Source organism: Ferrimicrobium sp., assembly GCA_022690815.1.
Classification (GTDB): domain Bacteria; phylum Actinomycetota; class Acidimicrobiia; order Acidimicrobiales; family Acidimicrobiaceae; genus Ferrimicrobium.
On sequence record JALCZJ010000012.1, the window covers coordinates 1 to 57,671 of the forward strand.

Annotated in this window: 48 protein-coding genes (1 of these 48 running past the window's edge); 17 read left to right on the top strand and 31 right to left on the bottom strand. The window is 58.2% G+C overall.

Features of this window, described 5'->3' with window-relative positions:
* Nucleotides 1–481 precede the first annotated feature (481 nt).
* Nucleotides 482–1,414, top strand: a complete 933-nt coding sequence (locus MP439_05205) for a hypothetical protein (GenBank protein ID MCI2975458.1) — start codon at nucleotides 482–484, stop codon at nucleotides 1,412–1,414.
* Between the two features lie 693 nt (nucleotides 1,415–2,107).
* Here the strand turns inward: MP439_05205 and MP439_05210 are convergent.
* The 5 genes from MP439_05210 to MP439_05230 all read right to left on the bottom strand — a co-directional run bounded on the left by MP439_05210 (nucleotide 2,108) and on the right by MP439_05230 (nucleotide 7,440).
* Nucleotides 2,108–3,031 (bottom strand): NAD(P)-binding domain-containing protein, encoded by a 924-nt coding sequence (locus tag MP439_05210; protein MCI2975459.1) that lies wholly within the window; start codon nucleotides 3,029–3,031, stop codon nucleotides 2,108–2,110.
* Nucleotides 3,032–4,847: 1,816 nt separating this feature from the next.
* Nucleotides 4,848–5,096, bottom strand: coding sequence for a hypothetical protein (locus MP439_05215; GenBank protein MCI2975460.1), 249 nt, complete (start codon nucleotides 5,094–5,096; stop codon nucleotides 4,848–4,850).
* Nucleotides 5,097–6,072: 976 nt separating this feature from the next.
* Nucleotides 6,073–6,342, bottom strand: a complete 270-nt coding sequence (locus tag MP439_05220) for a hypothetical protein (protein ID MCI2975461.1) — start codon at nucleotides 6,340–6,342, stop codon at nucleotides 6,073–6,075.
* A gap of 83 nt (nucleotides 6,343–6,425) precedes the next feature.
* A complete protein-coding gene (locus MP439_05225) occupies nucleotides 6,426–6,632 on the bottom strand; it encodes a hypothetical protein (protein ID MCI2975462.1) in 207 nt (68 codons plus the stop codon).
* 505 nt (nucleotides 6,633–7,137) lie between these two features.
* On the bottom strand, nucleotides 7,138–7,440 hold the full coding sequence (locus MP439_05230) for a hypothetical protein (protein MCI2975463.1): 303 nt from the start codon (nucleotides 7,438–7,440) through the stop codon (nucleotides 7,138–7,140).
* 190 nt (nucleotides 7,441–7,630) lie between these two features.
* On the opposite strand from MP439_05230, the gene MP439_05235 reads away from it, so the two are divergent.
* Nucleotides 7,631–7,867 carry a hypothetical protein gene (locus MP439_05235; protein ID MCI2975464.1) on the top strand — a complete coding sequence of 79 codons (237 nt, stop codon included), beginning with the start codon at nucleotides 7,631–7,633 and terminating at the stop codon, nucleotides 7,865–7,867.
* A gap of 99 nt (nucleotides 7,868–7,966) precedes the next feature.
* On the opposite strand, the gene MP439_05240 is transcribed toward MP439_05235, so the two are convergent.
* Nucleotides 7,967–9,391: an EAL domain-containing protein gene (locus tag MP439_05240; protein ID MCI2975465.1), complete on the bottom strand. Its 1,425-nt coding sequence runs from the start codon at nucleotides 9,389–9,391 to the stop codon at nucleotides 7,967–7,969.
* A gap of 305 nt (nucleotides 9,392–9,696) precedes the next feature.
* Nucleotides 9,697–12,975, bottom strand: a complete 3,279-nt coding sequence (locus tag MP439_05245; GenBank protein MCI2975466.1) for a DEAD/DEAH box helicase — start codon at nucleotides 12,973–12,975, stop codon at nucleotides 9,697–9,699.
* 358 nt (nucleotides 12,976–13,333) lie between these two features.
* Between MP439_05245 and MP439_05250 the strand changes: the two genes are divergently transcribed.
* The gene (locus MP439_05250; protein ID MCI2975467.1) at nucleotides 13,334–13,510 is read left to right on the top strand and encodes a hypothetical protein; all 177 of its coding nucleotides are present in this window, start codon (nucleotides 13,334–13,336) and stop codon (nucleotides 13,508–13,510) included.
* A gap of 250 nt (nucleotides 13,511–13,760) precedes the next feature.
* Here the strand turns inward: MP439_05250 and MP439_05255 are convergent, their stop codons facing one another.
* From MP439_05255 to MP439_05270, 4 genes are all read right to left on the bottom strand, one after another.
* The gene (locus MP439_05255) at nucleotides 13,761–14,597 is read right to left on the bottom strand and encodes an alpha/beta hydrolase (protein MCI2975468.1); all 837 of its coding nucleotides are present in this window, start codon (nucleotides 14,595–14,597) and stop codon (nucleotides 13,761–13,763) included.
* A gap of 65 nt (nucleotides 14,598–14,662) precedes the next feature.
* Nucleotides 14,663–15,901, bottom strand: a complete 1,239-nt coding sequence (locus tag MP439_05260; GenBank protein ID MCI2975469.1) for a membrane dipeptidase — start codon at nucleotides 15,899–15,901, stop codon at nucleotides 14,663–14,665.
* A gap of 5 nt (nucleotides 15,902–15,906) precedes the next feature.
* Entirely contained in the window at nucleotides 15,907–17,070 is a 1,164-nt protein-coding gene (locus MP439_05265; protein ID MCI2975470.1) for a M20/M25/M40 family metallo-hydrolase, read from the bottom strand.
* Complete coding sequence (locus MP439_05270) at nucleotides 17,067–17,315, bottom strand: hypothetical protein (GenBank protein ID MCI2975471.1); 249 nt, start codon at nucleotides 17,313–17,315, stop codon at nucleotides 17,067–17,069. Before MP439_05270 ends, MP439_05265 begins: the two co-directional genes overlap by 4 nt.
* Nucleotides 17,316–17,925: 610 nt before the next feature.
* Between MP439_05270 and MP439_05275 the strand changes: the two genes are divergently transcribed.
* The gene (locus MP439_05275) at nucleotides 17,926–18,639 is read left to right on the top strand and encodes a GntR family transcriptional regulator (GenBank protein ID MCI2975472.1); all 714 of its coding nucleotides are present in this window, start codon (nucleotides 17,926–17,928) and stop codon (nucleotides 18,637–18,639) included.
* 31 nt (nucleotides 18,640–18,670) lie between these two features.
* Entirely contained in the window at nucleotides 18,671–20,080 is a 1,410-nt protein-coding gene (locus tag MP439_05280; protein MCI2975473.1) for an aminotransferase class V-fold PLP-dependent enzyme, read from the top strand.
* A 358-nt stretch (nucleotides 20,081–20,438) separates the two neighbouring features.
* On the opposite strand, the gene MP439_05285 is transcribed toward MP439_05280, so the two are convergent.
* The gene (locus tag MP439_05285; GenBank protein ID MCI2975474.1) at nucleotides 20,439–21,611 is read right to left on the bottom strand and encodes a G1 family endopeptidase; all 1,173 of its coding nucleotides are present in this window, start codon (nucleotides 21,609–21,611) and stop codon (nucleotides 20,439–20,441) included.
* A gap of 828 nt (nucleotides 21,612–22,439) precedes the next feature.
* Between MP439_05285 and MP439_05290 the strand changes: the two genes are divergently transcribed.
* Nucleotides 22,440–24,449 (top strand): MDR family MFS transporter, encoded by a 2,010-nt coding sequence (locus MP439_05290; GenBank protein ID MCI2975475.1) that lies wholly within the window; start codon nucleotides 22,440–22,442, stop codon nucleotides 24,447–24,449.
* A gap of 591 nt (nucleotides 24,450–25,040) precedes the next feature.
* Here the strand turns inward: MP439_05290 and MP439_05295 are convergent.
* Together MP439_05295 and MP439_05300 are read right to left on the bottom strand one after the other, a co-directional pair.
* Complete coding sequence (locus tag MP439_05295) at nucleotides 25,041–25,301, bottom strand: hypothetical protein (GenBank protein ID MCI2975476.1); 261 nt, start codon at nucleotides 25,299–25,301, stop codon at nucleotides 25,041–25,043.
* Nucleotides 25,302–25,352: 51 nt separating this feature from the next.
* Entirely contained in the window at nucleotides 25,353–25,520 is a 168-nt protein-coding gene (locus MP439_05300; protein MCI2975477.1) for a hypothetical protein, read from the bottom strand.
* Nucleotides 25,521–25,954: 434 nt separating this feature from the next.
* Here MP439_05300 and MP439_05305 point away from each other — a divergent pair, with 434 nt between their 5' ends.
* Complete coding sequence (locus MP439_05305) at nucleotides 25,955–26,989, top strand: YihY/virulence factor BrkB family protein (protein MCI2975478.1); 1,035 nt, start codon at nucleotides 25,955–25,957, stop codon at nucleotides 26,987–26,989.
* Nucleotides 26,990–27,178: 189 nt separating this feature from the next.
* Here MP439_05305 and MP439_05310 read toward each other — a convergent pair whose 3' ends face one another.
* Together MP439_05310 and MP439_05315 are read right to left on the bottom strand one after the other, a co-directional pair.
* Nucleotides 27,179–28,093 (bottom strand): hypothetical protein, encoded by a 915-nt coding sequence (locus MP439_05310; protein ID MCI2975479.1) that lies wholly within the window; start codon nucleotides 28,091–28,093, stop codon nucleotides 27,179–27,181.
* Nucleotides 28,090–28,800, bottom strand: a complete 711-nt coding sequence (locus MP439_05315) for a hypothetical protein (protein MCI2975480.1) — start codon at nucleotides 28,798–28,800, stop codon at nucleotides 28,090–28,092. Before MP439_05315 ends, MP439_05310 begins: the two co-directional genes overlap by 4 nt.
* 63 nt (nucleotides 28,801–28,863) lie before the next feature.
* Here MP439_05315 and soxR point away from each other — a divergent pair, with 63 nt between their 5' ends.
* Nucleotides 28,864–29,346: a redox-sensitive transcriptional activator SoxR gene (soxR, locus tag MP439_05320; GenBank protein MCI2975481.1), complete on the top strand. Its 483-nt coding sequence runs from the start codon at nucleotides 28,864–28,866 to the stop codon at nucleotides 29,344–29,346.
* A 488-nt stretch (nucleotides 29,347–29,834) separates the two neighbouring features.
* Here soxR and MP439_05325 read toward each other — a convergent pair whose 3' ends face one another.
* The 8 genes from MP439_05325 to MP439_05360 form a co-directional block, all read right to left on the bottom strand.
* Nucleotides 29,835–30,206: a hypothetical protein gene (locus MP439_05325; protein ID MCI2975482.1), complete on the bottom strand. Its 372-nt coding sequence runs from the start codon at nucleotides 30,204–30,206 to the stop codon at nucleotides 29,835–29,837.
* Nucleotides 30,203–31,627, bottom strand: coding sequence for a DUF4331 domain-containing protein (locus MP439_05330; protein ID MCI2975483.1), 1,425 nt, complete (start codon nucleotides 31,625–31,627; stop codon nucleotides 30,203–30,205). The genes MP439_05325 and MP439_05330 overlap by 4 nt, the downstream gene beginning before the upstream one ends.
* Before the next feature lie 87 nt (nucleotides 31,628–31,714).
* Nucleotides 31,715–32,002 (bottom strand): hypothetical protein, encoded by a 288-nt coding sequence (locus MP439_05335; protein ID MCI2975484.1) that lies wholly within the window; start codon nucleotides 32,000–32,002, stop codon nucleotides 31,715–31,717.
* Nucleotides 32,003–32,296: 294 nt separating this feature from the next.
* Entirely contained in the window at nucleotides 32,297–34,009 is a 1,713-nt protein-coding gene (cydC, locus tag MP439_05340; GenBank protein ID MCI2975485.1) for a thiol reductant ABC exporter subunit CydC, read from the bottom strand.
* On the bottom strand, nucleotides 34,006–35,766 hold the full coding sequence (locus MP439_05345) for an ATP-binding cassette domain-containing protein (protein ID MCI2975486.1): 1,761 nt from the start codon (nucleotides 35,764–35,766) through the stop codon (nucleotides 34,006–34,008). The genes cydC and MP439_05345 overlap by 4 nt, the downstream gene beginning before the upstream one ends.
* 55 nt (nucleotides 35,767–35,821) lie before the next feature.
* Nucleotides 35,822–36,853, bottom strand: coding sequence for a cytochrome d ubiquinol oxidase subunit II (cydB, locus tag MP439_05350; protein MCI2975487.1), 1,032 nt, complete (start codon nucleotides 36,851–36,853; stop codon nucleotides 35,822–35,824).
* A gap of 15 nt (nucleotides 36,854–36,868) precedes the next feature.
* A complete protein-coding gene (locus MP439_05355) occupies nucleotides 36,869–38,287 on the bottom strand; it encodes a cytochrome ubiquinol oxidase subunit I (protein ID MCI2975488.1) in 1,419 nt (472 codons plus the stop codon).
* Between the two features lie 360 nt (nucleotides 38,288–38,647).
* Entirely contained in the window at nucleotides 38,648–39,892 is a 1,245-nt protein-coding gene (locus MP439_05360) for a phospholipase D-like domain-containing protein (protein ID MCI2975489.1), read from the bottom strand.
* 310 nt (nucleotides 39,893–40,202) lie between these two features.
* Between MP439_05360 and MP439_05365 the strand changes: the two genes are divergently transcribed.
* Together MP439_05365 and MP439_05370 are read left to right on the top strand one after the other, a co-directional pair.
* The gene (locus MP439_05365) at nucleotides 40,203–41,717 is read left to right on the top strand and encodes an APC family permease (protein ID MCI2975490.1); all 1,515 of its coding nucleotides are present in this window, start codon (nucleotides 40,203–40,205) and stop codon (nucleotides 41,715–41,717) included.
* Nucleotides 41,717–42,562 carry a hypothetical protein gene (locus tag MP439_05370; GenBank protein ID MCI2975491.1) on the top strand — a complete coding sequence of 282 codons (846 nt, stop codon included), beginning with the start codon at nucleotides 41,717–41,719 and terminating at the stop codon, nucleotides 42,560–42,562. Before MP439_05365 ends, MP439_05370 begins: the two co-directional genes overlap by 1 nt.
* A 570-nt stretch (nucleotides 42,563–43,132) precedes the next feature.
* Here the strand turns inward: MP439_05370 and MP439_05375 are convergent.
* Nucleotides 43,133–43,450, bottom strand: coding sequence for a hypothetical protein (locus tag MP439_05375; protein ID MCI2975492.1), 318 nt, complete (start codon nucleotides 43,448–43,450; stop codon nucleotides 43,133–43,135).
* Nucleotides 43,451–43,547: 97 nt separating this feature from the next.
* On the opposite strand from MP439_05375, the gene MP439_05380 reads away from it, so the two are divergent.
* Entirely contained in the window at nucleotides 43,548–44,342 is a 795-nt protein-coding gene (locus MP439_05380; GenBank protein ID MCI2975493.1) for a class I SAM-dependent methyltransferase, read from the top strand.
* 274 nt (nucleotides 44,343–44,616) lie between these two features.
* Here MP439_05380 and MP439_05385 read toward each other — a convergent pair whose 3' ends face one another.
* The 5 genes from MP439_05385 to MP439_05405 form a co-directional block, all read right to left on the bottom strand.
* Nucleotides 44,617–45,036 (bottom strand): hypothetical protein, encoded by a 420-nt coding sequence (locus MP439_05385; protein ID MCI2975494.1) that lies wholly within the window; start codon nucleotides 45,034–45,036, stop codon nucleotides 44,617–44,619.
* A gap of 97 nt (nucleotides 45,037–45,133) precedes the next feature.
* The gene (locus MP439_05390) at nucleotides 45,134–45,991 is read right to left on the bottom strand and encodes a metallophosphoesterase (GenBank protein ID MCI2975495.1); all 858 of its coding nucleotides are present in this window, start codon (nucleotides 45,989–45,991) and stop codon (nucleotides 45,134–45,136) included.
* A 3-nt stretch (nucleotides 45,992–45,994) separates the two neighbouring features.
* On the bottom strand, nucleotides 45,995–47,440 hold the full coding sequence (locus MP439_05395) for an amidase (GenBank protein MCI2975496.1): 1,446 nt from the start codon (nucleotides 47,438–47,440) through the stop codon (nucleotides 45,995–45,997).
* Between the two features lie 290 nt (nucleotides 47,441–47,730).
* Nucleotides 47,731–49,140, bottom strand: a complete 1,410-nt coding sequence (locus tag MP439_05400) for an MFS transporter (GenBank protein ID MCI2975497.1) — start codon at nucleotides 49,138–49,140, stop codon at nucleotides 47,731–47,733.
* A gap of 145 nt (nucleotides 49,141–49,285) precedes the next feature.
* On the bottom strand, nucleotides 49,286–50,026 hold the full coding sequence (locus MP439_05405; protein ID MCI2975498.1) for a tyrosine-protein phosphatase: 741 nt from the start codon (nucleotides 50,024–50,026) through the stop codon (nucleotides 49,286–49,288).
* Nucleotides 50,027–50,297: 271 nt separating this feature from the next.
* Between MP439_05405 and MP439_05410 the strand changes: the two genes are divergently transcribed.
* The gene (locus tag MP439_05410; GenBank protein ID MCI2975499.1) at nucleotides 50,298–51,524 is read left to right on the top strand and encodes a M20 family metallopeptidase; all 1,227 of its coding nucleotides are present in this window, start codon (nucleotides 50,298–50,300) and stop codon (nucleotides 51,522–51,524) included.
* Between the two features lie 87 nt (nucleotides 51,525–51,611).
* On the opposite strand, the gene MP439_05415 is transcribed toward MP439_05410, so the two are convergent.
* Nucleotides 51,612–52,382 (bottom strand): SDR family oxidoreductase, encoded by a 771-nt coding sequence (locus MP439_05415; protein ID MCI2975500.1) that lies wholly within the window; start codon nucleotides 52,380–52,382, stop codon nucleotides 51,612–51,614.
* Nucleotides 52,383–52,749: 367 nt separating this feature from the next.
* On the opposite strand from MP439_05415, the gene MP439_05420 reads away from it, so the two are divergent.
* The 5 genes from MP439_05420 to MP439_05440 all read left to right on the top strand — a co-directional run.
* Nucleotides 52,750–54,324, top strand: a complete 1,575-nt coding sequence (locus tag MP439_05420) for an ABC transporter substrate-binding protein (GenBank protein ID MCI2975501.1) — start codon at nucleotides 52,750–52,752, stop codon at nucleotides 54,322–54,324.
* 74 nt (nucleotides 54,325–54,398) lie between these two features.
* The gene (locus MP439_05425; GenBank protein ID MCI2975502.1) at nucleotides 54,399–55,412 is read left to right on the top strand and encodes an ABC transporter permease; all 1,014 of its coding nucleotides are present in this window, start codon (nucleotides 54,399–54,401) and stop codon (nucleotides 55,410–55,412) included.
* Nucleotides 55,413–55,450: 38 nt separating this feature from the next.
* Nucleotides 55,451–56,302: an ABC transporter permease gene (locus MP439_05430; GenBank protein ID MCI2975503.1), complete on the top strand. Its 852-nt coding sequence runs from the start codon at nucleotides 55,451–55,453 to the stop codon at nucleotides 56,300–56,302.
* Entirely contained in the window at nucleotides 56,299–57,267 is a 969-nt protein-coding gene (locus MP439_05435) for an ABC transporter ATP-binding protein (GenBank protein ID MCI2975504.1), read from the top strand. The genes MP439_05430 and MP439_05435 overlap by 4 nt, the downstream gene beginning before the upstream one ends.
* Nucleotides 57,268–57,671 carry the 5' portion of an ATP-binding cassette domain-containing protein gene (locus MP439_05440; GenBank protein ID MCI2975505.1) on the top strand. It continues 382 nt past the right edge of the window, so only the first 404 of its 786 coding nucleotides appear in the window; it begins with the start codon at nucleotides 57,268–57,270; its stop codon lies off the right edge, out of view.

Here is a 57,671-nt window from a genome sequence, read left to right on the forward strand (position 1 = left end):
GCTCGCAGAGAGTACCCGTCTCGTTGCCTTGGGTGGGACCATCACCTCTTGGGTTGTTTTGTTCTTGCCTGTTTCATCGTAGGTAGCCATTTGCAACATCTCTGCCTTCTCGCCCTCATTGATTTATTTTTTAAACCTCGCACACATTGATACTGAGACCTAGGGTACGGGGTGTTTGTTGCTCTGAGGTGTTGCGAATGGTTTTTCTCGCCGATATGTACGGGGGACGGAGCTCCTGCTGTCGGGCAGATCAGCGGTTGATTGGGCGGCCCAGTGTGGAGGTGCTCCTGCCTTCTCGGGCGCCAAACGACCCGACGAGTGGACTCTCCGCTCCGCAGGTATCTACCACCGGGTGGCGGGGTCGGCTGGACTGGTGTTGTGTGAGTAGTTTCAATCTTCCTGCCAAGTAGGATGCGTACGCTACTTAGCTATGCCATAAGCAACTTAGCGGTTTGTGTGAACTCAATCGGGGAGGGGGGATATGTTATTGGAGCTGGAGATCAACGGTAAGACTGGTAACCGGAGGTGGGCTACCCTCGAACTGCAATCAATTGGGGGTGCCGGTCGTCTCAGCCCGCGGCTCCATTTGCACTTTAGGGCTCGGCCAGCACCGTACACTCAGGTCATACTTGAGGATTTAACCCTGAGACTGGAGTATCAACAAGAGTTCATCGGCGAGGGGCGCGTGATGTACGAAGATTTCCTGCACGACTCTAGCCAGGTGACCTTTGAGGTGGTGACGTCTCAGCGCCTCCTGCAACATATCACGGACGGGCTTGCACCCACCGAAACTGTTGTTCAACTCGATGCCAAACTCTTTGGCTTCGCTACTGTCTCGCGGGATAAGACCGATTCTGCATCCCAATGGATCGCGTTGTCCACTGATCCTGATCCCGGAGAATCCAAGCGTATTATCGTCAGGAATCGAATGGGGTCGACAGCACTGCAAGTCGCTCGCACAGAATGGTACGACAGGGTACTCGCGCCGACTCGTAACGAGCAGTACCGGTACCTCGAAATCGCACTTCCCAAGGATGACAACGCCCTTAGGAAGGAGTGGGATTTGGCGGTAAACCACCTTGTTGACGCTGAGCGCGCCTACGCGACAGGAGATGATCCGACCGTCTTTGGCCGTCTCCGAGCCGCCCTTGACTCATTACCGGGATCGAAGACGAGCATCCTTGCTGGCATCTCCGACACTGACAAGCGCGAGGATCTCGACGCGCTCCTCAAGCAAGCTGGCAAGTTCTTGCATAACGGCCGTCATGTCAGTGCCGAGGGAACCCAGCAAGGAACCTTCCCAGTAGACCATCTCGATGCAGCATTGGCCATAGACCTCATGCGTGTGCTTTTCTCGCATCTATCGTTGATGCTGGCTTCTGATCGTCGGCGGGCTGCTGATTCCGCATCATGAGGACTGTGACTGTTCGTTTACTCGACATCAACTGCTGCCCTCACACTCAACCCCGATCAAGGACCAGGGATCGGTCACGCCAGGCGAACCCACAGACCTCTGAGTTCGATCAGGTGTGCCCCAGTGAGATCCACAAGCCCAAGAGAATACTCAACGGTGCCCGCCGCAAACTCCCCGACAAGGGCATCGCGGGCCTATAGCGAGCCTGACTCAAGGCCCAAGCTGGAGATCGAGCTACCACCAGCCCCTTGGCTCTCAAGTCCGCAGCCTGGTAACGAGCAGTGTGGTTTGTAGAGCATAGGTTCACAGTAGCGATGGAGCTAGCCGTCTTCGCTTGCAGCGATCGTCCACTCACTAGAATGATCGCTGGGAATGCTCTGTCCACGAGATGGGCCTTCGACCAGCTGCAAGGCCGGTAGCTCGAACGCACTCACAGACCCGGCTTGTGTCACGAGAAATGTCACGAAATCCTGCCTAGCTGTGACTAATCCAGACAAGCCATGACAATCCCACATCCTTTGAGCTGCACTGATGCAAACTGGTGACCAGAACTGAGTCACTTGTAAACCAACTTCGGATCGGTTGGTAACCAAAGAGCGCTTGCACACTGAAAGTTGACGTTGGTGATGTCGACTCTTGCTAGCACTACTAATTCGTTGGATTCCGCGGTGTCGGTCCCGATGAAGTGCTTGGCTACTGCCGTTCTATGTCGATGCTCGCGGACAACTTATCGAGGAGGAACGCCTCGGTACCGGCAAGGCCAACTGAGAAGAAGACTGAGATGCTATCTGGCTTAGCCTTCGGGGCCTCGCCTGCTCGAAGGGCCCCGAGCGAAACGAGACGTAACTCATGAGGCGTGTTGGCAAGCAGGTTCGGCGGGTCATAGGCGCCGATCTGGTCGAGCGAGTCGGTAACCAACACCGACGCCGCCTCGGGCAGGTCAAGGCCGAACTCGGCCCTTCCCTTTTGTTTGGGGCCCAAGGTTGTTACATAGGTCCCTTGCCCAAGCCATGAAACTTCGATCACCGGGGTAGGGCTGGTGGTGGCGAGGATAACGATCTCGGCACCCTCACAGGCTTCCTTGGGATTGGATGCCGATCGGATGGTCCCGTCGACAAGGGGGGAGGCTCGGTTGACGAAGGCAGCCCGATGGGTCTCGTCTCTCGAGTACACCCGGACCTCGTGAATATTGCGCACGGCGCTCAGTGCCCAGAGCTGGTTGTGGGCCTGGGTTCCCGAACCGATGATGGCGACCACGCTGGCATCCGCTGGCGCCAGGGCATCTGCTGCGACGGCACCAATGGCCCCAACGCGGCGCGCTCCGAGCTCGTTGCCAACGGCGATGGCCCGCACCTGTCCCGAGGTCTCGTCGTGGACGACGACCACCTGGGCACCTGGTTCAACAGGGAGAGTGTCATATGAACGGTAGCCGAACCATGATCCGCGTAGACGCCCGGCGGTGAATACCAGCCGAGCGTCGTCGAACTCAGCATGCACCCTCGGGGGAGCGAGCAGGTCTCCGCGATGATGAGCGTCTATCGCATCACCCATCCAGCGCACCGCATCGATGGCGCTGAGCCGGGCACGGATATCGGCGTCGTGCAGGAGCGTTGTCATCACGGCCACCTTAGCCTGCTGGTAGTCGTGCCGACCTTGTGCAACGATCAATTCCTTGTCTCTGTCGGTAGGGCTCTCACCGATACGTACTGACATCTCCCTGAGCACGATCGGCTATCGACCCAGATCTGGTGAGACACTCAGAGTGGGTCTTACCGCATCGGAAACGAAGTAGAGCATGCTCAAGTGCTGCCCAATCGTGTCCTGGTCACCAGTCGGAGACATCGAGTAATCGCTTGACAACTACGACGCCGTCCTCGTCGTTGCCGTGCGCTCAGCGGTCGGCTTCAATCGCCGCTACTGCCGGCTGCGAGGCCCGGTCGACCGTCGGATGTAGGCTGCGAACCACGCGGCGAGTTTCGCCCTCGCCTTAGTGATAAGATGATCGCTGGCAATGCTCTGTCGACGAGGTGGGCCCTCAACCAGCGGTGAAGCCGGTCGCTCAAACGCAATCACAGACCTGGCTCGTGTCACGAAATCCTGCACAGTCATGACTAATCTCGACAAGCCATGACAATCTCACCCTCTCTGATCTGCACTGATGCAAACTGGTGACCAGAACTGAGTCACTTGTAAGCCGACTTTGGATCAGGCGGTTGGGAGTTCGAATCTCTCCGAGCGCGCTCATTATCCCAGTTCAGAGCCTATATTTGTGGGCACCAGGAATCAAACAACAAGAGCGTGATACGGCAATGATACGGAAGCGTTGAAACGCGATGCCGCATTGCCGATAACCCCGTCCACGCCAACCATACACCCTACAAGGGACAGGCAGATACCTGACGATCACAGATTTGCCAAGGACAAGATCCAGCAGCTACGGGTATGAAGCACCGAAAGACAAAAGTCTTCCACGACCCCGACACTCCGACTGAGAGGTCGTAACCTGCTCTTTTGTTCTGACGTCCCTTTGAAAAGGGGGACCTTCAGGACCTTGCCACCCTTACACAAGCGATGGTCCTTGCGATACCCTTGGCGAGGGGATGAACACGGGCGAACTCACCCAAGACTGGGTGATCCCCGATCGACAATGACATTCGGCATTGTTCCTTGCCTTGCTCGTGGATCTTGGTTGACCGCTCATCTTGTGGGCTCTTCGCTTGAAAGACCTGCGAAGTGCTGGGCAGCTTCAAGAGCGTAGGCGTCTCGGGATCCACCGGTTAGAAGTAGCCCTTGGAGCCTCCGCGGTAAACATGGCCGCCTTGAGTGTCAAGTCAGCCACAATGGTCTTTCGAAGTCGGTTCTTGGGCTTCGCGTTCTTCTGAGACATTTTATATCATTGGCCTTGGCACCAAAATAGGTGTTTTTGGCATCGATGCCAGGCGTCTCGGTGATTGGCGGAGTTTGCGAGCAACCCGAGCGACGGCTTTGCCAACGTTTGCGCATCCGATCATCCTCTTGGAAGGTTTTTTGATGACTTGATCTGATGCGGGCAACGTGGCCCAACTGGGGTTTAGCTCCCTCGTCTACTTTGGTCGGTCTTCTCACATTTTGGGTGGCTCATGTAGGGGTAAGCGGCGCATGAGGGCTGCGGTTGTCGAAATCCAGAATCCCGATTTTGGCCGGGCCGACAGTGGTACCGTGGAATCGATACAGTGATCCGCCAGCTCGTGAACGAGGCTATAGCTGCTGCTAAAGTTGTCGACACTTACCATTCGCTCCGGCTCATCGCTGCCCAGGAAGGATGCTGGCTGGTGGAGCTGCGGTCAGCAATCGCTCACGAAATCGCCACCCGTCGGCAAGTGCCCACATAGACACGTGCATACATAGGTATTTACCGTGGGTGTTCCCTGGCTTCTAGCCGGGGGACGTTGTCTCAGGCGACCAGCCTGATGGCGAGCCCAAGGTCGGCCACGTTGCGGGCCAACGGCCCGTCGAGCGTCCATAGTTGCGTGTCGAGCTGTTGCGCCAGGCGGACGTAAGTGGAATCGGTGGGGTGGCGGCGCCGTAACTGCGTGGTGATGGCAGCCACCGCGAGACCGTCCTCAGCGTGAGCGAAGATGGAACTGCACGCCGAGTCCGGCCAGATCGGACCAGGTTTGGAGGCCACTTCCTTGGCGTCCAAGTCACCGTCGAAGACCAGACGAGCGAGGACACGGGGAGACTTCCTAGGGCATGGCCACCGAGGCACGCAGCTCCCCGCCGGTGTCCACCCAACGCTCCCGCTGTAGTTGAACTTCGCCTTGGCGTTCATCGGGAACCATAAGGGAGACGATCAGGCTGGCATCGACAACAACGCTCACCGACATTCGCAGGGCGCGGCGTGGGCATCCGCCCTGAGCGCCACTGCCGCAGCGGGCCGGCCCTACCGGGAGCGCTGGATCAGCCGGTCGATAGCGGTTCGTACATCGGGAGCGGCTGGTTTCCCCTCGCTGAGGCCAGCATGGACAGGTATCCGGACCACGGTGTCCGGCTGAACATGGAGCTAGGCGGCCTGGCCCGCCAACGCCGCATAATCGTCGTCGTCCAAACGGACAGTGCTAGCCGTATTCCGTCTCCCCAAAGTAGCTGACGAGATGCAAAGCGATGCGTTTCGCATCTTGTTGTCCCCTTGGCACCATTGTCCTCACAGTTGTCACCCGTCAAGGGTATCTACGTGAATACCGCCAGGACAGCCGAGCGGATTCGCTGCTTGGAGATACACACACCCTTCCCGGATCAAGCCGACTAGCATCTCGCTCGGCCGAACGTGTCGCGTTGATCTCTTCGACCAAGACAAGGACCCTTTCCTGGGTATCGAGCCATCGAAGGTCACCGTCCCGTCGCCGGGCGTGCTTATTGATCCGACCCTGCAACTGTTCGACCGACTCCACCAGCGAAGCCACAGTACTGTACTATCGGCCTGGGAAGCACAGCGTCACTGCCCTCACGGTCATTCAGGACAACACGCGACCGCGGGAGCGCGGGACGAGGCTGAGGACGAAGAGAAATCCCGTGTTGGAAACGCTGAGGACACTAGCCGAGTCTTGGGAAAGGAGACCACTCGCCTCGACCGGTCGGACACCTTCCTGCGCGCCGCGTGCTTGCATCGGCTACGGCCATCAGTAGGAAATGAGGTCGATGCCTGGATCGAGCCGGTGGAGATCCTCAGGATCGCTGGTCACAGTGACCCCGTCCACAGCACGCGCCAAGAGGACAACCGAAGCATCGATCACATCGAAGGTGGCGGTCGCTGCGCACAACTGACCAGCGGCGCGAGCCGTGACCCCGTCGAGGGGGTGAATCGTGACCTCAGCAGAGTTCACCACCCGCACCAAGCGAACCAGGCGTGCCGAGTTACGCCATGCTTGGGCGAGCGCACCGGCGGGCACGTGGATCTGTTCTCCAAGTTCCAGCAGCCGGATGATTCGCCGGTCGGCTCGATCGACAGCGATCAGGGCACCCGCATCGAGGACTATAGGCCAAGGACGCTTCGGGCCGATGCCGTCTCCTCGTCGCTCGCCGGGCCGAGCTCGGCGCGGATCTCGGCTAGCACATCGGCCAGGCGTTCCTGATCTGCACGCTCGGTCATCGCCGAGGCAACCCAGGCGCTGACCGAGGGAGCACGACCGGCCGCTACTGCTGCTTGTGCCGCCTTGGCAGTGGTCTCGTCAACTGTCACGGTCAACCTCGTTCGCATAGTTACAGCGTACTATTGCTGCTGATCGTATGCTCGCCGCCCGGATAGACGATTCCGCTCCAGAATACTTAAACCATCTTGAGCAATCCCTTTCCCTTCGCTCCCCAGCCGTCGAGTCTCCCCTGTCCCCACCACGGGGACAGGACTCTTGCGTTCGGCACTGTTGGCGTCTCTAACCGTCGTTGTTGGCGACTGTGCTTTGCTTGGGGTCCTGCCGTGAGCGCTATCCTTGTCGATATCCGATTGGACATCGCGGCTTTGGATTCGGCGTAGGAACCTCTCGTCAGGGATCTTCTTCATTTGCCCGTAGGGGGTGAACCGGTCGATCTCGCGACCTTCGATCCTGTTGAGTAGCTTCAGTTTCAAGTCAAGCGTTGGCTCCAAGTCCTTACCACCGGGTGCCAACAGCACAAGTTCGGCCCAGTGTAAGCGAACTCAACAGAAGGATTACCAAGCCTAACTACGCACAAATACGGTGGAGCGAGTTTCAGGTGAGAAGTTGATTGACCCACTGTGACCACGAGAGCGGATTCTCAGTACCTCGACGTCGACGGCGCCGATCGCGGTAGTAATGAAACTTTGGGGACAGCCTGCCATTGTGCACAGGATCCCCGCCTGGGCCCCTTCGCTCTTCGACGACGTGCGTGAGCTCTGCCTTTGGAGCGGTAGCAATCAGATGCTTTGCATGAACATCTAGCAGTGCAAGGCAGAGCACCGTAGCCGGTATCGGCATTGCCATAGTTACGACGTCAGTGAGCGTAGCCGCAAAGCGAGGGGTCGTCCTGGTCACAGGATTTCCTTTCCGATTGTTGTCTACCTACTGATAGACCAGAGAGGAGATCCGTACCCAACAAGGTCACTCGCCTTCAACTACTTCTTGCGCGCCCATCAGTAGACTATGCACAACCTTTCTTCAGACGTCTCAAGGCATTCGGTTTGGCGCTCGAGTCGAAGACCTTGATAGATTGAAGGACACAACCTTGACTACCATGCACGAACAGGAACGAAGACGACTAGCGGCGATTGCACTTGGGCACCGATACGTCCTGCAACCATGCCGCGATGGTTCACCTGGGGTCATGATACCCGAGTCCGATGTCGCGATGTTTCCAAAGATACGCGACTACTTTTTGAGTGAGGACGCCGCCAGAACCGTGGTTCGTATCACGCTCACAAACGATGGGTTCATCGTCGTTCCCCTTGAGTTACTTGGTTAGCTCCCTCACGCCACTATGGGGACATCTAACTACGATTGGCGAGCGACCCTGATCGCCCTGTAGCGATAAGTATCCTCGCCGTGCAGTGCTCGGAGCGCCCTACTCGATCTGGGCCACAGACTCGGCTTTGGCCCGGGCCGATCTACCTGGGCGTTGGAAGCGTTGATCCGAACGATCAAGGTGGTTGGTGCGGCCGACCAATCGGTGAAGTTCGCCTACGTCTCCTGGGCGAGCAAGAAAGAAGCCTTGCCCATAGGTTATTCCAATGTCGACCAGGGTATCACGTTGTTCGAGAGTCTCGACGCCCTCCGCGATCACTTCGGCTCCGGTCTCGCGCGCAAACGTAACCAGCGCACTGGCCAGTGCTCGTCGAACGGGATGGACATCGATCCCCCTCGTCAGCTCACGGTCAAGCTTGATGATGTCAGGCGTTACCTGCAGGAGCACCGCGAGACTCGCAAAACCCGTACCAGTATCGTCGATTGCGATCCTCACACCGAGGTCGCGTAGGTTCTGACAGGCCTCCCGGATCCTTGGAGCATCGACGATGTTGGCATGCTCGGTCAACTCGACAACGATACGGCTGGTGTCGACCTCTCGACAGAGAGTCAAGAGTTCTTCGGTGACGAAGGTCTCGGGCCCAGCATTGATGGCCAGGCTGATCGGGGGAGGGATTTCGCCAAGCATCGCAAGAGCCTTTTGAATCGCAAAGAGCTCGAGCGTCACACCGAGGCCGACCGAAGCTGCCTCCCGGAACCAGGAGTCGGGGGTCCTTCGTGGGGCGGCATCAAAGCGAGCCAGCGCCTCCACTTCGACGATCCTGTGGGGATGTGCCAGAACCATGATCGGCTGAACGACCATGTGGAAGAGATCCTCATTCATGACGCGCTGGATGCGTCGGCGCTTGGCAGCGCTGCGCTGACTTTCGGGCTGGAGCACGTGAGTAATGAAGGTAGCTCGTGGGTTTGTCGAGGATGGCGGTGCCCACGAAACCACACCTAGACCTTGGGTACACACGCGCTTGGCTACGTCGCCTAAGAGCTCCTCTTCCCTGGTGACTTCGACAAAGTCCAAGGCTACGGCGCTCACGCTCGCAACGAACTCACTGACCCCTGTGAGGTTTGCAACATCAAGGTCGGTGAATACATCGGGCTCCTCAGCGGCGACAAGCAGTACGCCAAAACTTTGGGATGCACGGATCAAAGGAACAAAGATCATAGAGTTGATCCCAAGTTCACGCCAGAGCCAGGCACTGGGGTTCTGATCAACGGCTATCTGATTCAGTATCAATACACGCTGGCTTCGGATAGCTTCACCCGAGGTACTCGCATTAATGGTGAGCCGGCCATCTACCGGGCGCTTCAAGCGTCCATGTCCCATGACTTGGACAAGAGCCCCGTCATCTTGGGCGATCTCGATGGCGACGCCGTCAGCCGCTGGGACAAGTTCGAGCGTCTCATCAAGTATTCTGGCGAAGATCGACGAAGAGCTTCTCACCTTCCAACCGATGTGCTCGGCGCTCATACCAGCTCCTAGCTTCCTGTTCTATGCCCCTGTCACGAAGGGTCTGACGCTCCGTGCATGCACTTCGAGTACCTACTCACTGCTTGTGATCGAGTATCGGCAAAGCACAGCCAAACATGAACGCGAGCTTACCACGACAGGCGTGCGAAGAGCCTTGGATTGTGACTGCGCTCTTAGCCGACCTCAACACCAGACGCTGGATCGAGATGATCACCTGGTCGTTTCACCACCCGAGCGTTCTGGATCCACACCCCTAGCCACCAGGGGTGTGGATCACTGCGGTCATAATCATCGTCGTTGGCTACTTACCGCCGAGGTGGCAACGGACTCAAGAGCGATGCGATATCCTCTGCACCGAACTTCACCGAACCCGACTGTGCCTCATCGAGCACCCCTGCCGCCAACTGTGCCTTACGTTCTTGGAGTGCCACAATCTTCTCCTCGATGGTACCGGCGACTATCAGTTTGTATACGAACACCGGCTTCGTCTGTCCAATCCGGTGAGCACGATCGGTTGCCTGGTCCTCGGCGGCTGGGTTCCACCACGGATCGAAGTGAATGACCGTATCAGCGGCAGTGAGATTGAGTCCAACTCCCCCTGCCTTCAAGCTAATGAGAAACAACGGCACCTCACCCTTTTGAAACCGATCAACCGGAGTCCTCCGGTCCCTCGTGTCTCCGCGCAGGGTGACAAAGTCAATCTTGGCCTTCTTCAGTTCGGTGGAGATCAGGTCGAGCATCTCGGTGAATTGAGAGAAGAGCAAGATCCTGCGACCCTCTTGGAGAAGCTCGGGGATCATCTCCAAAAGCGCCGCAAGCTTAGCTGAACTCGTCACTCGCTTGGCGGTATTGCTCTTGAGGAGGCGAGGGTCACAGCAAACCTGCCGTAACTTCAGCAATGCGTCCAAGATCACGATGTGACTACGCTCTACGCCCCTGCTCACGATCTCATCACGAATGCGCTTGTCCATCGTTGCCCGAACGGACTCGTAAAGGTCGTGCTGCGCACGTTCCATCTCAACGGCCTGTACAATGACCGTTTTTTCAGGGAGTTCGGCTGCCACCTCAGACTTGGTCCTGCGAAGGATGAACGGGCGAACCCGCTTGGCGAGCACCTCCAGCCGGGTGAGATCCTGATGAACTTCGATCGGCGTACTCCAGATCTCTCGGAAGGCGTTACGGTCACCAAGAAATCCAGGCAGGAGGATATCGAACTGCGCCCATAGCTCCATCAGATGATTCTCGATTGGAGTTCCACTAAGACACAACCGATACGTCGCCTTGAGCTGTCGAATCGCCACTGAGGCCTTGGCGGTTGCGTTCTTCACATTCTGAGCTTCATCGAGCACCAGAAGATGAAAGACCTCTTTCTGGAGGACATTGATATCTCTCCACACGAGTGCATAGGTCGTCAAGATGAGATCATGGTCGGCGATCTCGCCGAAGAACGACTTGCGTTCGGGTCCATGAAGAGTAAGAACCTTGAGATCGGGGGCGAAGCGGGCTGCCTCATCCTGCCAGGTGTTGATGAGGCTGGTTGGCACCACCACGAGGGCCGGAGCCACCAGGCGTTCGGCCCGCTTTTCGGTAAGGATGTGCGCAAGGGTTTGCAGGGTCTTTCCGAGTCCCATGTCGTCAGCAAGAATCCCGCCAAGATCATGCTCGCGAAGAAACTGCAGCCATGACAGGCCTTCAAGCTGGTATTGACGCAACGTCGCCTTGAGCCCCGGCGGGGCCTCGACTAAATTCGGGCCATCATGGGCTAGCCGGGCGCCGGCCAGTCCAAGCACCTTGTCAAGCCCCGTGGTGTCCCAGGAGCCGTCATCGATCAATGTCTCCACTCGAGCCGCATCGACGGAAGATAGCCGCAAGCGATCCGAGGGGCGCGAAAAGAGATCGATCAATGTCCCTACAATATGTTTTAGCCTTCGCGCTTCAACCCCAACTCGACCGACCTCACGCTCTTGCAAAACAATTACATCATCGTCAGCGATCATGGACAGCCCACCGGGGGTCAGCCACCGGGGGTCTCTGGCGAAGAGCTCTGTGAGAAGCTTGCCGAGATCGACTCGCCGATCATCCACAGTGATGCCGAGGTCAAGATCGAGCCAGCCATCCTGGTTTGGTTGGATATCGACATGCCAACTTGAGACCGTTTGGTAATGGTGCCGGAACTGGGGATCGATCTCGAGTTGCCAGCCATTGCTGACAAGTTCCGGGGCCGCCTCACTCATAAACTTTTCCCACCGCTTCGGGTCTGCATACCCAAAGGCGACCCGAGCAGCCTGATGACCCAATAGTTTGGAGGCCTCAGGACTCAATTGCTCAAGACCAAGTTGTGCAAGCTCTCGCAACGCCTTCTTTTCGGCCCTTTTGTTCCGAACGAGGCGCACCGTTTCTCGATCGCCATTCTCTACGATCTCCGCCGTATCATCCGGTTGGATCGCGATGTCTCCATACCGAAACTCAACACGAGCAAAATCGATCACGCCATCACCAAATCCGAACCTCCATCCGCTCCCTACTGCCGCACCCGAGACGCTCGTGACGACAAGTGCCGGAACTAATGGCACCTTCACCTTTGGTAGCGTGGCGGTCGGAGCCTCACTCGGAAGAGCGATCGGCTCGCGATAGCCAGACAGCACTTCCTTGGCGCTCTTGGCTTCAATCGGATTGAGCGCCGGCGCCTTCAAGATAGCGGCAACCAGCTGTGTCGGCTGCTCCGTCTGCACATGGCCGACCTCATTCGCCTCGACGTCCACATAGAGAATTTCATCTTCTGTCGACAGACACCACGCGTTCGGAGAGCCAACATCGAGGTATGGCACCTGCTCACCACTGCGCACGACCCGCCACCGTAGGGTCCCTTCCCGAGTACCTCCACTATGCAATGGATCGATACTGTTGCCTGGACCAACAAGACGGCCCGAACCAGCGAGCAACTCAAGAACCTTCGACGCAAAGGGCCCCTCCAGACTGAAATAGTCGAGTTGATAGTCTCCAACGCGCGACGAGTCCAGCATCAGCATTTTGATGGCTTCGAAATCGGTTGCTGAGACAAAGCTGGGACGTACTGTCAAGACATTGCGGAACGTCTTCCAAGGATCGAGCTTAGGAGCGAACCCGCCATCTGCTTGTTGTCTAGCCTTGAAGCAAACGAGACGCGCCGGCAGCCACCCTTCGGGAGGCATGAGTTTCCATATCACGACGACGTTTGTCGTACTCTTCGTGTCGTCGGGCTTTGGCGCGATTACTTTTTGCAGAACCTCGAGCCACTCCTTGGCCTGGACACGGACTTCAGCTCCAGCGACAGCATGCGGGGCCTTCATGGCGACGAGCATGGTTGCAGCACCATGTTTACACCGAGTCGAAACCGGACAGCTGCAGATCGAAAGGATACGATTGCTGGCGAAATGAATTACCGTTCGATACGGAGTGGGGATCGTGCCTTGCACTCGTGCCACGATGGCATCTTCAGTGACAGACTCCAACGCTACTCTGGCAAGATAACTGCGACCCTTTGTGATCTCTCGTTCCCCGAAGTAGCTGACAGCATCCTGAAGGGTAAAGTTCAATCCATTCATTTCATCTGCCCAACCAACCGTCCGGCGCCCAGGGAGCGCCTCAAGACATCGACCTGTCAACGTTCATCGCAACCCACACCCGTTCCTCGTTTTCAATCTATCGGCACCCCAAGACGTGCTCTTGCGATCAACACAAATTACAGCCTGCAGGTGGAGATAGCGGAGCCGATTAACAACCTCGTACCCCAAGTTGCCATCCTCCTAGGACACGACCACCAAGCCATCAACGGCACGAGGATCACAACGCGCTCTCGCGGCGAATGCTACAATCGGAGGAGGCCCCGCCCAAATGTTTTCAGTTAGCCCTAATGTTTCCAGTCGAAGGGAGGCGCACCGTGTCTGAGCTATGGTCATGCCAATGAGCACCTCTCGAACCACCGTTGTCTTCACTGTCATTCTGATAGTGGTGGTGATTGTCGGACTCGATGTCCTATTGTTGCGGCACCACTTTTGGTTGCGGCTGTTGAGCAATGTCGGCATCGTCGGACTCGTCGGCGTGTCATATGTGACCGTTGTACGGCACGGGTCCCACTGAGCAACAGCGCAACGCCACCGATCATCTGCGCACAGAATGCCCCAGTGGCGGCCAGATCAACAGACACCCACTCCAGAGGCGTACACCCTACAACCATTGTTTAAGCCAATGACCAGCCTCGGCGTTGCACGCTCGACTGCCGTGAACCGACCGCCGTGAACACTGCGGGCACTCCCGCGCGGTGACGGGCTCTGCTGGTAGCAGCTTCACCTCCCTGGCAGCCAGTCGAACGCGTTAGTTGCGACCGCTATCAAACAAGCACCTCCTCCAGGAAGTCTCGCATCACCTCTTGGAACGCATCGATCTCTTCGATTTGCGGCGAGTGACCCGATTTCTCGAAGATTCTGAGGTGAGAATTCGGGATCAACGAGGCGGTTGTCTCGGCATACGAAACCGGGGTTACCCAATCAGCTCGGCCAACCGTGACAAGCGTCGGGCACGATACACTGGCCAGCTTCGGCTTCAAGCCATAGGTAGGCATGTTGTGTTGGAAGCACCAGTTGTGTGCCTCGTGACGATAGATACCGGCATAGACCCGCTGTTGTGCCTCTATCGGGTCGTACTCGAAGTCATAGAGCGGAATGATCTCTGCCCACCGTGCCTTCAGATCATCGTCGTCGGAGATCTCGCCACGCCAGTAGCGGTTGAAGTTGTCCCAATGAATCGGTACTCGTGTCTGGCGTCGTGCGTTCTCATAGGCCCGGTCGAGATTTGTTCGATCAGGCGAGGTATCCCTCAGTATCATCGCGCGCACCCTATTTGGATAGGCGATGGCGTACTCCATGGCTATGAACCCGCCGTATGATCCTCCTGCCACAATCACCTGTTCGACCCCGAGCCACTCACGCAGCCCATCGACATCCGCTGCCCATTGCTCGTGTGAGAATGGCCCTTTGCCCTCACTCAGGCCGCAACCACGCGCGTCGCAGACGACGACCCGGACGACATCAGCCAGCGGACCAAAGGTTGCCTTAGGTTCAGCCAGCGATCCGATACCGCCACCACCGTGATGTGCGATCAACACCGTCAGATGGTCATCTCCTAGTATTTCGACATTTAACTCATTATCATTGATTTTGATTCGCATTATGCATCCTCTCCGTCATCTGCCGATAGTCAGTCCGGGCATCGACCGTCTCCGCATCATGACCCCTAGCTTGGCCATACCGATCCCAACGCCCGATAGATATTGCCACCGAGCATTGCCCGGATGTCATCATCGTTGAATCCATGTTTGACGAGCCAATTTGTGATGTTGCCAAAGTTCTCTGTCGGATTTTCCAGCCCGTCAACATAGGGAACTGGTTCGTAAGGAGGAGCCGATCGTCGACCGCCGATTCCTAGCAAGGAACCGAAGACGTTGTGCATTTGCACGTGATCGCCATAGAGCGTGTCTGGCCCAAACGCGACATGCTCGATACCAACAAGATCAATACAGTAGAGCAGGTGATCCATGACTGAATCGATCGAATGCCGTGGATGTCGCACCGAAATCGTGGTGTGCGGTGCTGCCGACATCCCGATCACTCCGCCAGTCTCTGCTACCGCACGTAACACGCTGTCTGGCTTCATCCTTGGAGTGTCCCAGACCGCCCGCGCTCCGGCATGCGTGATGAAGACGGGTGCTTCGCTGTGCTGACAGGCATCGAGTGCCGTTCGATCAGATGAGTGTGAAACGTCAATAGCCATGCCTACCTGGTTCATGCGACGAACCGCACGGCGCCCAAACGTCGTCAGGCCACCGTCGGTGACCTCGTTCAGCCCACTGCCAAGCGCATTCGAGTCTGAGTACGCGATACCAAGCTGTCGAATGCCCAAGCCAAACAAGATATCGATGCGATCGATCTCGTTTTCGATCGGCATCGCACCTTCGAGGCCAAAGACGATCCCAACCTGACCGGACTGGTAGATCCAATCGATATCTCCCAAGCTCCGGACCGGCACTACCTCTTGCTGATGGGCGATATCCGCAAGTCGATGACCCAGATCTGCGATGACGTCATTCCAACGCCACGGCGCCCTGCCCGTCACACAGGCAGTGCCGTCCATCATGTTGTCAAAGACAACGTTCATGCCCGACGCCGCCAGACCCGCATACGCTGTGTACTGACGGCCTCCTCGATAGTGTTCGGGAGTCTCCTCCATGTGCAACGGAAAGCGAACCGGATGATCATGGAAACTTATCACCAGACTCTCGTTCAACAACCGCTCAGCACGGACGCGCTCTTGGGGTGTGAGATCATCCACATACGGAGGAACACGACCGAACTCGGGCGCCAACACAATCGCCGACAGACCTGAATCCGCCCCCAGATACGCATAGGCCTCATAGGGCTTTGCGTCCATCTCTGCTCGACTACCCAACCCGGTCGGGCGATCCTGTTGTGCCATGGCCCTCACTCACCTCTCGCTACTTGGCGCTCTCCTGGATCCCCGAGATACTCCCCTTGGGCGAGCAGCCGCCAAAGCTGCTCCCAGGCCATCATCCCCTCACGCAAGCGCCGGACCCTCAGGTACTCGTTCGGTGCATGTAGCTTCTCGTCGGCGGTTGAGAACGAGAAGAACAGCGTCTTGGCACCCAGATGCTCCTCGAACAGCGTCACCGGCGGGAGCGTTCCTGCAATCTTGGCAAGCAGAATCTCCTGATCAGGGTAGACCATTTCGAGCGCGGCCTTCGCCGCCCCGATCGCAGGGTGATCAGCGGCAATTGTATATGCCGGAATCCGTGGGGCATCGACCTTGACGCGAATGGTGACCCCAGGCAGCACCAGACGATTGAAGTGGGCCTGGATCGCCGCAACCACCGCATTCGGATCCTGTCCAGGTACCAGACGGCAGGAGATGTTGGCGACGGCGACATGGGGGATGACCGTGTATTTCCCTCCAGCCCTGACTCCGTTGACTTCGAGTGTTGGTCGTTCCCACAGTCGCTCCAGCAGCGAATAGCCCGCCTCGCCTACCCCACTAGCTAGTCCCAAATCATCGAGGAAACGCGCTTCATCAAAGGCGACCGCAGCGATCTGACGACGGCGATCGGCGTCAGGTTCGTCGACGCCGTCATAGAACCCAGCGACCGCAACGCTTCCATCCTTATGGTGAAGCCCCGCGATAATCTCGCCAAGGACATGGATCGGGTTTGGAACAACGCCACCGAATCGCCCAGAGTGTAGATCGTCGCGAGCTCCCTCAACCTCGATATCCATCGATACGAGACCCTTTGAGCCAACAGATAACGATGGCTCATCTGGCCGCCACATAGCCCCATCAGCCGAAATGACAAGGTCCGCAGCCAATGCCCCGACATTTTCAACCACAAACGAAGAAAGGTGAGGGCTGCCAATCTCCTCCTCTCCCTCGAATAGAAATTTGACGTTGATTGGTAGGCAACCTTCTTGTGCCAGAAAAGCTTGTGCCACTTTGAGCACGAGATAGACGGGACCTTTGTCATCAGTCACGCCGCGTCCCCGCACGATTTCACCCTCACGGGTCAGCGTAAAGGGGTCGCTCTGCCACTCGCTGAGGTCACCAGGTGGCTGAACGTCATAATGACCGTAGATCAAATAGGTGCTCCTATGGCACCCATCCACTCACCGACCACGACAGGGTTTCCATCGGTCTCAACGAGATGAGCTCTGGCGAACGAGAGCTGCTTGACGAGCCACTGGGCGGCTCGCCGCATTGTATCGTCGGTCGCATCCCGGCTGACACTCGGTATCGCCACATACTCTGCAAGTTCCGCAAGGTATCGGGTATCATCTGACTCGAACTCAAGCACAACGACCCACAGATGGCGCGGCGCTTGCACCTAAACAACTCACCTCTCGGAGGCGGGTCAGCTGAAGACCTCGCGCTCGATTGAACCTATTTGCCATGGCAGTTCCACCCCTTGCCCCGTTGGTACCCTCCGATACAGATGCGTTGCGATGTGCGTTTTTGCACCCAGGAGAGAACACCGTCTCGATCGCGAGGCGATGAACTCATAACTGCGCCATCCATATTTGTACTATTTCATACAACTAGAGTCTACCATGTAATTTATTGACCATCCATTTGGTACCAGCCGGTGGTGTGCGAAGGCTTCGTACCTTCGTGCTCGACACCGCAGCTCGCAAATCCACCACGAGGCCAGGTCGGTCTCGGCCTACACCACCTGGGACCGCTCATCGATGGCGGGATCGGGTTTGCACCGCCGATCTTTACTCACCCACACCCAACTGCTCAACACTCAACACTCAAGGGATACCTGAACGGAACCAACGCAGCGACGGCCATCACGTTAAACCGTTCCATCGTCGCAGTTCGCCACTGGACACAATCGATTACCAATGGCACCACTCGACACGGGTGTCAGCAGGCTTGGTGGCCCCGGGCCTCACCGGATTGCCCAAAGAATGCCAACGGGTATGATGGTGAGTATGCCCATTGGTATACCAGGTCAGCGTCCGCACACCTCTGTCAGTGATGCCGCCTATCAACACCTCAAGCGCATGATCCTCTGTGGGACCCTTTCGCCAGGGACGGAGTTTACCGAGTTACAGGCCGCCGAGTTAGTTGGGTCGAGCCGAACCCCAGTGCGTGAAGCGCTCGCCCGGCTGCGTCATGGTCGATTGATCGTCGTGCTCGCGGCCCGTAGATACGCCGTTGCACCAATCGCAATTACTGACGTTCACAACCTGTTCGATGTGCGTCGACTCATCGAGTCTGAAACCGTTCGCCTGGCTGCCGGGCACGTCAATGGCGAACAGCTGCGCGAGCTCGATGCGGTCGGTAGCACCATCAGCTATGACCCGTCTGATCCGGAGAGCATCCAAACCTTTCTTAGCACCAACCAGCAATTCCACCTAGCAGTAGCAACTGCCTCGGGCAATCGTCGCCTTGTCGATCTCTTGATACCCCTGCTTGATGAGATGGAGCGACTGCTGTTTCTCGGCCTCCAACACAGTGACCGTGGAGCAGCCATCATCCACGAACATCAGGCCTTGATTGCAGCCCTTGAGGCCGGAGACACAACCGCGGCGGTCTTGGAGGTGCAATCCCAGCTCGACGACGCACAAACCATGGTCGATCAAGCCTTTTTGACTGGTGCCTTTGACGGCAAGCCAACGACCCTTGACAACCATGCCCAATAGCAATGCCCAATCACCAAAAAGGAGCCCGCTCATGACCACGCCTTTGGCTACGACAAACGCAACACAACCCAGCACGTCCTCCCTCGAACTGATCGGGGCCTCGATCGAGGTCCCACTCGTCTCTGGAACATGGCGACGCTATGTGAACCTCGACTATGCAGCAAGTACGCCAGCCTTGGTCGCCGTCAAAGAGCGGCTTGATGCATTTCTGCCGTATTACAGCAGCGTCCATCGGGGGGCTGGCACCAAGTCACAGATCTCGACGGCAGCGTACGAGGGGGCCAAGGAGACGTTTCGTCGGTTTTTTCATGCCCACAGATCCGATAGCGTCATTGTCACTCGCAACACGACCGACTCGATGAATCTTCTTGCCAGCTGCCTGCCACCACGCGCGCAGGTAGTCGCCTTCACCTCCGAGCATCACGCAACGCTGCTGCCCTGGCAACACACGTCTGGTGATGTCAGCTATCTTGAGATGCCAACGAGTGCATCCCAGGCCATTGAACGACTCACCAGTTACCTGGTAGCCCATCCCATGACGACACTTGTCGCGGTGACTGGCGCCTCTAACGTCACCGGTGAAGTCTGGCCTATCGCTGAACTCGCCTCGGTGGCTCACGCTCACGGGGCACGTATCGTTGTTGATGCGGCACAGATGGCCCCTCACTTGCCCATCGACATGGCTGCGCTCGACATCGACTACCTTGCCGCCTCTGGACACAAGCTGTACGCCCCCTACGGCGCTGGCGTACTCATTGGCAAGGCGGATTGGTTGGATGGTGCCGACGCCTACCTGCGTGGTGGAGGTGCAGTTGATTTCGTCACGCCAACCGAAGTCCTTTGGTCGAAAGGGCCCGCCCGACACGAGGCCGGATCACCAAATGTCATCGGAGCGGTGGCTATGGCGATCGCCTGCGAAACGTTGGAGAACTACGGCATGGACCGGCTGGCACGGGAGGAGATCGACCTCGCCAGCTATGCCAGAACCGAGCTCGGAACCATTCCCGGCATCGAACTCTATCGGCTTTGGCCGCCTGAAGCACCCCGAATCGGCGTAGCGACCTTCAACCTCAGCGGCTATGACCACAGCCATCTCGCCGCTATCCTCAGTGCAGAATACGGAATCGGCGTCCGACACGGCTGCTTCTGCGCTCATCCGCTGATTCTTGAACTGCTCGACGTGAGCGATGAGCAAGCAGTGTCGTTGCGTGCCGAGCTCAAGGCGGGGCATCGGCCCCGGCTACCGGGCGCGGTGCGCATGAGCGTGGGTGTGGGTACGACCCGCGCAGACATTGACTACCTCGTGGCATCGTTGCGACACATCGCCGCAGAGGGGCCAGATTGGACTTACGACATCGATCAAGCAACCGGCGAGTTCAAACCAGAACCAGACCCTCGGCCATGGCCGGATCTCCCGGTGCCACTTAAGCGCTCCGTGTAGGCTCGAGGCTCCCTCACAAGAGCCTGTCGTGAGACGAATCGACCTGGCTCCACCAGCGTGAAGCGGGTGCCACTGCTAGCCAAACATCGGGGTCCGTGAACTTGGTAACCAAGTTTCGTCGTATTAACGACTGCACAAGCTGGCAGTTAGGGTAGCTTCGAGACGTCGGCCACGCATTTACACTAGCTGAGCAACAGGACCGACAAAGTGCGATCCAGCTGGCACGACACACAACAGAACGCAAAGAGATGCCAAGGCCGACTCTCTGAACGAAAGTCGGCCTTGTCGGTTGAGTTAGACATTGTTGACGTCATCAGCGATGGCGCAGCAAGTTAGCAGGCTGTCACAGCTGGGTCCGCTAACTCTGTTGATCGTTGTAGTAAACATTGAAGCCATCCTTCGAGGCATGGAACCTACCCGGATAGGTAGCCACCGCTCCTGACTGGACCATGGCTGTCGGGATCATCATCTGAGTCGCGCCAGAGTCCGCGCTCGCTACCTGGACGTCGAAGAACTTAATGGGGCTTGCGAACGGGGTCGGGACCGTTTGTCCTGCGTTCGTGGTCGGTGCCTCGACGATGAAGTCTGCACTGTCACCCGAGCCGTAGTAGTTGCCGACAGCACTCACCGACTGTCCAGTCGTGAGGTCGTTGACCGTCACCTTCCACTCAGTGCCGACCACCTGTTCGACGGTCACCTGCATGTCGTTGCCAGGGGCGACGCTCATGTTTGGCACCGTCTGAGAGGGGCTCGGCAGATTCTCTACCCACGGGACGATCTTGACCGAACCATTCGCCAGATCCGGTATCTCATAGACACCAGCTTGGATGAGCGTCTGATTGCCAGATGTGCCACCAACTCCGACCCATTGTGCGAGTGAACACGAAAGACTCATGCCGCCAGACACATCGTTCGCACACGATGCAGGCAACGACGAGGAGATCTTTGGCACGATGAACTGCGCGCTTGCCTTGGTAAAGGGCACTCCGTTCGGGGAATAGTCGACGTACCCTGACCAGTTGCCAGACGGAACGTCAACGACGACTGGTAGCCTCACCTGAGCCGAGGCACCTGCGGCATCCGTCACGGTGATCGTCGCCTGCCCGCTCCCTGGTGCGTCCGGTATCCCAAACAGGGTTCCATTCGGTGTGATCTGTAGCCAGTCGAGATTTGAGCTCAACGACCATTGCAGCGAACCGTCGCCGCCGCTCGCTTGGAGCTGTTGCTGTAGCTCGGTTCCCTCGATTGTGCCGATGCCTTGTGGCGCCTGAATCTTCAAAGTTCCAGCACTGCTGGCAGTCGATGCAGCCGGCGTAGCTGCATTTGATTGGCTGTACTGTTGCACAAGTTTCGCCAAGGAATTTGGGGAGCTCGTAGACTCTGCGCTCTTGCGTGAGGCCGCAAAGGTTCGCGGTTCGCGGAGTTTGGCGTGCGTCGTTTCGGCCGATGTCGTCCCCCAAACGGCAACTGCCAACGCTGCCGCGGTCCCAACCAGGAAAAGTCTCTTCGCCGAGGATTTCTGTGTCTTCATTGTATTACCTCCATCGATTCGCAAATGCTTCCATCGCAGCTACCCCGCGCTCATGGATGGGATGTACACCAGCTCGACTGCTGATCGACAAATCAACTATGTCGAGACCGAGGTTCTCTCGCCTGGAGGCACCTATTCGGCGTTCATCATTGCTGTTGTAACTGCGAATACCAGCCATCATCTCTTCACTACCTTTAACCGTGAAGGTAAGCCACCCGTCTTAGGAGATCACTAGTCAAAGCGTAGAAAAACCTGGATGCTTCTGGGCCCGTAACATCTGGTGGGCATCATGACGGCCATACAATCAGGGGCGTCTTGGCCCACGCAATGAGGAGATGGGATTCCGATAGTCTCTCTGGTACAGCCCGACAATACGTCTTGCCGGGCGATCATAACGCATCCATCCGACCCTTGGCAGCCTTACCACCACGTTCTGGCGTCAACGACCTCTTGACGACGGCGACAAGCGATGCGCTACATCCGTCAATCAGGCCGAGAGTCAACGAACCAGGCAGTTGCCATGCCACATACGAACGATGTCTCGTGCATGAGCGAGGTATCTTTCTAATATTGCCCGTGATGATGTGCGCGGGTGTGATATTGTCGAACCGTGTGCAATCACCGACAACGAGGAACGCTCGGACCAAAGCCACACGGCTAGATGGGGACAAGAACTGAACAAACCGACACTCAATCTGGCCACGTCACATCGCTCGGTGAGGTTCGTCTAATCCAGCGCTGTGCATCGTGGCATCAGGCTATGACCGCGCCCTGGCTCGGCGCCAAGTACAGCAGTTCAGCCGGTCACGGACAACGAAGGTAGGTCGGATGGTCGTAAGTAAACGAAGACTGATCTTTATCTTGGTCGCGTTGATGCTCGGTATGCTGATCGGCGCCCTCGATCAGACGATCGTGGCGACGGCCTTGCCCACCATTGCCGGCGACCTCCATGGCCTCTCTCACCTCTCGTGGATCGTGACCGCCTATCTCCTTGCCGAGACCGCTTCGACCCCGCTTTGGGGCAAACTTGGCGATCTCTATGGTCGCAAGGTCTTCTTCGAGGTTGCGATCGTCATCTTCCTTGTGGGATCGGCCCTCTCTGGACTCTCAGCCTCGATGCTTGAGCTTATCGCCTTCCGCGGGCTCCAGGGGATCGGAGCCGGCGGCCTGGTGGTCGGTGCGCAGGCCATCATCGGCGATGTCGTCTCCCCTCGAGAACGCGGTCGCTACGAAGGTGTCTTTGGTGCCGTCTTTGGAGTAGCAAGCGTCCTTGGACCATTGATCGGGGGGTTTCTCGTTGACGACGTTGGCTGGCGATGGGTCTTTTACGTCAACCTTCCATTCGGCGTGCTCGCGCTCGTCGTCGCTGCGTTGGCGCTACCGAGTGCTACCGAACGAGTAGCTCATGTCATCGACTACCTGGGGACCATTCTCATCGCAGGTGTTGCGGTTAGCTTGGTGCTCCTCACCACACTTGGTGGCAGCACATTTGCATGGCTCTCCCTCCAGACCGCGGCGCTGGCGGTGATCGCCATCGTCTGTCTCTTTGGGTTTATCGCCGTTGAGCGACGTGCCCCAGAGCCGGTCATCCCCCTCAGGCTCTTTGCCAATCGCATCTTCTCTGCGACCAGTGCCATCGGATTCGTAGTTGGTTTTGCCATGTTCGGGTCAATCACGTATCTCCCGCAGTATCTCCAGGTGGTACAAGGTGTAAGCGCCACCGCCTCTGGTCTTCGACTCCTCCCGCTGATGGCCGGCCTTCTCCTGACCACCATTACCTCCGGAGCCCTCATCACTCGTTGGGGCAGGTACAAGGTCTTCCCGATCATCGGTAGCGCCCTCATGGCCCTAGGTCTCTATCTCCTTTCGACCATGACGGTATCAACGAGCACTCTCACATCGTCTGCCTGGATGTTCGTGTTGGGCATCGGCATTGGTGGAGTGATGGAGGTGCTCGTCATCGCGGTCCAAAACGCCGTCGACTATCAAGACCTCGGAGTCGCCACCTCTGGCGCCACCTTCTTTCGCTCGATCGGCAGCTCATTTGGCACCGCGATCTTTGGCGCCATCTTCGCCGACGAGCTCGTCGGCCACCTGACCCACGACCTACGCGGGCTGCGCTTACCAGCCGGGTTTCACCCAACTGCCGGTGCCAGCCCAGCGAGTTTAGCAAAGCTCCCTGCACCGGTGCATGCTGGCTTCATCCACGCGTATGCAACCACGCTTAGTACTGTCTTTCTTGTCGCCGTTCCGATCGCCCTGATCGCTTTCGTCCTGGCATGGACGCTCAAGGAGGTGCCGATGCGGGAGGTGGTTGGCGCCCCAGACCCTGCACAACGACTAGCTCCAACGGCACAGCCCTCGGTCCGCAGCTCCGAGGACGAGGTCCTTCGCGCCCTGTCGGTCATCGCATCCCGCGAGGATCGGCCAGCGATCTATCACGCACTCGCAACAGCAGCTGGACTCGATCTCGATCCACGTTCGACCTTCGTGCTCTTTCGGCTCGACGGTCAATCAACGGTCGATCTCTCGGCCCTCGCCGATCGCGTCGGAGTGGCTCCGGAGGCATTCCGTGGGCTGCTGACACCGCTCGTTAGGGCGGAGCTCATCGACGTCACCGAGGACCCAGCCACGACGTCGACCATCGTCAGCGTCACCGAACGTGGTGCACAGGCTATTGAACACCTCGTGCAAGCCCGCCGCGACGGTCTTCGTCGCCTCCTTGGTGGCTGGTCTGACGAGGTCGATGCCCGTCTCTCAGAGAGGATCGGGGCACTCGCACGCAACCTCTTCGACGATCCGCAACGTCGCCAGGAATTCCTTGCCCCAAGCCAATGAGGTAGTGACGTCGGCGCGACCAAGAACGTTGGGTGTCCGGCTCGCTGGTGCGCATCGATACTGGCGACCATTCACGTCTATAGCCAAGAATACGATCTGGCACACTGATCGAGACGACGGAGGCAATCGACGCACACGACGACGCAGGTGGCGACCCACAATCTGACCGGTATCGGCTATGGAAGGAGGAGTTACGTCCTTCGGCGACGTAAGAATGGATTGGTCATCGCTTCGGTGGCACAAGCGTTTCCATCGTCTCCGACCGTCTGACCAGGAGCAACCATCGTATCGATTTGGTCCAACACCTCATCGCTTAAGTGAACGTCGACGGCACCCAACTGCTCTTGCAGCTGTCCCATCGTTCTTGAGCCAACGATGGGAGTTGTGACACTTAGATGGGATAGCACAAGGGCGAGCGCGAGGTGCACCAAGGAGTGGCCCCATGCTTGGGCCAACGATGCAAACTGCTCGACCGCCTCGAGGTTGGCCTAGGAGCGTGCTGAATAAGTCATGTTTCAAGAAAATCACAGCTCTCTGACCTGGACTTTTAGCATCTCAGTTTGGCAATAATCGGGCTTATTCAGCACGCTCCTAGTTCGTTGTGAGCGAGGGATCAAACCATGCCGGCATCATCTGGGCCCGCCGTGTCGCCGGGGCACTAGCTCCCTTGCGAATCGCGCCCGAACGCCAACCGCCTGCAAGACGACTCCAGGTGAGAACACCCAACTGATAGCGCTGGGCCACCGGCAGTACCTCACGTTCGATACCGCGATCAGGAAGCGAATACGGGGACTTTGTGCCCACAAATCGGCCCCATCCACGCCGGTGAGAGATCCGCTGATCCTCCACCATGGGTGACGCTTCAAACGCTGAAGATCCCAAAGCGCGAATCTTTCTTGCACGCTACAGATCGGTCCCTGCACTGACCGTCTCGTCATCGTCGGTATCGGCATCTAAACGGTGAACCTTGTAGAGATCGATCCAATCGGTCTGCAAGCCCACCTCGACCTCTCGGATGATCCAACGACGTGAATTGCCCCGCCGGTTCGGGTCTCCTCCAGAGGCGCCCATTGCAACCGCCCATAGGACCATGGAAATTGGTGGCGAGAATCACATCCACGCGCCGCCTGCCTACGCCTCGCCAACGATGACCTCGTACTCGGCTTGAGTAACATCAGCCGTATCGATAATGTTAATGCCAGAATCCAAGGCACGATGAATGATTCGAACCGCCGTCTAGTGATCAGGCTCACAGGCACCAAACATCATGGCACCAAGACACAGTTGACTGACGTACATACCGGTATGCCCGAGATTGCCCTACTCCATAGGAGCATGCTAACCGGGCATCATGGGCACCTCTCATCGCACAACGAGACTACGAAGATCGAAGATTTCTCGTCCGCCGAATGGCTGGGTCGAGGGATGGCAGGTGGGCATGGGGGCGATCTCAAGCAGATGAAGGACTGTCATCACAAGCGTCTCGCCTCTAGAATGGCCCTGAAATGCCCGACCCCAAAGAACTCCTCCATCGCGTCGACGATTTCCAGCAACGGCACTGGCCCCTAGCTTTTGCGTACGCCGTCCTACGCAAATATGGGCAAGACTCGGCATCCACATGGGCGTTACTGATCGCCTATTATGGCTTCGCGTCCCTCTTTCCTCTCTTGCTCGTTGCAGTGACCCTGACAGGGATCGTCTTCGCCCACAACCCATCGTTGTCGCATCAGATCTCCAACACGGTCTTCTCGCAGATTCCTGTCATCGGCCCGCAATTGCGTTCCCGGGCGGGGGTGCACGCACTCGACACCCACAGCGCACTCGGGCTTGTAATCGGGGTCATTGGACTGCTCTGGGGCGCCCAAGGCGTTGCAACAGCCGCGCAAGAGGCGATGGCCACGGTCTGGAACGTTCCTATGACCGATCGACCCAACTTCATCCCCCGCACACTCCGCAACTTTGGTATCCTCACGATACTCGGTATCAACGTCTTGATCACGTCGTCCCTCGCCACCTTCACCGCCACCCTTGGCGGTCACGAGCTAGGCAAGATAGCGCTGATCGTCGTCACCGTCATCATCAATCTCGGGTTGTACGTGATCGGGTTTCGGTTCCTGGCCCCACGATCGATCCCAACCGAGGATCTCCTACCTGGAGCCCTCGTAGCAGGTGTCGCCTGGAGTGCACTGCAACAACTGGGGGGTTATCTACTGGGGCACCAACTCGCACACGCGTCAGCCACCTATGGCGTCTTCGGACTCGTGCTCGGCCTGATCACCTGGCTCGGACTCACCGCTACCGCCACCCTCTATGCCGCCGAGATCAATGTCGTCCATGTTCGAAAACTTTGGCCCCGCAGTTTGACACAGCCGCCGTTGACCTCCGCTGACGAGCTAGCTTTGACAGCCCTGGCAAAGCAGCAACAATATCGACCCGAGCAAGAGATCACCGTTACCTTTACCAAGAAGCCAACAAAGGACCCGGATGATGTAGATGACCTCATTTCGGACGGATCCACTTCAGCAGAGTCCAAAGCCTGAAGGCTCCACCAAAGGCGCGGCGTCAAGCCACCAACAGCCAAGTTGCCAGATAGTGGACGATGGTGGCTTAGCAGTCACCGCCACGCTGGATCTTCAACAAACGCTCACATTGCCGGGTACGCCGACAGCCTCGTTCGCCACTCTTGCCGATCGCTGTAGGCGTGCATCACAACGTTGTCGATCGCATACTCAGAGAGCGAGGAAGTCACGAAGGGACGCTGCAATGCCGGAAGGGTCGAGACCCTGCAGCTGGTCATGCTCGTGTCGCGTGCCATAGCGATGCGGGTCACGAGTGCGCACTCCCAGACCAAGGATCCGATGAGGTACATCCTGTAGCGCCCGTTCGACGATGGTAGTTGAGGTGCCTGCGAGGTAGGGCTCAATCATCACAACATCGGTACTAACCTCGGTTGCCGCCCTCAGCGTCGCCTCGTCAAAGGGACGGATAGTGCTCGCATACAGAACAGTCACGTCAAGAGTTTGGGTGGCCTCCAGCACTGGATCGAGCATTGGACCCACCGCCACGACTACACCACGTACGCCCGTCTTGACCCGGATCATGGTCGTCACATCATGGGTATGGGCCGTACTGTTGGTTGCTGTGCTCAAGCGCAGGTAGCTCACCGTTTGCGCCGAGACCGCACGACGCAGGAGTGGAGCAACCTCCCCAGGGTGCCCAGGGACAAATACCTGACTCGCGCCAAGGCTATCGAGCAACATGATATCTTCAGGGCATTGGTGCGTGCGGCCGTAGGCCGGCTCATCATAGGAGGCACCGATCGAGACGAGGGTGGCAGACAGTTCTTGATGAAAGAGATCGTCTTTGATCATCTCAAATGGCCTTTCGATAAGAAACGGTGCATAGGTGTGAACCAGTGGATGAAGGCCCTCAAGACTCAAGCCTGCCGCCACCCCGATCGCCGCCTGCTCCCGAATGCCGACATTGAGCACCCGTCCGGGGAAGCGCTGGCTCGCGTGCTCAAGACCTGAGGCAGAGATATCGGCGAGCACGATGATAGCGCCAGCATCGTCGGCCAACCAATCCTCTACCGCCCTAAAGAAAGCCTCTCGCATCGTGATCTTTCCAGGTGTCGTGACGGTCATGATCGGACCTCACACACGACGGCACGAGGAGCTTGGGTGGGGTTGACATCGCCATCTTGCAATGCAGTCAGAAGCTCACCATGATCATTGGCCGACACCGTATTGGTGCGCCATCCCTCTACGCGAAATCGAGCAGCAATTCCGCCTGGCCAGCGAAGACTCGCGCTGTGGTTGTCGATAACGATCGCGATCAGGGATCCTAGCTCAAGACGACCGGCGAGCGCAATGGCCTCGTGGACGGAACCCTCGTCGAGTTCACCATCACCCATCAGGCAAAATACTCGCGGTGTCGTAGCCATTGTGAGCCTGAGGGCATAGAGGCTCCCACACGCGATCGCTAACCCATGGCCAAGCGAACCGCTAGAGATCTCAACCGATCGAATCCGCAGCCGATCAGGGTGCCAGCCGAGTGACGACGAGAACTTGCCATAGGACGGGAGATCCGCGACATCGAGCAATCCTTTGGCGGCCAAAACGGCATAGAGAGCCATCGGTCCATGCCCTTTGGAGATGAACAACCGATCACGCATCGGATCGTCGATCGACTCATTTTGGATAGCGAGCACAGCGTTATACAGTACCCAGAGTACATCGAGGGTCGAATGCGCACTCGGGTCGTGCTTCTCGTCGCCTCTCATGAGTTCGATGAGCGGTCCAAGGTCGTCGTAGCCCATCGGTATCGGTTGATCGGTCGTGGTTTGGTTCATGGGAACTACGATACAATCTCAAGTTAACTTGAGGTCAAGTCAGAACAAGGAAAAATTATAAACATGACTTCTCAACAGGAACTGTGCTCAATTGGGATGGTCGCCCAACGCTGTGGAATCTCGGTTGCGACACTACGATTTTACGAAGAACGAGGCCTCATCACCTCGGTTCGACCGAACGGCCAACATCGCATGTTTCCCCGTGCCACGATACGACGCATCGCCTTCATCAAAGTCGCACAACGGGTCGGACTTTCACTGGACGAGATTGGGCGAGCACTCTCGCTGCTCCCAGACAACCGGACACCGACACCCAAAGACTGGAGACGGCTCTCAGCGAGTTGGAGAAGTCGTATCGATGAACAGATCCGAACTCTTGAGAGCCTACGGGATAATCTCGACTCCTGCATCGGTTGCGGCTGTCTCTCGCTCCAGAGATGTGCACTCTATAACACCGACGATCGAGCGGCAAAGCTCGGAACTGGCGCGCGATACCTTCTCGGAGACGAACCATCCGATGCCTCACCCACCGACCGCGACGGATGAGCACGTCACCGGTCGATGATGGGCGACGTTGGCTCAAGCTTGGATCAAATCGCCCCACCGAGCACGGTGAACCACCTCGTCACCGCCGATCGCGTCCGCGTAACCTCAAACTACATCCGGTGCCAGGGGGTCAAGCCTGCCGTTTGACAATCGTGCCGGGGTCAGAGCGAATCCTCACGGACAAAGAGCCACCTTGCACAACCAAGAACGCAAGATGCGGCCACCCCAAGAGCAGGGAGAGGTCCTTGGCTTGCACCGGGCTCAACATCGTTCACGATTGCCAACCTGATGCTGCAGGGTAATCGGTTCGCGCCATTGCAAAAGGTTTACCTGCGCGATATAGCTCCCTGCACACACCGACACCGTGCTCGACCCAGAAGGAACTTCACACAAAACCACTGGCTCCTTTGCCCGACTTCTTAACCTATGATCAGGCTCCGTGGGCGCGATGCGGGTACAGTCTCGTGCTGCTTGGCGCAGCAGGTACTTCAGGCGCGCTCGCTCGTCGACTCGACGGTCACGGTCTGTACCGCTCCTGCGAGAATTTGAACCAACCCGAGTTGCTCATCACCTTCGATGTCAACCCGATAGGTCCCAGGGTCGAGGCTCGCAAAGACAGCAGCGACTCGGTGGCCACTGGCCATAACCCGATCGAGAAACCACACGTGCTTGTGAAAACCCTCGGAACCCCGTACAAAGCACTCTCGACCGACATGCTCTGCACCACCGAGCACGATGAGGGCTCCAGTGGTCTCATCAATATCGATCGCGACCGCTCCGGTGGTCGCCGCGACGTGCTCCTTGGGCATCGTGCGATGCCCAAGGAGTGTCAGGGGAGGGACAGATAAGGGCTCGGTCACGGGTTGACCAGACTTGGTTTCGGCGTCGTCGACGGATTCGAGAACCCATCCCAAGGGATACCCAAGTACGGGAAACTACTCAAGTATGTCTCCCCAATTGGGCCGAGTTGACTTGCGGTGGTGGTGTTGGGATTGATGACGTCATAGATCGCACCGGCCGCTGCGTCAGGCTTGTAGCTCTTATCCACCAGCGGGATGGTAGCGCCAGCGATCGCTCGCAGCTCAATCGAGACCACGTCATCATAGACTCGCCGACCGTTCGGATACCCAGCCAAGTCGCCACCGAGGACACCGAGAATCGAGGGAGAGCTCGAAGGTGGGATCGCCACGTTCAGCCGCAACATGTCTGAATACCAAGGGCCGGTATAGGTCATGAGGCCATCGACCACGCCGGTTGGAATTCCAGTCAACAAAATGGCTGTCAGATCCGCTCGTGCCGACGTATATTTAGCCAGGTTGGGGAAGACGCCCGGATACAGCACCGGCAACAGCGACCCCAGCTCGGGATGCTGAACATAGGAGAGGAACTCCCGATCAGCAAACGGTGGAAGAGTGTTCCACAGATCCTTCTTGCCAATAGGAACGATCACCTCGTTGAACAGCGGGTTACCGAGCCTCGAGATCTGCACGAAGGGGCCAACATCGGAGTCAGTGCCTTGAAACTGCGGGTTATAGACACGGACCTTCTGACGGTTAGCCGAGGTCCAGATACCAAGGACTGCAGAGGGATCAGTCACCGACGTTGGCATCGAGCCATTGTTGGTCAGCAACGAAATGGGAACCTGAATCGCAATCGAGGCAACGTTAAGACCAGCGGTTGCGTTGACCCCAGCCGATGCTGGACCAGGAATGAGCTGATCAGGCGAGAACGGTCGGAGATCCCCAAGATCAAAGATCGAACCGAGATCGACATAGAAGCCCTCCGCTCGCTGGCCAGCAAAGATCTTCTCGCCATCACTGGTGGTTACGACCGCCGCGTCTGCGAGCGGCGTGTAGTGGGGAATCGAACGTGGACCGACATTTGAAGGCGGGCATGGAGCGTGATTGGCAAGTTCGTGATAGCCATGCTGATCAATACGAACCGCCGAGTAGAACTGGCGACGGTTCCAGTTTGGAGAGTCCAACGACGTAATCTGCCCGGTGTTGTATAAGAAGGTGTTGGGGTCGGTCAACTCGGTCTGGAACTGGAACTGGTAGGTAATATTCGACAATGGCTCTTGGTTGTTCGCGATGTGAATCTCATAGAGTACATCGTCGCCAAACTCATAAAAGTTTGGTCCACCAGCTGGAAGTTGCAGCGGCAGGTAGTTGGCGATAATCGTGACGGTGTCTGGATTATCAGGCGACCGAAATGCGTAGAGATCGGTGGAGTCGGCTACCGGATCCTTCGATATGGCGGGTGCTTCCCGGTGTGATGACATAACAATGTTCCTTTCCTGGTGCACAGCAAAGCCGTGCGCTGATCACAGTTGGCGTACGAGTCTTGACAATGAAATAAGTGCTACGATTTAGCGAGTGGTGCGAACCATGGACGCAAGTCGTGCAACAAGTCGGTGATCGGTGATATGGACCTCTTCGGTTCCCACCATGACCGACAACTCGCCGGTGGCGGGATTCGCAACGTGTACCACCAGCGATGAGAGGGCGCTTGCCTCTTCGGGGGTAAGTGCTTCATTGGTCTTCTCTTTCGAATCGGCCAGTCTCACCGCACCGGCGGGGATTGCGGCAACCGCACCGGCCGCTGCCAGCGTGGCTGACGATCGAATCAGAAAGGAACGACGACTTACTTCGGTCATATGGCCTCCATTCTTCACACAGCGAACGCTGTTGATGGAGAGGATTCGGAGCCCAATTGAAGATTGGATGGGCATAACCAAAGTTTTGTTTTTGCTCGCTCGATGACGTGATCATGGAGGCATCGCCGGCATGGCGCTCATCAAGTCGGCTGAGGCCGGTGTCAATGTCCGAATCAGTAGGACGCAAAGCTTGTTCTACCCGATCACGCAGGGCCCACGGTTGACAAAGGACCAAGGGCGGCTCTAGTCCCTACGAACCGACACCGAGATCAGTACCGCCAGAACCAACCAAAATCAGCCCGCCTGTTTGTTGGCTCCACGTACAGACGAAGCCATCATAGGCCCATCCTTGGATGTCCATTCATTGGCGAAGTCAAGGATTTTATCGGACCGGAATGTCTCCATGAAGGCCTCTGAGTGCGTGATGGCGACAATCGTGGCTCCCGCAAACTGTTCATTGAGAATCTCGACGACCATCTGCTCATTCTCGCCATCGAGTCCTGCCGTGGGTTCGTCTAACACCACGTTACGAGGGTTGAGCACCAGGAGTCGAGCCAGTGCCAAGCGCTGAGCCTCCCCTTGCGAAACCTTCCTGTTGGACGCGCCCACTGGTGTCGCGAGACCCTCTGGGAGTCCCCGAAACCAAGGGCCGAGACCGACGCGATCGAGCGCATCGATGAGCGCTGCGTCACTGGCGGTCGACTGAGCCAGCCTGAGATTGGCCGCCAATGGGGCAGCAAAGACATACGGCTCTGATGAAAGATAGGCGACCGCGTGCGCAATAGCTTCCTCGCTCAACTCGGTGCTCGGTATGCCACCGAGGCGTAGCACGCCATCCGATGGTGTCCAAGCGCCCATGATGAGTGCTGCCAGGGTCGACTTGCCCGAGCCCGTTGGCCCCACGACCAACAGCCGTTCTCCAGCATCGATATGAAGACTGAGGACGTCGATGACTGGGCGTGTCGCATCCGGATAGGTGAACGACACCTGATCGAAGTCGATAGGAACTGGGGTTGCCTCGGGTAACGCACCGTCGAGGGTTCTGGAATCCCGCCCCTCCAGGGTAAGGGTGCCTTCGAGGCGCTCGATCGCCGGTGTCCCAGATCCAGCTTTCGCCGCCTCGAGCCCAATGGAGGTCAGGCCCTCGAGAATCGCGAGCAGCAAAAAAGGGATCACCGCGAGTTCCACATTGCCAAGCCGGTGTGCGCGAATAAGATCCGCACCGATCAACAGTGTCGCCGTCAATGCTGCGGCCTCAACCCCAGCATTGATGAGCCCGAGCCAGGCTCCGATGCCAGCTTGACGCCGAGCTGGACGAACCAGGCGCTGTGCCTTGGCTGCCAGATGTCCTAGCAACGAGTCATCGCCACCGAGGAAGTAGCGCGACTCGAACGTAGCGGCTGCGGCTACCGCGTCGTCATACGTTTGGGCACGCAACTGAGGGCTTTCACGCGCTTGGCCGCGCGCCCAGCGATAGGCTAACAGGGGGACCACCACCCCGATAACAACGAGGGTCGGTAGCAGCGCTACCAGAAAGTCAACCGACACGAGACCGACGACCACGACCGCGGTCAACGCTGCAAGGCCAACGCCAAGGATTGGACCGACAAGCCGGGCAGCCAACTCCTCGAGCTGATTCATGTCCCCGTTCAGCGACGCGAGGACCTCCCCAAAGACTCCAGGCCTCACGCGATACGGGACCACCAGCGCCAAGCGTTCAAAGAGTAACGTCCGCACCTTGGCGGCCACATCCAAGGTCAACGAATGACCAAGCATCCGTTCGCCGTACTGACTCGCCCCCCGTGCGAGCGCAAAGAATCGGACCGCTCCGATCGCCACACCGAGGGTCAAGATTCCTGGCCTCAGGGAGGCCTTGGATATCAGATAGGCCGAAAGCGCAAAGAGCAGCGCTGGCGAAAGGTAGGCCATAAATCCAACACCGAGATAACCCCACACCTGCGCACGCCGCGCGTGGTAGCGCTCGAATACGATGGCCGATAACTTCATCTCGTCTCCCCGAGCTTGAGCAGCCAGCTGGCCTCGGACTGGATGCGATCCGAGTGTGATGCGATCACCAGCAGCCGAGATGCACTCACGGCTAACAGCGAATCGAGGAGCTTGCGCTCCATGGCTGAATTCAGATGAGCCGTTGGCTCGTCAAGAAGCAGGATAGGTCTGCGCATCAAGAGCACCCTTGCGACGCCGAGGCGTTGACGCTCGCCAGCGCTTAGGTTCACACCGTTGGCTAGCACCCGCTGATCGAGACGATCTTCGAATCCGTCAGCACCTACCATCGCGAGGACATCACGCACCTGGCTCCGGTTGGCCGATGGATTCAACAGGATGAGATTGTCATAGACGCTTGCCTCGACAAAGCCAGGGTTCGCCGGGAGGAAGGCAACCAGCTCACGGGGCAACGCCGAACGCCATTGGCCAGCATGAACGCCCAAATCCTCAAATCCAACTCCGCTCGTGTCGCTACGTCGAGGCTGGAGCTTGAGCCTTCCAACCGTTGGCAACAGACCCCCAAGGCCAAGCAGCCACGAGGTTTTGCCAACCCCGCTCGCACCATGAACGACGATGAGATCTCCCCAGGCCGCAGCGAGGTTCACCCCGGCGCTGCGTTGGCCATTGGGAATCAATACTCCAAAGTCCTCGAGCTCAAGCGCAAGTCCACGGTCATCATGATTTGACGCACCAACCGTCTGGGGTGCCTGACGGGTCAGCGTGGTGGAGACAATCGAGGGAGTCATGCTCGCCATGATGCATTCTGGTTCGTCATGGCCATCCACGAGATGCGCGATCCTCCGATGCACTGCAGCCGCGTCTTGGGTGGCATGAAACTGCAGCGCCGCAGCCCGAACAGGTCGAAAGATCTCAGGAATCACAAACAGCACTGCCGCACCGGTCGCCAACGTCATCGAGGCATCGTTGAGGCGAATACCGATCGAAACCGCCACCAAGGCGACGATGATCGCGACCAGTGTGTCAAGGCTTACCCCGGAGATGAAGGCTATACTCAACACGCCCATCGTTCGCTTACGCAACTCCTGAGCAGCGTTGGCAATGGCATGCTCCTGCAGGTGAGCCTTGTTGAAGGCCTTCAGGGTCACCATTCCGCTCAAAATATCCAGGTATAAGGCATTCAGTCGGACCGTCGCACCGAGCTGAAGGTCTGCCCGATCCTTCGTACTCTTGCCGACGACGATCATGATCACCGGCAAGACCATCAGCCCAACAACCACCTCGATGAAGGCCATTGGTGATTCAAGCAGGGTGAAGAGGATGAGTACCGGGGTAGCGATGGCGGCACCAATGACCTCGGGCAGAAAGCGCGCGGCATAGGGGATCAGCGTGGCGACCCCATCGGTCACGAGATACCCCAACTCGGTTCCCCCAAGCGGGGCCCGTGTCGCCCGTTCGGTTACTTGGCTAATCGTTCGCTCGGCATAGTCAACTCCAAGACGGACTGCGATGTAGTCGATCACCCGCAGCATCGCCAAACGTCCGCCGAAGGCGACGCCAAAGACCAACGCGAGTCGCCAGATATCCCCATAGCGATGCTCGGTCACCACATCCTGGAGCATTCTCCCGATCATCAACGCCGCGACGATCAGTCCAACGAGCGCGATCAATTGGGCAACCACAATCAACACCACAAGGAACCGCGCTCCCCTGCCGTCAACAACGCCAGCCAAGAGCGCTCGCGGCGAGCCAGGATCAACTGTCTTCGATTTTGCCAACTTCAGGACCAAGGCAGACACCCACTCTCCGCGATCGCTCAGCGCCCTGGTTCAGCCTGGTAAACGACGAAGGCGCTCATGCCTCAACCTTGGCTCCGGTTGGTGGAAGCGTGATCCGCTTCCGGAAGATCCAATAGGTCCAACCCTGATAGAGCAGCACAAACGGGGTAAAGATGGCAGCAATAACAGTCATGATGTTGAGGGTGTAACGCTGAGAGGCCGCCGTGGTAATGCTCAATGAATCCGAGAAGGCCGTTGACGAGGTGATCACATTCGGGTAAAGAGTCATGAAGATGGTGACGGTGAGTGCCAAGATAGCGACACCGGTGAAGACAAAAGCCCACCCGTTGAGGTGCTCACGTACCAGCCATGACACCGCTGCAATCAGGAGGAATGCTGTAACCGGGATGAAGCCCGGAACCGCACCGCTGTTACCATGCGAACGAGCAACAAAATAGGTCCACGTTAAGAAGGCGAGCAGGACCAGCGTGGCTATCGGCGCAACACGGCGGGCAGCCCCGACCGCCTTCTCGTGGAGCTCACCTGTCGTCTTGAGGCTGAGAAAGGTCGACCCGTGGAGCACAAAAAGTGCGACCATCGTGAGGCCACCCAGTAGTGCATACGGCTGCAGTAGGTTCAACAGATTGCCGGTGAACACATGGTGCGCATTGAGCGGAATACCTTTGAGAAGATCGGCGAAGGCGACTCCCCAAATCAGCGAGGCGAGCAACGATCCGCTGAAGTTGACCCGATCCCAATTGCTTCGCCACCGGGTACTGGTGCGTAGTCCGCGGAACTCAAAGGACATGCCACGTACGATCAGCGCGACGAGTACGACAAAGAGAGCAAGGTAGAACGCTGAGAACATCGTCGAATACCAAAGGGGAAAGGCAGCGAACGTCGCTCCGCCAGCGACGATAAGCCATACTTCGTTGCCGTCCCAGATGGGTCCGATGGCGTTGATGAGACCACGGCGCTCGAGATCGCTCTTTGCGATCACCGGCAGAAGCATCCCGACACCGAAGTCGAACCCTTCAAGAAAGAAGTACCCAGACCAGAGCACCCCGATCAGGACAAACCAAAACAGCTGCAAGCCAGTGACATGCATCGTTGACATCCTCTCCTAGTACACCAATGAATCGATCTCTTGACCCGAGGACCCATCTGGCGGAGGAAGCTCGCCGTTGATGGTGGCAAGGTCCTTCCTCGAGTAGTGCAACATCATGGCCAGATCGACGGCGCCCAGGACAACATAGAGCGCAATGAATCCTACGAAGGTGATGCCAACATCCCAGGGCGAAAGGTTACGGGTGACCCCTTGCGAAGTGCGAAGCACGCCATAGACGATCCACGGCTGGCGTCCCGTCTCGGTGAAGATCCAACCGGTGGTGTTAGCGATGAATGGCAACGGGATCGCATAGATCGCCACGCGCCGAAACCACTTTGAGGAGTCGAGCCGTTTGCGCCAGAGTAGCCACATGCCCCAGACAGCAATCGCGATGATTACCGCGCCAAGGCCTGCCATTATACGGAAGTTCCAATACTCAAGCCAAACGGTAGGCACATAGTTGCCAGGCCCATACTTCTTGACATCAGCCTTCTGGAGCTGATTGATGCCCTGGACCTTGCCATTCCAGGAGTTGGTGGCGAGCAACGAAAGCACGTGAGGAAGCGTGATCTGGAAGAGAACCTGATCCTTGAGGTTCCCGATGGTAAGCAAGGACTCTGGGGCACCACTTTTGGTGTTGTAAAGTGCCTCTGCCGCGGCCATCTTCATCGGCTGGTCCTTCACGGTCACCACACCTTGTGCCGATCCATCCAGGGCCATCGCGATCGAGGCTACGAAAAAGACAACCAGCGCTATCCGTGCGCCCAGGGCAAATACCCTCTTGGACCCCTCTCGCTTCATCTGATAGAACGCAATCCCGAGAGCAACCGCTGAGCCAGTGATGAGCGAGGCTAAGAGCACGTGCGCCAGCGTGGTCAAGAAAAGTTCATTGGTAAAGATGGCCAAGAAGTTCGTCATCACCGCCTGGTGCGTGGCGTGATCGATCTTGTAGCCAACCGGATGCTGCATCCAGCTGTTAGCAACCAGAATAAAGGCCGCCGAGAGCGAGCTCCCGAGCACCACCATCCAAATTGACAGCAGGTGAATCCTGTCCGACACCTTCCCCTTGCCAAAGATCCAGATCCCAAGGAACGTCGACTCCATGAAGAATGCGAGAAGACCCTCTATCGCTAACGGGGGGCCAAAGATGTTACCGACGAAGGCCGAGTACTGTGCCCAGTTCATGCCGAACTGGAACTCCTGCACGATGCCGGTAACGACGCCGATAGCAAAGTTGATCAAAAAAAGCTTGCCAAAGAACCGAAGAAGATGTTCGTATCGCTCGTCATGTGTCCTATAGACGGCAGTTTGGAGAACTGCGACGATAAAACCGAGACCGATGGTGAGCGGAACGAAGAAAAAGTGAAAGATAATAGTTGTCGCAAATTGCCATCGCGACAACGTAAGGGTGACTGACCCGAGAATTGGCTCCATTTGCTTGCTCCATTCACTCTTCTCACTAGCCTATGGGAGCTGAGGCATACCTAACATAGGGCCAAAAGTCCCAAATTGTTCTCAGGAACGAGCATCCCAGCTGGTCTACAATCACCTGTCTCAAGCGGCTCGACCAACGCAGCTGACCACTCCACCTTTGTGGTAAACTTGGCGAGTGCAGAGATCCAGACAGCTTCGGGTTGGCCGAAGTACGTGTTGCTCGACATCGGGATCGGCGAGCACCAACGCTGCATAACTCCTTTTCGGTAGGAGCATCAACGGGATATGGATTACCTGCTCAGGCCGCTGGACTCGGTTGGCCGACGTTTGCTTCACCGATTTTTGGAGTCGATGACTCCGTTACGGTGCCGATGAGCCCTGCAGTGGTGTTGAAGCCGTCGAACCACGCCAAGCAACCGCCCGGACCCAGAACGCGTTGAACCAGGCTAACACCTGATGGTGAAGGGCCCGACTGGACGCGATCAGTCCAACCTCCCGGTTGTCATTCAAGGAGACGTCTGAGAGGTTTTGTGATCCGATCAAGACCGCCGATGCGGTAACAATGAGCTTGGCGTGCACATAAGGTTGTGCGAGCATACGCACCTCGACGCCGGCTCGCACGAGCTGGCGCAGATACCTGCGAGCCTCGCTCGATGGATCGCTCGGGACAAGGAGCCGGGCCCTTGACCCATGGGCCGCGAGTGCCTGATAACACGAGGGGGCATCGCCAAGCTCCTCGGCCATCACCGCAACGGGGCCTCGTTGTCTCAGCAGTGATACGATCGTCGGTCCCGATCCTGGCGAGAGCACCAGCTGCGCTCTGGGACCCGAACCGACCTGCCTACCTGTCCAATCAGCGTCAAAGACCTCCGTGAGCGCGCGAACCGTTCTCGGCGCGGTGGTTTCGATGGCATCCTCAAGATTGTGGCCATCGAATGCGCTAGCCGTGTCGTTCGCAGAGCCGAGAATAGCCACTTGATCGGGAAGACCTTCATCGATGATGAGATACTTGGCATGGTCGAAGCTGAAATCGTGCTCAAAGCGGGAGGGGGCGAGTCGCAACTGCACGCGACTACCGGCGAACGCTTGCATCGTAGCACGGGGGGCCGATCGGTCATGGTAAGGATTCCCGGCAAGAATAATGTCAACACGCACACCTCGCGCTGCGGCGGCACGCAATCCGTCGATGATCTGGTTGCTGGTTAGCAGGTAGGCATTGACATCGATCGTCGCGCGGGCATCTGCAATCGCTTCGGACCACGGAGCGATACCCGCTTGGGGCTCGGTCAACAGTTGCGTAGCCCCAGTGCCGGACGAGTTCGTGACGACACCAGTGCGTCGATGCGAATTGCGCTTTCCCGCCGGTACGTCGGCATGTGCTCGCGTACCCGAAGCGCCTACGCCGGCGGGGCGTGACGCCTGTGCTGGTCGAGCAGCGGCGCTCTGCTTCGTGATCGAACCCGAAGCTGAGCCCATCGAGACCCTCGAGCCAACATGACAGCCCGCCAGCACCAGGGCGCACGCGACCACCACAAGACGACTCCACAGACCGGTGCTCCCCGTTCGCCTGACCGGCTCCCTCCTGACTTGGCTCCATCGCACCATCGTTCCTCCCTGGCCGGCTGGCATCTACTGACGTGCCTAACGTTAGGCATCGGCTCGGACAACAAGGATCAAACGTATACAGATCCAGGCCTCAAAGGCGGTAGCCCACGGGCTCGTCCGGGCGGACGGCCACGGCCCCTGTGCTGGCCATCACCCTGACGCCGGAAGGCCCACAGTCAGTAAGGCGCCACACGAGGGTGAGCGCAAGAGAAAATATTTCTTTCAACGATGGAATGCACGCAGCAACATCGGTGCTACAATCGTCAATAGAAAAAACTTCTAGGTAGATGAGAGAGGGAGAGGGGCTGCAATGGCCACGTCAGATAACTCGTCGTATGCAGGCTCAGCTTCAGATGCCCCACCGTCACCGCAAAATGGACTGCATCCCGGCATCGTCTCCGTCTGGGGCCTGGTGAGCCAGAGCATCGCCGGCATGGCCCCTACCTGCGATGTCGTCGCCTTCATGACCGCCGGGGCCGCCTTCGCACTAGTGGCGCTGCCACTTTCGTACCTCTTCGCCTTCATCTTGATGTTCATAGAGGTGAACACTCTCTACCATCTCTCAAAGCACCGCGGATCCGCCGGCGGCTACTACAGCTATGTGTCGGCTGGCCTTGGAGCCAAACCAGCCCTCGTCACCGCCATCATGGTGGTGTTTTATCAGCTCATCAGCGTCGCCGGAGTCCCGGTCTACGTTGCAGGTGTCTTCCTGCCAGGACTAGCACGATCGTATCTCGGTATCAATCTTCCTAGCTGGTTCTGGATACCGATGATGTTGGTCTTCATCGGCGTCCCCTGGCTCCTCTCGGTCCTTGGCATTCGCCCAACCGTCAGGTCAATGCTGTTCACGAGTTCACTAGAGATCGCCTTTCTCATCGTCTCCTCGATCATCATTATCTCCAAAGCCCACCCCGTGGCACCGCTGCACCCGTTTACCTTCGCCACTGTGGGCATCAAAGGCGTCTCCCTCGGGATGATCTTTGCTATCACAAGCTTCATCGGTGTTGGCAGTCATGCTCCGCTTGGCGAAGAGGCAAAGGGGGTCCGGACCCAACAGGGTCGACTCATCGGCAAAGCGGCGATCCTCTCGCTTAGCCTCGTGGGCGTGGCCCTCACGATCTCCGCCTATGCGCTCACCGTGGGCTGGGGACAGACTCGAATGGCGCTCTTCTCCAAGGCAGCTGCACCAGGAGTACAGGTGTTTCTCCACTACCTTGGGCCAATCGGAGCCGTCGCACTCGTCGTGTTAGCCGTCAACAGTGCACTGATGGATGACCTCGCCCTCATGACCAGCACCGCCCGAGTACTCTACGCCGTCAGTCGCGATAAGCTATTACAGACGAGTTTCGCGACCGTCAACGGTAGGAGGGCACCGGCCGCAAGTGTCACCTTCGTCGGCGTCACTGCGATCATCATTGGCCTGATCTTCGGCCTATGGCTCGGACCGGCGCAGGCATTTGACGTGCTCACCACGGCGGTGCTCTTTGGCCTCGTCACCGCGCACACGCTCATGAACCTGTCATTGATGCGGATCTCGTATCGCGAACACCGCCTCACACAACTGACCTTTCACCTGGTGCTCCCCGTCATCGCCGTAGGACTGTTCTGGGTTGTCCTCTACGAAACCGTTGTACCGCTGGTCTTCCCGCTGGCATGGGCGGCCATCTTTTGGCTCATCGTCCTCATTGGGGCAGTCATCTGGACCTATATCAAGCTGGGAGGCGATCGTGGACCATCCAGCAAGGCTGGCCATCAGCTTGGTACCGTGATCGACGCCGGCTCCGTCGACACGATCGACAAGCTCGGTATGTGGCGCGAGACCTGATGGCGACGACCAAAACGCATCTCAACCAGCTCGCACAGGGCCAGCCGATCACAATCAAGGGATGCCAACTGCGGGCCACAAGCATCGTCGACAACATTGCGGTCATCATCGAGTGCGAACGTCACACACAAGGTCTGGCCAGTTGCGTCCTCTATCGTCGATCTCGCCTGCGCCGAGCCTTCGATCACGCGCTCGAATCGCTACTCACGGCGCCTACTGTTGAGGTAGCCGTCATCAACCTCGCGCTCGAACAGCTTGCGAACTCCCCCGATCCCAACAGCCGATTGCTCACCGTGCACGATCCGCGATCCTCAATAAACCTGCTGAACCATCTCAAGGATGATTGGTGGTGGGAAGTTCGTGCCGGGTTGGCGGCACGTCCGACCTGTCCGCTACCCCTACAGCGATCGCTAGTCCAAGATGAAAACCCATGGGTTCGTCGCGCCCTCGCCGAGAACCCAAATGCAGCAGCAGAGTGTATCGACATCTTGGCCCATGACACTGACTTCGGCGTACGTGACGCCGCGGCTGAGCACCCACAGTGCGGTGCCGCAACCCAACTATCTCTCGCCAATGACGAGCGATGGGAGATTCGCCGCTCGATCGCCAAGCGACCAGACGCGCCGATCGAAGCCCTGACAAAGCTGAGCGACGATCCTGAACCATGGGTGCGCCTCTTCGTTGCCGCCAATCCAGCTACACCTCGTTGGCTGCGTACCAGGCTCGAACACGACACCGTTACCAAAGTTCGATCAATGGCCCGACATGCCGACACCCAGGTGGCCAAAATCACCAACGCCCTGGCGTTTGGATTGAACCAAAACCCAGAGGCAGACAACAGCTAACGCTCATTGCGTTACCGTAGCAACGGATCGACTCGTCCCTCTTGGGTGGTGACACCGTTCGTAAGAAAAAACTAGAGTCCGGTGAACGAGACGCATATCTGCGCAACTCCACCCAATCTGGACCCGAAGTTCATGGCAGCTGTCCGTTGCTCTATGGCGTTGGGCAAAGGTGGGTCGCGCACTGGCATAGCTCCTCGAGGAGGCAATGGCTTCATCGTTGGTGCAGCCAATCTCCTTCGATGGGGCGCACACAATGTCCGACATAGCCGCCGAGGTCCTCGCGACGCCCGCGGTACCGGCAGTGACACAAAGGACCTCAGCTCGAGAGCACCCGGCAACCTTGCGATCTCAGCCTGACGTCAATGGCACCACACGGTGGCATGGCCCAAGCCACCAGGCACCGCTGAGCCCAAACTCAAGTCCTTGAGCCTCGCAATGACCAAGGATGCGCTCACGTTCGCTGGGCTTAACAAAGAGATGGTCAATACGAAAGGGTGCCAATCAAGGATCATCGCTTTGAGGCAGACCCATGGTTACGCATCAACCTTCGAAGCGAGCACACCTGCAGGCCTAGTCACAGGTGTCCAGTCCGAGATAACGGTACGTCAAGATCATCACACAGGTTGGCAGCAACGCCACGATTGGAGTCGGGGCCAAGGTTGGCTCGTCATCGAGGGCGATCGACCCCAACGCCTCAGAGCCAGACTGATCGACCCCGACGGCCACTGGGTGGGTGCCAACGAGTCCTCGTACCGTAGCGAACGCATGTTCCTCAGGATTGGCTCCACGCTGGTGCTCCTGAAGCCGATGAGGTGCTCTCTCACCACGAAAGCCAATTGCGTTAGTGCGCAATGAGAACAACTCGCGAAAACCTTCCGAGCGCACCATGAACAGACTGTTGGCTCGTCATCGGCGAGAAGGCGCACCTTGACATGGCAGGTTAGGTGCACCCATGAGCGTGAGATCTATGGATTGACACGACAACGTGAAGGCGAACCAGCGTTGGTGGAATGAGCGCGCACCATTGCACGCCAGGGCCCCGTTCTACCAGATTGACGAACTCAAGAACGGTGTCTCCTTGCTTGACGATTTTGAGGTCACTGAGTTCGAGATCGGTCAGGCCCACTCCCTCGTCCATCTCCAGTGCCACATTGGAACGGATACGATTGCTTGGGCCCGTCGCGGTCTTCACGTTACCGGCCTGGACTTCTCGCAGTCCGCAATCGATGAGGCCACCCAGATTGCCAACGCCTGTGCAATAGCGTCGAGGTGGGTCAGGGCCCATGTCTACGATGCCGTCTCGGCACTCGGCGAGACCTATGATATCGTCGATACCGGCAAAGGTGCGCTCACATGGCTCCACGACATCGACCGGTGGGCCGAGGTGGTGACACAACTGCTCAATCCAGACGGCCGACTCTACCTCGTCGAATTCCACCCGATCGCCTGGACACTCGACGCCGAGAACTGGTCGATCGTGACTGACTACTTCGCCAGCGAGCCGGTGATCGAACACGAGCCACAAGGCAGCTCTGCCGTTCCCAACGTCGAGACCAGATGGAACACCACGGCCCAGTGGCAACACACCGTAGGAGACATCATCTCAGCGGTCGCCAAAGCGGGACTGCGCTTGGACTGGTTCCACGAATTTCCCTTTACTCGCTTTGCCCTGGCCGACAACGTCGAACGAACATACGATGGCGGCATCTATTACCCACCCGCTGACACGCCTCGGCTTCCTCTCATGCTTTCACTTTGCGGCACGAAAATCAGCCAATAGAGCCGACCACGAGATGATTGATGGGAGAAGTTTCACAGGGCTCGTGAGTAAAGGACAAACACTGGCAAACGAAGGAACACCACCAACTCCGATCCGCAGTTGGGCTCGATCCCGTTGACACTACCTCGACTCGCGTTGCCATACCCACAATTTTGATCGGATCTGCGCGTCACAGCGCCGCACTCCATGGAGGGTGGGCGCCAACCAGCGGGCGGCCGCCGCCCACGTGCGATCGCCATACATTTGCGTCGAACGAACATAGCATCGCTTCGTGCTAGCGACTCGCGATAGCCGATTCCAGCGCCACCTGCATCCGGTGCCGATACACAGCGTTGACGATCTGACCGACCAGCACGGCGAGACCCACAACGTTGATCACAATAATGGCACCCGCCATCAACAACGAGGACGCAACCACCACCGTGTTGACAACGGTCTTCACGACACCCAACACGCGTAGACGGGTGCCATACGACAGGAGAAATGCGTTCGGTATCGATTCCAGTGTGGAGATCGGAGCATCCTTATGACGCAGCTCGCGCACCCCTCTAGCCCAATCCTTCTGACTATTCATGCCATAGGACATCCAAACTCGATAGCCGACGGTCCGCCGCCACAATAGGGCAAAGGCTTCGCGGCCAAGCACCACAGCGACGATAGGCAGCCACAAACAGATCTCGAGGACGACACCCATTTTCCTTGATAACTACTTTTCTTGATGCATGTCCCGCGCATCTCTTACTAGGTCAGCCAATCGGCTGACACGCGGCTCGTCGAATCGTCCCCAGAGGCTAGTGAGCGAGCGACAGCACCATCGGTTCAGCATCACACCACAGGTGGTAGTCCAGCGGATCCAGTCCACCACAGAGGTCATCGGGCCAGAATCGCTCCGGGCCAGCACCGCGAATCGAACGAACCTCGAGTCGCTCGGCGGTGAGATCGATGATCCAACCGGCGCTCGCTCCAAGGCCAAGACTTCCGGCACTGAATTGATAGAGATCCTCACCAAGAGCAGTCACCGTCTGGGCATGTACGTGGCCACAGAGATAGCCCCGGACCAACGGTTGGCCCTGCAACATCGCCAGCAACCGATCCCGCTCTCCCTCGATGTACCCCTGATAGCCAAAGCTCGCCAGTACTCCCTGATCCTTGGTGACACACAACGGGTAATGCCCAAGGACCAACGCCGGGCCACGCAAGGCGTCGAGTTCGCTAGCCAGCTGGACCAAGCTCGCATCCGGATCTCCAGCACGCAATCCGATGCCAAGAACGGTAGCGGGACCCAACGTCCGCTTGACCATGGGTCCCTGGCCAAAGGCTTGGGCAAAGTTCGTCCTTTCCCAAGCAACTGGCTCATAGGTCTCCATGATCGGATAGGCCGTGCCGCGACGCTGATTTGCCGAGAGGTCATGGTTGCCTGGCACCACCAGATACTCGAGACCGAGGCCATCCAACCACCGACGAACGCCATGGAGCTGGTCGCGGTCGAAGCAACCGTAACTCGCGAGATCACCAGTCACGACCAACAGATCCGGTTCAGCGGCCCTCAGCAGTGCCGCCGATCGATCCAGCACCTGCTTTACCCCTGGTCGCAGGCGCTCCGGTGCCAACTCAAAATGAAGATCAGAGACATGTACGATTCGCGTCATATGTCAGCCCTCCTGCGCAAGCGATGGCCACCGATCCGCCCACGCGAGAGCCGATTCAAACCACGAGCCCACCCGGATCAAGAGATCCTCTCGGCCGTAGGCAGCCACCAACTGGATGCCGATCGGCAGACGCGGCTCCTGATCGGACATGGCGAGTGGCAACGAAATCGTCGGTTGGCCAGATACGTTGAACTGACCGGTGAAGCCCAGGAACTCCAGCTGTCGATCCAGACCATGCCGTGGATCGCTCAGATAACCGAGACGCGGAGGAAGGCGGGGCGCAACCGGCGTTATGAGCAGGTCATAGCCGTCGATCTCAAAGAAGCTGGCCACCCTACGGGCATAGGATTGGAGCCAGTCGACCGACTCGATATAACGATGGGCTGGCAGCTTTCGGCCGAGTTCGACGAAGACACGGTTGTCCGACTCGATCTCATCGAGCGATACCTCCCGACCGAGCATGCGCTCGATCGAGCGCAACTGCTGGGCAATCGACCCCTTCACAACATCGACAAAGCGTGTCTGAAACTCCTCCTCCGCCAACGCCGCAGGCCAGGCATCGACCACCTGATGACCGTACTCACTCAGTAGATCCGCGATGCGTCGCACCGCCTGGGTTACCACGGGATCGGCGGTCGCAGCTTGAAGCAGCGGGTGATCGAGCACCCCGATACGCAGCGATCCAAACTCACGCCCGACCTCCTCGGTGAGCGGACGAGCGAAAGCCGGTGCCGCGTACGGATCACCACATCGATAACCAGACATCACATCGAGTACCCCTGCCGCGTCCCGGATCGTTCGTGTCAACGCACCATCGATCGTCGATCCGGCCCAACCATCACCGGCGAGAGGACCCTTTGAGACTCGGCCACGGGAGGGCTTGAGCCCCACTAGTCCACAGTAGCTCGCTGGGAATCGGATCGATCCACCGCCGTCACTCCCTTGGGCCACCGGCACCATACCAATCGCTACCGCTGCCCCGGAGCCACCCGAGGACCCACCCGAGGAGTACTCGAGCGCCCATGGGTTACGCGTCACTCCGGTGGAGACGGGTTCTGTCGTGATGTTGGTGCCAAACTCCGGGGCGTTCGTGCGGCCAAGGACGACAAATCCAGCGTTGATGAGCGATTCCACGTAGTAGCTCGTCACCCGAGCCCGGTAGTCAGCCTTGCGCAACACCGCCGAGCCCAACCAAAACGACTCACCCTCCTGGGCAGCTCCCAGATCCTTGAGCAGCAGCGGGACACCGGCAAACGGACCCGCACAACCTCGCAAGGCCTCGTCATGTGCACGGTCAAACCGATCCGCGATCACGGCATTCACGACGGGATTTAGCTGCTCGATGCGCGCAATCGCGGCGTCAACGACCTCGACGGCGCTCGCCTGTTTCGACGTGATAAGCTCGGCCAGTCCAGTTGCGTCGTAGCGCCAAAATTCGTCTTCGCCCACAGGTCCTCCTTCATGACTTTTCTGCTCGTATCCTGTTACCTGTCCCTGGTCTGGCGTGGACACCTATGCCAACGTTAGCATGCTGAGCGCGAGGCTGTCCATGGACCCAACGCCTGCGTACGACCCAAAGACCAGCTGCGAAGCGCCCCGCCTCCTGTGGAGGTGATCTACGTTGGGTCAAAACCGACCAAAGATGCGAGTGGGGTTTGAACCCCACTCGCATCTCAACCAATCGGGTCAAAGACGACCCAGCGACGATAACCGCGTTCGCTCGAATCTCATTCGGCCGCCTAGGAGCGCACGAGCGTCCGATCGACCTCCTCGTCACTGGCTTGCTCAAGCGTGCGCTGGCTGGCCTCTGGGATAAACAGCGCCACGCCAGCGGCAACGACCGTGACACCTGCGAGCACGTAGATTGCCACCGACTCACCAAAGTGAGCAAAGAGTGCAGGGAAGACGAAGGCGGTCAAGGTGGCGCCGATTCTTCCACTGGCAACCGTAAGGCCCTGGACAACGGTTCGGATCTTGGTTGGTGCCAACTCGACTCCGTTCATCCCGCTGGTAGGGACAGCACTGGCGATCCCGTTGGTCACGCTAAACAACCCCAACAGGGCGAGCCCGATCGCGGGAGCCATGATGACAACCGACCCTCGATACGCCCCGAAGATGACAAGGGCGACGGCGGAGATCAGCGACCAGCGCACCGTCATCGGACGACGGCCCCAACGATCAGACAGCCACGCCGCGATCAACAGCGACGGAATGGAGAAGGCACCGTAGCTGATCAAGGTAAAGACCTCGGGGCTCAGGCCAAGGCTCTTTGCGATCAACGTCGGGCCATAGAGTCCACTCGAGTAACCGATGATATCGAACATGAACCACAGCAGACAAGAGACGAGGATGGCGCGGGCGTTTCGGCGGAAGTAGAACCCAAGTCGGTTGCCATCGAGCAGCCTGACTCCTTTGAGATCAGCCTTGATGGCCTCCTCGGCATTGACCTCTCGCAACACTGCGCGGGTGGCCTCAGGATCTCCCTTCACGCGAGCCATAAAGCGAGCCGTCTCGGGGAGACGACGACGAAGATAGATCACGGTGAGGGCGGGGAGTGCGCCTGCTGCGAGCACGATACGCCACGTCGCTCCGTCAGAGAAGCCAAGTCCGTGACACGCCAGCGAGATGAGACCTGCCGCGATTGCTCCGGTAATCCACGAAACTCCAAAACCGACGATCATCATCTTGCCACGGCTCTTGCGGTTGGCGTGCTCTCCCATAATGGTCGGTGACAGCACATAGTCAGCCCCTGCGCCGATACCAAAGAGAAAGCGGACCGCAATGAGCCAAGCAACACCGGGCACGAAAGCCTGAGCCAGAGCGGTGATCGCCATGACGATGACGTCGAGCCCGTAGTAGCGCTTGCGACCATGGTTGCCCAAGATTCCAAACACAATGGCCCCAAGCGCCATACCGGCGAGCGCAGAACCAGTCAGGAATGATGACTGTAATCCGGTCAATGACTGCCGGCCAAAGCTCGCCAGCACGAGCGGCAAGACAATGGCGATCGACGAGAGGCTATAGCCATCGGTAAAAACTCCCATGCCAGTCGTGAACATCATCCGCGCGTGGAATCGGTTCGCTTGAACCTCGTCTGCGGGTGCAAAGATCGTTGATACTACCTGCTCAGATTTCGATTGATCCGCCATGCTCTCCTCCTGAGGATCGTCACGATCCCCTCGCTATTTCGACACCCTTTGGTGCTACTTCCTGTCCCGTTTCTCCCTGACTCTTTCCACTCAAATGACCACTAGATTTCGCCACCGCTTGCATGCGTCCTCAATAGTGCCGTACTCACCCGTCAACCAGCTGATCTCGAAGTCGATCGAGGATTGACGGTGCAACCCCGACACCAACCAGATAGGCCTCGGCTGAGCCGTACTCGACCTCGATCCAGGCCAAAAGCCCCTCCATCGTCTGTGGGTTGGCAGACAGGGCAGGCGAGTCAACCGAGAACGACTCACCGGGAGCCACCGATTGGCGCAACTCGTCCTCGGCGAGCGCCCAAAAGTGTTCCCTCGCGCGGGCCGTTGCCACATAATCGGCGACGATCAGCTCGTTTGGCACGCCAAGAACCGATAGCAGCAGCGCCGCAAGAACGCCGGTGCGATCCTTGCCGGCATAGCAGTGAAAGAGCGCAGGTCGATGACAAGGATCGGCCAGCAAGCGCACGCAACTCGCGAGTTCGTAACCACTCTCGAGCAGGTACGCACGGTAAAGCTCTTCGAGTGAACGTTGAGCGTTACCCTCCCTGGTCAATGTCGCACGCAACGGAGCGTGCATCGTCACCCCTGCCAGGCCACTCAATGGACCACTGCCAAAGCGCTCGACCTCGTCGTGACGTCGAAGGTCGATACGGGTACGGATTCCAACGCGGCTGAGCTGATCAAGGTCCGCTGCACTCAAGCGATGTGGCGAATCCCCCCGGTAGAGCTGACCTAACTGGACCACTCCCCCTCGTCCTGTGGAATAACCTCCGAGGTCACGAACGTTGGCCGCACCGTCAAGCTGCATCCACCGTTGTCGTTCATTCATTAGCTGACCATTATCGACGTTCGTGACATTGAAGGTATCCACATGCTCAGTCTTGATCTGTCAGGTAACCCTCAAGAGGCTGTGACATAGCTAAGACGTAAACAAAACCGAAAACTTTGGATCGATCGCCTCACCGACAGCGGCCATCGGGCGATTCGTTGGTCCATTCGTCGACGGCTGGGGCATCGAGCACGGTCTCCGCCGCTGGAACCTGCGTCACCCACAGACCTCCGACATGGAAGCGATAAGGTAGTAGACCACGGGGGGAACTATGCAACCATCTGAGCCACAAAAACTCCTTGCCCACCTCGACACCGACGGGCTGATCCACTTTGTCCAACGTCTCGTGCAGCTTCGAAGCGTCAACGACCCTATGGTTAGGGCGACCGAAGCGGCCGCGGCACAAGCGGTCATCGAACTTGCGCAAAGCTTTGGTTGGCATCCCATCGTCGACTACGTCCAACCAGGAAGACCGAACGTGATCATCGAACTGCACGGCGAGCGGCCGGGACCCAACCTCATCTTCGAGGGTCACACTGACGTCGTCTCGGAGGGCGACGGAAATCTATGGAGCTTCGATCCTTACGGCGGTGAGATCGTCGACGGACAGCTTCGAGGACGTGGCTCCGCCGACATGAAGAGCGGTCTTGGAGCCATGCTCTTCGCAGCACGGGCCCTTGAACTCAGTGGGGAACTCACGGGCTCACTCACGCTTGCAGCCCTCGTCGATGAGGAGGAGTTGATGCTCGGTGTCAAGGACTTCGTAGCCAAGGGCTATGCCAACGGTGCCATTGGGGCGATTGTTTGTGAACCTGAGGCCGGCGAAGTCTGTATCACGCAAAAGGGCGCCATTCGGCTCGAGGTTCGTTTTCATGGTCGCATCGCCCATGGAGCGATGCCAACGAAGGGTATCAATCCAATTGCCGCTATCGGTAGCATCCTCGCCTTCGCCCAGGAAACCGAGCAGGCGCTACAGCAAGAATATGGGAGTGATCCCCAGCTTGGGGCGATCTCGATCACCCCAACCGTCTTGGCCGCGGGATCCCGGGTCCAGCTCAACCTGACGCCGCCCACGGCGACAGCAGATTTCGACATTCGGACCACCCCTGCGCTCGACCACCGTGCACTCATCGAGGCCTTCGATCGACAGGTGCAATCGATCGCCGCCAGTCTTGGAGCCCGAGGGGAGATCGAGGTAATCGATGATCGCCCGCCAACGTCGATCGATGCTGAGACACCGCTCGTTCGGGCAGTGGTGGGCGCACACACCGAGGTTTATGGCACCAAACCGGCCTACGGAGGTGTGCCTGGTACGACCGATGGGACCATTCTCGTGCGAGATGCCCACCTACCCGTCGTGGTCTATGGGCCAGGGGGCAAGTGGATCGCTCACCAAGCAGACGAGTACGTCGAGGTTGATGACATCATCAGAGCCGCCAAGGTTTACCTGCTAGCCGCGCACACGCTACTCAACGCAGATTTGAGCCAGAGTTCGTAGCGCCAGGTTCTGCGATGGCCAATATCGCGCCATGGTCAGTAAGGCCAGCCGTGGTGTGTCGATCGGCCCTTGTGAGTTGGTGACGGGTCAGGCTGGAGGGTCAAAGCGTCCATCAGCCGCGAGCCAGCCCCCATCGACCACCAAATAGGAGCCGGTGACATAGGAGGAGGCTTGCGAGGCGAGGAACACGACCGCCCCTACCATCTCCGTGGGCTGTGCCCAACGACCAAGCATGGTCTTGTTTCGATAGGCCTCGTACCAGGCCTGGTTGTTCTTGATCTGGGAGGTCAGTGGCGTCTCCACGACTCCAGGAGCAATGGCATTTGCGCGAACACCTTGTGGCCCGAGCTCTGCCGCCAACACACGAAGCATCTGTAGCACGCCTGCCTTGGTCGCCGCGTAGACACCCTGCCCTGGCTCCACGACCTGGGCTCGAATGCTTGAGAAGGCGATAATGCTTCCTCCACCGTTCTGAGCCATTGCGCGCCCAAAGTCGCGCATCACACGAAAATTACCCTTCAGGTTGATCTCGATCACCCGATCAAACTCCTCATCGGTCACCTCGGACAACCGTTTGCGAACGTTGATCGCCGGCGTCGTGACGACGATATCTGGAGTGCCAACCTCGGCGAGAACTCGCGTCGAGGCATGAGGATCTGCTACATCAAAGTGAAGCAATCGGGCATCGGGGATCTCGGCAAGGTTGCGCTCAAGCGCCTGATCGTCAATGTCTGCGCACCACACTTGAGCCCCAAAGGCCGCCAAGCCCTGTGCTGAGGCGGCGCCAATGCCACTCGCTGCTCCGATGATGAGCGCCCGTTGTCCTGTGAGATCAAATAACCGTCCTAAGTCCTCCATCGAAGCTCCCTTCTTTAGCTCCTACGCTATCGCTTCTGATGTTATCTGTCGCAGGCCAGCGTTGCCCGAGCATCGAGGGCGGCCACGTCTCACCCAACGGCTGATAGCTCACCATCGCCGACCTTCGTTGCCTCGCTGGAGGCTACCTCGGATCCAACGCCCCCATGACCGGCTTCGGTCATCGCATGGTTCGTTTGATCAGACGCAACGATGCGTAGGTGGGCGAGCTGCATACGATCGCTACCGGGCGACGCTCATGTAAGGATTCCCGTGAGCTAAGCGAGCTAAAAGCCCCGGTTATAGCAGGCTGCGCGGTGATCCTTCGGTATGGTTAGAATCGGTGAGATGGAGGATGAGAGGGGGAGAGATGGCTAGTTCGCTTCGACATCTCGCAAAGGCATCGGTCTTAGTAGCAAGTGGAGCTCTGATGCTTTCGGCCTGTGGATCATCGAGTTCAACAACCTCATCAACGGCGAAGAGTACGCCGCTCCAGACGCTCACCATCGGATCGTCAAACGTTTTCCCCCCGACGCTCAACCCAACCGCCAACGCCTCACAGGCTATTGATGAGGTGATCGATTACAACGTGTTGCAACACCTGGTTCAGTTGGCACCCAACGGCTCAATCGTTCCCGTCCTCGCCAGCTCCTACACCGTGAGCGATGCCAACAAGGTTTACACCTTTACCATCCGCAAAGGTGTCAAATTTTCCAACGGCAACCCACTCACGCCTGCCGATGTCGTCTTTAGCATGAAGCGCGTCTATGCGCCAGGCTCTACCTACCCGTACGGGAAGATCTTCGACGTCTCTTCGGTGCGCCAAGTTGGCGCTGACCAGGTCCAGGTGACGCTGACGACGCCGAGCTGGAACTGGCTCTATGACCTAGCCGCCTATTCCAACGGTGTCATTCTCGACCCTTCGACCATCTCTACCATGGCCACCGATCCGGTTGGGACCGGGCCATTTAAGGTCACAGGAGAGGTCTCGAACTACTCGGTCACCCTCGCGCGGAACAATCAGTACTGGGGTTACAAACCACATGTGTCTGGCGTCGTTTTTCGCTACTTCTCCAACGCCGACGCGCTGAATGCCGCGCTTGAAAGTGGTCAGGTAAACATGATCGACAACCTCTCTGCGCCGTCGGACGCGACACTGTTTAAATCAAACCCCAAGTACAAGGTCGTATCCAGCCTGACCAACGGCAAGGTTCAGCTCACCTTGAACAACGCCTATGGCCCGCTGCGCAACAAACTGGTACGTCAAGCCATATTGTATGCAACCGACCGCAAGGCGATCATGGATGCCGCCTCCGGCGGCTACGGCCTGATCGACGGGACCGACAGTGTGCCAGCAGACCCGTACTACATCGATCTTGCCAGTGAATACCCTTACAACGTCACGAAGGCAAAGCAGCTCATGGCCCAGGCGGGCTATTCTAAAGGGTTCTCGCTTCAACTGATCTTGCCACCGTATTTCTACGCCAAGCTCGCCGCTCCACTGATCGTCTCCGAATTAGGCGCGATCAACATCAAGGTCAGCGTGTCAACCATCGACTTCCCACTGTGGATCTCACAGGTCTTTGAGGGTGGCGATTTTCAGGCAACGATCATCGATCAGGCGGAGGGCCGGGACGTCTCAAACTACGGCACCACCGGTTACTACTGGCACTATGCCAAGACACCGCAAGTCGCTGCAGAACTCTCCGCCGCAAACGCTGCGCCCACCAAGGCTCAGTGGATCGCGGGCTACCGCAAGGTCCTGAAACAGATCACCGGCGATGCCGTCAACGACTGGCTCTACATAGCCCCATTCATCACGGTCATCGATAAGGACATCGTAGGAATCCCAACGACGGCCTACACCGAGTCCTATAATCTGTCCTACGTTGGTATCGGTGGGACAATTCCAGCATCGGCAAAGCAGCTCGGCTATCTCAGTTGATGCCATGGCGACGCGGCTGTGCCAGAGTACGATTGAGGCGCAGGCTTTCGGAGCAGACGTGATCGGTAGCGAACGTGCAGGTTGGTGACCTGAGCGCTCCGTCGGTCGCCGTTCGACGCCAGTCGGGTCAGCCCCATGAACTCCGGCGATTCCTTCTTCGGCGCATTCTCACGCTGATCGTCACGCTCTGGTTGGCGTCGATGCTGGTGTTTGTGGTCCTCAACATCTTGCCCGGCAAGCCGGCCCAAGTTATCCTGGGGACACAAGCGACCCCAAGTTCGGTCGCTGCCCTCACCGCGAAGTTGGGGCTCAACCGACCATTAGTCGATCAGTATCTTCATTGGATCCACGGTCTTATCACCTTCAACCTCGGGAACTCCTACATATCAGCTCAACCGATTGCACCGGTCATCGGAGCCGCCCTCGCAGTGACAGGGCCGCTTGTGTTGGCGGGCCTTCTCGTTGGTCTCGTCATCGCGATACCACTTGGGATCACGAGTGCGCTGAAACACACACGGCGTTCGGGGATCATCCTTTCTGGTCTTGCACAGATTGGCATCGCGGTCCCGAACTTTGTGCTGGGCATTCTCTTCATCATCGTCTTTGCCGTCGATCTCAAGGTACTACCCGCTAGCGGGTTCACCACCTGGTCAACGAGCGTGACCGGTGCCTTGGAGTCGCTGGTGTTGCCGGCCATCGCCCTCGGTCTCGTCGAGGGAGCGATCTTGGCCCGCTACATTCGAGCCTCGGTCATCGAGGTGCTGCGCGCCGATTACCTGCGTACCGCCAGAGCCAAGGGCCTGCGGCCCAACCAGGCGCTCGTTCGCCATGGCTTGCGCAACGCGTCGATTCCGGTCCTCACGGTGTTTGGTCTTGAACTCTCCGGGCTGATCATCGGAGCCGTGGTCATCGAGGCAGTCTTTACGCTCCCAGGTCTTGGGAGTCTTCTGCTTTCTAGCGTTGCGAACCGCGATCTCATCACGGTTCAAGACATCGTCATGCTGGTCGCGAGCACGGTGCTCGTGGTCAATACCGTCGTCGACATACTGTATCGGGTCATAGACCCGCGGATGGGGCTACGATCTTGAGTGACGATCGCCAATTGAGCTCAACTCCTGAAGGAGTCGTGATCGAACAGCCACACAAGCATCGCCTTCGGCTTGGTGCCCTTGGCCCAAGCGCAACCATCGGCGCGGTCATCATCGGCGTAGTCGTCCTTGTTGCTATCGTCTCGATCTGGTGGACGCCCTATGGCCCCTTGGCCGTGAACACCAGCGCAGAATTTTTGCGCCCGAGCCTTGCCCATCCCTTGGGCACCGACCAGTACGGCCGCGATGTCCTCTCACGATTGATGAAAGGAACACAGCTCACCTTGCTTTCGAGCCTCGGCGCGGTCATCATCGCCTTGGCCATTGGAGTACCGGCCGGTCTCATCGCCGGGTTCAAACGAGGCGTCACCGGAGAGGTTATTATGCGAGGCGCCGATCTTCTCTACTCGTTTCCGGCGTTGCTCGCCGCCATCACGTTGGTCGCCGCCTTCGGCGCTTCGACGCTGACTGCTACGTTAGCCATCGGCATTGCGTCCATCCCTGTCTTTGTCCGAGTTACCCGTTCGACCACCCTCTCGGTGCTTTCGAACGACTACGTACTCGCGGCTCGAGCCTACGGTCGCTCCAACTTTCAGATCGCGCGACGTCATGTTCTGCCAAACATCATGGGAGTCCTTGTCGCACAGATTGCTCTCCTCCTGTCGATCACCATCCTGGCCGTCGCCGCCCTTTCTTACCTTGGCCTTGGAACCCCACCTCCGGCGCCGACGTGGGGCGGCATGCTGGAGAGTGCCCAGAGTTACCTCTACCAGGACCCGCTACTGGCGCTATGGCCGGGACTCGCCATCGCCATCACCGTCTTTGGGCTCAACGCCCTCGGCGATGGGGTTCGCGACCTGCTTGATCCAATGTTGAGAGGACGCTCGTGACGCTACTGGAGGTCGAAGACCTGCACCTTTCGATCGCAGGGATCGAACTTCTGCGCGGTGTGAGTTATTCAATTGATCCAGCACAACGACTTGGTCTGATCGGCGAGTCAGGTTCAGGCAAATCGCTCACAGCGCTCGCCGTCATGGGGCTGCTTCCTGAAGAGAGCATTCTCTCTGGGTCAATACGCTTGGCCGGCCGAGAGCTGATCGGTCTTGGGGAACGAGCGTATTCGAAGTTACGGGGTGATCGCATCGCCATGATCTTTCAAGAGCCAATGACCAGCCTTAATCCCCTGATGCGAGTGGGCAAGCAGATCAGCGAGGTAACGCGAATCCACCGAGGGCTTACTCGTAAAGCCAGCGCAACTGAGGCGATCGCTCTTCTCGCGCGTGTTGGCTTCGATCAGCCCGAACTGCAGGCTCGCGCCTTCCCCCACCAGCTCTCTGGTGGGCAACGCCAACGAGTGATGATTGCGATGGCGATCGCCTGTAACCCGGATCTCATCCTTGCAGACGAGCCGACGACGGCTCTCGATGTGACCGTCCAAGCGCAGGTACTCGAACTCCTCGCAGAGCTCACCGCAGAGCACGGGTGTGCTCTCATGCTGATCAGTCACGATCTAGCCGTGGTAGCCAATGTCTGTGATCGCATCCAGGTTATGTACGGGGGCACGATCGTCGAGTCAGGTGCTACCCACGAGCTCACCCATCGTCCCCAACATCCCTACACCCGCGCGTTGTTGGCGACCTCACACGGGATCGATGACCTCAATCAAGCGTTATTCGGCCAGCTGCCGACCATCCCCGGATCGGTTCCTGAGGCTGGCAATTTTCCCGCAGGTTGCACCTATCGCGGACGTTGTGAGCGCGAGTCAGAGCGATGCCAAACGCCGCCTACCGCGATCGGGGCCCAACATTTGGTCCGCTGCTGGCATCCCTACGTCCCCTCACCCGAGGAACGATAGATGGACACCGCACCTGCGTCTCCACCGATTGCGCCGCTGTTTGAACTGAGACACGTCAGCCACCGCTACGGGGGTCGAGTTCGGAGCGTGCTGGCCCTCGATGACCTCAACCTTGCGATAGACAATGGTGAGCGTGTCGGCATCGTCGGCGAATCGGGGTCGGGCAAGTCGACCCTGGCACGGCTGCTCGTCGCGCTGACGAAGCCGAGCGAAGGAGAGATCCTCTTTCATGGACAACCGCTCGCGACAAAGCGCGCGGCCTTGCTCGATTTTCGCCGTGAAGTACAGATCGTCTTCCAGGATCCGTTTGGCTCGCTGGATCCAAGGCTCAGCGTCGGCGAGTCCATCGCAGAGCCTTTGCGCTCCTTGAACATCGGGGGAGATTACGGTGCCCGCATGCGGGA

What these genes read in the sequence shown, in the direction of transcription:
- MP439_05305 (MCI2975478.1), top strand. Translation starts at nt 25,955, where the DNA reads ATGCCCGACCCCAAAGAACTCCTCCATCGCGTCGACGATTTCCAGCAA.
- MP439_05210 (MCI2975459.1), bottom strand. Translation starts at nt 3,031, where the DNA reads ATGACAACGCTCCTGCACGACGCCGATATCCGTGCCCGGCTCAGCGCC.
- MP439_05415 (MCI2975500.1), bottom strand. Translation starts at nt 52,382, where the DNA reads ATGGAGGACTTAGGACGGTTATTTGATCTCACAGGACAACGGGCGCTC.
- MP439_05310 (MCI2975479.1), bottom strand. Translation starts at nt 28,093, where the DNA reads ATGACCGTCACGACACCTGGAAAGATCACGATGCGAGAGGCTTTCTTT.
- MP439_05330 (MCI2975483.1), bottom strand. Translation starts at nt 31,627, where the DNA reads ATGTCATCACACCGGGAAGCACCCGCCATATCGAAGGATCCGGTAGCC.
- MP439_05250 (MCI2975467.1), top strand. Translation starts at nt 13,334, where the DNA reads ATGAGCACCTCTCGAACCACCGTTGTCTTCACTGTCATTCTGATAGTG.
- MP439_05255 (MCI2975468.1), bottom strand. Translation starts at nt 14,597, where the DNA reads ATGCGAATCAAAATCAATGATAATGAGTTAAATGTCGAAATACTAGGA.
- MP439_05295 (MCI2975476.1), bottom strand. Translation starts at nt 25,301, where the DNA reads ATGGTGGAGGATCAGCGGATCTCTCACCGGCGTGGATGGGGCCGATTT.
- cydB (MCI2975487.1), bottom strand. Translation starts at nt 36,853, where the DNA reads ATGCATGTCACTGGCTTGCAGCTGTTTTGGTTTGTCCTGATCGGGGTG.
- MP439_05355 (MCI2975488.1), bottom strand. Translation starts at nt 38,287, where the DNA reads ATGGAGCCAATTCTCGGGTCAGTCACCCTTACGTTGTCGCGATGGCAA.
- MP439_05360 (MCI2975489.1), bottom strand. Translation starts at nt 39,892, where the DNA reads ATGGTGCGATGGAGCCAAGTCAGGAGGGAGCCGGTCAGGCGAACGGGG.
- MP439_05205 (MCI2975458.1), top strand. Translation starts at nt 482, where the DNA reads ATGTTATTGGAGCTGGAGATCAACGGTAAGACTGGTAACCGGAGGTGG.
- MP439_05240 (MCI2975465.1), bottom strand. Translation starts at nt 9,391, where the DNA reads ATGAGCGCCGAGCACATCGGTTGGAAGGTGAGAAGCTCTTCGTCGATC.
- MP439_05285 (MCI2975474.1), bottom strand. Translation starts at nt 21,611, where the DNA reads ATGAAGACACAGAAATCCTCGGCGAAGAGACTTTTCCTGGTTGGGACC.
- MP439_05370 (MCI2975491.1), top strand. Translation starts at nt 41,717, where the DNA reads ATGGCGACGACCAAAACGCATCTCAACCAGCTCGCACAGGGCCAGCCG.
- MP439_05385 (MCI2975494.1), bottom strand. Translation starts at nt 45,036, where the DNA reads ATGGGTGTCGTCCTCGAGATCTGTTTGTGGCTGCCTATCGTCGCTGTG.
- MP439_05365 (MCI2975490.1), top strand. Translation starts at nt 40,203, where the DNA reads ATGGCCACGTCAGATAACTCGTCGTATGCAGGCTCAGCTTCAGATGCC.
- MP439_05260 (MCI2975469.1), bottom strand. Translation starts at nt 15,901, where the DNA reads ATGGCACAACAGGATCGCCCGACCGGGTTGGGTAGTCGAGCAGAGATG.
- MP439_05390 (MCI2975495.1), bottom strand. Translation starts at nt 45,991, where the DNA reads ATGACGCGAATCGTACATGTCTCTGATCTTCATTTTGAGTTGGCACCG.
- MP439_05290 (MCI2975475.1), top strand. Translation starts at nt 22,440, where the DNA reads ATGGTCGTAAGTAAACGAAGACTGATCTTTATCTTGGTCGCGTTGATG.
- MP439_05275 (MCI2975472.1), top strand. Translation starts at nt 17,926, where the DNA reads ATGCCCATTGGTATACCAGGTCAGCGTCCGCACACCTCTGTCAGTGAT.
- MP439_05280 (MCI2975473.1), top strand. Translation starts at nt 18,671, where the DNA reads ATGACCACGCCTTTGGCTACGACAAACGCAACACAACCCAGCACGTCC.
- MP439_05410 (MCI2975499.1), top strand. Translation starts at nt 50,298, where the DNA reads ATGCAACCATCTGAGCCACAAAAACTCCTTGCCCACCTCGACACCGAC.
- MP439_05315 (MCI2975480.1), bottom strand. Translation starts at nt 28,800, where the DNA reads ATGAACCAAACCACGACCGATCAACCGATACCGATGGGCTACGACGAC.
- MP439_05405 (MCI2975498.1), bottom strand. Translation starts at nt 50,026, where the DNA reads ATGAATGAACGACAACGGTGGATGCAGCTTGACGGTGCGGCCAACGTT.
- soxR (MCI2975481.1), top strand. Translation starts at nt 28,864, where the DNA reads ATGACTTCTCAACAGGAACTGTGCTCAATTGGGATGGTCGCCCAACGC.
- MP439_05375 (MCI2975492.1), bottom strand. Translation starts at nt 43,450, where the DNA reads ATGGTGCGCTCGGAAGGTTTTCGCGAGTTGTTCTCATTGCGCACTAAC.
- MP439_05420 (MCI2975501.1), top strand. Translation starts at nt 52,750, where the DNA reads ATGGCTAGTTCGCTTCGACATCTCGCAAAGGCATCGGTCTTAGTAGCA.
- MP439_05300 (MCI2975477.1), bottom strand. Translation starts at nt 25,520, where the DNA reads ATGGGCGCCTCTGGAGGAGACCCGAACCGGCGGGGCAATTCACGTCGT.
- MP439_05335 (MCI2975484.1), bottom strand. Translation starts at nt 32,002, where the DNA reads ATGACCGAAGTAAGTCGTCGTTCCTTTCTGATTCGATCGTCAGCCACG.
- MP439_05245 (MCI2975466.1), bottom strand. Translation starts at nt 12,975, where the DNA reads ATGAATGGATTGAACTTTACCCTTCAGGATGCTGTCAGCTACTTCGGG.
- cydC (MCI2975485.1), bottom strand. Translation starts at nt 34,009, where the DNA reads ATGAAGTTATCGGCCATCGTATTCGAGCGCTACCACGCGCGGCGTGCG.
- MP439_05400 (MCI2975497.1), bottom strand. Translation starts at nt 49,140, where the DNA reads ATGGCGGATCAATCGAAATCTGAGCAGGTAGTATCAACGATCTTTGCA.